This window comes from Halorubrum xinjiangense (assembly GCF_900102375.1).
Classification (GTDB): domain Archaea; phylum Halobacteriota; class Halobacteria; order Halobacteriales; family Haloferacaceae; genus Halorubrum; species Halorubrum xinjiangense.
Map to the genome: position 1 here is coordinate 112,621 of NZ_FNBO01000008.1, position 40,903 is coordinate 153,523.

A 40,903-nucleotide genomic window follows, 5' to 3' on the forward strand; every position below is an offset into this window, starting at 1 on the left:
CGGTTCACGGCGTTCCTGCTGATCTACGGCCTACTGTTCGGCGTCGCGCTCCTCGCGGGACTGCGCGACGCGGACGCCTCCGCGACGTCGACCGCGCTGGCGACGGGCGCGAGCGCGACCGTCGCCTTCCTCGCCGGCTCGGTCGCCGTCCTCTGGTACCTCGGTCCAGACCGCGGGCCGATCGTCGCCGCCGTCTTCGCGCTCGGCGCGAGCCTCGGCGTCGGGGTCCAGTTCGCGGTCGTCGCGTACGCAGGGGTCGCGCTCGGCGAGGCTCGCCGTGAGGGGCCGCGCCGGACCGCCCCCTGACCGCTTACTCGTCTCCTGCGTTGCCGCGGACCGCGCGCTCGACGGCGGCCGCCAGTCGCTCGCGCGTGCGGTGGCTGGCCTCGGCGTCGGTCGCGACCTCGATCAGGTGCGACCCCGGGGCCTCGTGCGCCCGCGAAACGGCCTCGCCGACCTCGTCCGCGACCGCTTCCGCGCGCTCGGCCGGCGTCTCGCCGCGGTCGGCGAGCGCGTCGGGCCGCGCGTCGATCCGCGCGTACTCGAGGCCGTGGAGCTCGGCGAGGGGTTCGAACTCCATCCCGTGCGGCGTCTTGAACGACTCGGAGAACGGCGGCTCGAACGACTCGATCGGAAGCTTGTGGAAGATCCCGCCGCCGTCGTTGTTGATCGCGACGACCGTGACGTCGACGTCGCAGCGCTCGACCGCGAGCAGCCCGTTCGAGTCGTGGTATAAAGCGAGGTCGCCGACGACGAGCGTGAGGTCGTCCGTCGTCCCGGAGCCCGCGCCGAGCGCGCTGGAGACGATCCCGTCGATGCCGGAGACGCCGCGGTTGCCGAGCGCGGTGACGTTCGCCGTCGTCGGCCCGACGAACCGGTCGAGGTCGCGGACGGGCATCGAGTTAGAGACGAAAAGCGTCGCCGGGTCGGGGAGCGCGTCCGCGACCGCGCGGAGGGCGTCGCCCTCGTGGAAGCCGCGTTCGCTCCCCGCTCCGTTCGGGACGTCGTCGCCTTCTCTCGTGTGAACCGCCTCGGCGACCCGGTCCGCCTCCTCCCACTGCGCGCGCCAGTCCGGATCGCCGCTCCCGCCCCGGGCGAGCCGCGAGAGGCGGGCGCAGAGCCGGCTCGGCTCGGCGACGACGAGGTCGGTCGCGGCGAACTCCGCCTCGCGCCAGCCCCCGGCGGGGTCGACCTGATACTGGTCGGCGCCGGTCCCGGCGAGGTACTTCCGGAGCCGCTTCGAGGTCGGCGAGGCGCCGAGCCGGAGGACGAGGTCCGGGTCGGCCCAGCCGTCTGGCCCGTCTGCTTCGCCGGCTTCCGTCCCGCCGCCCGCGAGGTCGGCCGAGAGGTACGCATCGTAGCCCCCGATCACGGGCGCGACGCGCGTGTGTCCGCCGTACCGGAGTCCCGAAAGCGGGTCGGCCAGCACGGGGAACCCGCTTGCGTGCGCGAGCGCCGTGACGGCCTCCGGGTCGATCCCCGGCGGGTCGGCGGGGCCGGCGACGATCAGCCCGCGGTCCGCGTCGCTCAGCTTGTCGGCGAGCGCGCGCAGCTCGTCGTCGCCCGGTTCGGGCGCGCCGCCCGTCACGTCGACGTAGGGACCGTCGCGCCCGCGCTCGGCCGCCTCGGGCAGGTCCTCGGGCACGTCTCCCGGGACCGGCGTCGGCTCCAACGGCTTTTTAAACGGCACGTTGAGGTGGACCGGTCCCTTGTCGGCGCCCTCGGCGGTCGAGACGGCGCGAGCGACGGTGGTCCGCAGCGAGCGCAGCGCCCGATCGTTCGCGGCGGGCTCCGGGAGATCCTTATAAAAGCGCACGGCGTCGCCGTACAGCTTCTCTTGGTCCGTGGTCTGGTTCGCGCCCGAGTCTCGCAGCTCCGGCGGCCGGTCGGCGGTGAGCGCGAGCAGCGGGACGCGGGCCTCGCTCGCCTCCATCACGGCGGGATGGTAGTTGGCGGCGGCGGTGCCGGAGGTGCAGATCAGCGGCGTCACGCGGCCGGTCCGACGGGCCCGGCCGAGCGCGAAGTACGCGGCGGCGCGCTCGTCGAGCTGCGAGAACACGCGGAGCTCCTCGTGGCCCGCGGCGGCGACGGTCAGCGGCGTCGAGCGGCTGCCCGGCGAGGCGACGACGGCGTCGACGCCCGCGGCGACGAGCTCGTCGACGAGCGCGTTCGCCCACAGGACGTTCCGGTTCGGCGCGGTCATTGCCGTCGCTTCGGGCCCCGACGTAAATACTCCGGCGAGTTCGGTCGGCGGGCGGTAGGGTGGCGGGCGGTGGGGTGGCGGGGCGGTGCCCGCCCCCGGGAGGCGTCAAGGTTGGTGTCACTCCGACGCCGACTCCGACTCGCGTCCGGTCACCCTCCGGATACAGGAGGACCCGAACGGGCCGAGTTCCCCGGCGTCCAGCCGGATGAAGTGGCCCGTCGAAATCGACGTGCCGCAGCGCCGGCACTCGAACTCGCCCTCGCGGGCGACGACCTGGCTCTCGTACTCGACGTGGGTCCCGTTGCGGCGGACGCGGAGCCGCGCGCCCTCGCGGTCGATGACCCCGCGCTTCTCGGCGGCGTCGAGGATGTCGCGAGTGAGCGCCGGGCTCGTCGTGATCGTCTCGATCCGGTCGACCGCGGCGGCGAGGTCGAGCTCCTCGCGTTCGAGGTGGGCGAGCAGCTCGACGCCGAGCTCCAGCTTCTCGTCGCGGGTCGACGGCTCCGTCACGGCCGGCGAGACGGCGCGATCCCTCTTAAGTCGGCTGGATGGAGGTCAGGCTCCGGCCGGCCCCGACCGGTAGAGCGCGAATTGGCGCCCCGCGGACCGGCAGATTCACGTCTGTCGGCCGACATCCGATTCTGTGTCTCGAGCCCGCGACCGGTCCCGTCGCCGCCCCGCCTACCGCCGCCGGCCGAACGAGTTCTACTGGCTGTGGATCGCGGCGACGGCGACGTACGGCGTCGGCGACATTGTCTCCACTATCGCCTTCCTCCGGTACGTCCCGACGATCGAGGAGGCGAACCCGGTCGTGCGGTTCGCCCTGGAGTCGTTCGGCCTCTCGGGGCTCGTCGCACTGAAGATCGCCGTCTACCTCGTCATGCTCTGGATCAGCGTCGAGGGCGCGCGCGAGGGCGACGGCCTGCTGTACTACTTCCCGCCGGTGCTGCTTACGGCGACCGGGACGTACCTCACCGCGAGCAACCTGCGGCTGTTGTGGATCGCCTGAAACCCCGCAGACGCGGGCCGGCGATCACCCCCACCGACACCGACTTTCCCGCGCGGCGCCTCTCTGCCCGCATGCTCTCTGCCACTCCCGGCCTCCACCACGTCACGGGGATCGTCGGCGACCCCGCGGCCGGCGCCGAGTTCTACGGCGGGACGCTCGGGCTCCGCCTGCTCCGCCGGACGGTGAAGGACCGCCCACAACTTCGGAGGATGGAATTGATGCGTGGTTCGACAGAAGTTCCCTGACGGATCTCAACCGGGCGGAGAACATTTGCCAGAAAATCACTCCGAGTTCCTACAAGTAGGATGCGAATAGTGTTTGTGTGCCACAGTTGTTAACACGCATTTTCGACCCAAAAGCAGGACATTCGCCACGAGAGAGCAATTCATATTACAGACGAGAAGTATTCTATCTCCGGGACGGGAGTATCGCCGTTCACGGCGAGAAGGAGATTATGTGATGATCTCGACCTTGAATTTGCTCCGCCATCGGTAGCGTCGGCCGCCCCAGACGAACGTGTTCCGCGAGAGTGCGTATATCATCAGCGGCACTTGGAGGATGATAGCGGGATACGATAGTAGAGCGGTCCAGCGGTAAATTCCGAAGTACGCGTACAAACCTGCGGCCAAGAGGGTCACACAGACTCCCGCATAAACCGGAGAAAGGAGACAAAACAGTGCGAGTAGCGACGTGATGAGCCCCATCACGATGGTATCTCGGGGATTGTGTTGGTGGATGATCTGTGTGAATCGGACATGCCGTTCCAACGTCTCACGGATTGTTCCACCGATCTCAACCTGCCGGATCCGCTTGAGTGTCGTTGTGTCCAGATACTCCGAGAGTAATTGGTCGTCACTCACGGTCCGTTGGAGATTCCGGAGAAATGACTCCCAGTCTAGGTCGTCGCGTTCAAACATAACGGCACCACCCCACGGCTTATTATTTGCGTACGTCCCGAGTGTCCCGCCAATGGCGTAAATCGGCTCAAGTAGCGTTGAGAGTACGTCGCTCCCGACGAAAAAGTAGAGTTCTGAGACAGGTCCCTTCTCGTCGTATGCCTCGTGGAATGCTGCCAGCCAGTCAGAGGGATGGTGGAAGTCGTCGTCAGTCCAGACGATGCGGTCGTGGGTTGCTTTGTCCATTCCCGTGGCGAGCGCATTCGCTTTACCTGAACAGCCCGTAGGTTCACCGGCTACGACGACCTGTACATTCTGTACCCCCTCGCCGTAGTCGGCAACTGGATCGGACTCGTCGTCGCAGATAATGAGTAGTTCGTCGGACGGGTCAAGTTGTGTGGCGATCTCCTCGATAACCGGGGAGTGTGTTGTCGTCGGGAGGAGAATGGTTGTTGGTGGGGTCATAGTCGGTTTATTTACTAATTGTGAACCCGAAGTCGCGCTTTGACTGGATGATTCGGGGCTAAGGTCGTTGATACTGCGAAATCCAAGTCTTTAGTGACGGGGTCGAATCGGTACTGCTGTAGCAGTCGTGCGAGTACTAGTCGGGCTTCGAGTAGCGCAAACCGCCGCCCGATACACATCCGAGGACCACCACCGAACGAAAAATACGCGTATTCTGGCGGGTCGATTTCTTTCCAGCGTGTCGGACGATACGCGGTTGGGTCACTAAACAAGTCAGGCCTGCGGTGCGTCGCCCACTGCGAACAGACCACGAGTGCATCTGCAGGGACGTGGTATCCCTCGACGACGTCGTCTTCGGTTGCCTCTCGCATGATCAGGTGAATTGGAGGATACAACCGCATTGCCTCTCGAATAGCGCGATCAGTGCGAGGCAAGGGTTGCCCGATCGTAGGTTTGCCATCCAGCGTAGTAACCTCGTCCACGACAGCCGCTTGTTCCTCTGGATGGGTAGCCAGACAGTACAGTGTGTAGGTGAGTGCGAGTGCCGTCGTCTCGTGACCAGCCAGGAGAAACGTGACGAGGTGGTCACGGATTTCGTCGTCATCCATATCGGCCGAGCGTAACGCCGAGAGCAGATCGCTTTCCTCAGACGGTGCCGATCGACGCTCGGCGAGGAGGTCGTCAACGAACTTATTGAGTCGTTTGACCGCGTGACGGTATTGTATATTTCGTGGGAGCGGGACCCAGTCTGGAACGTGGAAGGGTACCCTACTGTCTGGACTAAAGCGATTTGTCACGGCACGGGCCGCCGCACGGACGGCCGTTGCGTCCTCGAAGTCGGTATCGAAGAGGACCTCACCGAGAATTGAGAGGGTGATTTCGGACGTTACGTTCACGAGATCGATCGTCTCACTGGGCTTCCAATCCGTGATGTAGCTGTCTGTGCGTTCGATCATTGACGCTGTATAGTCGGCAATTTGACTGGGATCGAACGCTGGTTGAATAGCCCTTCGGGCAGACTCCCAGTCAGTACCTTCACTCAGTAGCAACCCATCGCCGAGAAGCCCCTCTAGTTCGCGTCGTTGGAAATTGCCCTTTCGGTAATTCGAAGTATTGTCTGCGAGCACGTGACGTATTGCTGCCGGTTCGGCGAGCAAGACGCCCTCTTGACGCGGAATACGAAAGGACACGATCGGGCCGTACTCGGCGACTGTCTGCTCGACGAACCCGAGTGGGTCTCGGGCGTAGGGTAGTGTGTGGCCGAGAATGGGTGGTGCGGGTGGTTCTGGTGGTCTGGGATTATCGGTGGGTGATAGGCGACCTTGTGAACCGCTCATACCTACAGTAAGAACGTCATCGGCACCGAGATTTTTCCCACGTATAGATGGTTATTTAAATAAAACGAGGCGGAGCTAGGAGTATGAAGCAAGTTCGAGTTCGTGTCGCCCCGCCGAGTGAGATGTTGCTTCCGATTCACCAAGCAATTTGTTCGACACCGGAGTTGGGAGATGCGCTGTTATTATCCGGAGGCCAGAATTCGAATGATCCAACGGAGCTGTTCTCAATTAGAGGCGGGCGGGAGGCCGTCCTCGGAGCTTTGACTGGGCAACCAGGGATACGGTCGGTTGATGTCCTCTCTGCTGGGGAAACAGAGACATACGTGTATGTACGAGAGGTTGATCAAGAGCGGACAATTGCAGATGTGTTCACGGCGAGAACACTCGTTGTGACACTACCGGTTCAGTTTCAAACGGACGGGAGTGTCAAATTCACCGTTCTCGGCTCCAATTCCGATCTCCATTCGGCGTTTAACTCCGCTCGTGAGCTTGCAGATGTGACTGTATTAAAGGTACGAGACGGTTGGTCCGACCAGATGGGCGACTCCCTAACAGAACGCCAGCGAACGTTACTGAAGACCGCCTATGAGGGCGGATACTACGACTATCCAAGGACTACCACCCAAAACGATATAGCAAATTCAGCCGACGTTAATAGCAGTACTGTAGCCGAACATCTCCGCAACGCTGAGGCGGTACTCGTACAACAGGCTCTAAACACAGATCTATAGTGACCGGCCACGCGACGGCCCTCTCGCTCCCGCCGCGCTTCGAGGACGACCGCGAGCTGATCGAGTCGCAGCTGCCGGCGTTCGACGGGCCCGGAGAGACCGGCGGGCCCGACGGTTCGGACCCGGAGCGCCCCCGATGAGCCGCCGGATCCCCGGCGTCGACGGGCCGCACGCCGAAGCGACGCTCGTCACCGGCGGCGCCCCCAGCGCGGTCCGGTCGACGTGATTCCCGGCCCCGCACGAGGCGCCGCTGTCGGCCAACGAGCCCGCGCTGACCTCCGCGGTCGACTGCCGGATCGACCCGGGGGACGGCCACGGCCTCTCGGACGCGACGATGGAGCGGATCGGCGAGCGGATCGAGAGGCTGCTCGGCGACGACTGACGCGCGCCCTCGCCTGTCGGCCCTGCTCGACCCCGCGAGTCCCGAACGTGTTCGCGCCGCTCGCCATGCGGCTGCGGCGTCGAGGGTGACGCGATGTCCGAACTCGACGTCAGAGAGATACCGCCGAACGAGCGACACGACCGCATCCACGACGCGTTCGCCGACCTGGAGCCGGGCGAGTCGCTCACGATTGTCAACGATCACGACCCGAAGCCGCTCTACTACGAGCTCTCGGCCGAAGTCCCAGCCTTCGACGACGAGGCGTACGCGGTCGAGCGCGAGGGGCCGGAGCGCTTCGTCGCCGAGCTGCCGAAGGCGGCGTCGGCGTCCGGGCCGGAGACAGTCCGGCTCGACGACCTCGACGGCGAGCCGCACACCTCGGTGTTCCCGGGAGAGGAGCCGAAGACTGTCCGGCTCTCGTTGGCGGCAGGCGAGGTCGTCGCGGAACACGATCATCCCGACAGAACGGTTGTGTTCCACGCGCTGGAGGGCACGTTCGACGTCGCGCTCGACGGCGAGGGCTACCGCGTCGAGGCCGGCGAACTGCTCCGGTTCGACGGCGAGCGGAGCGTGGCACCGACCGCGCGGGAGGACGCCACCGCGCTGATCGTGTTGGCCCCGCGGGACGAGGCGTAGCTCCCTCGGTCGTCGCGGGCCCGGCAGCGGTTCGCATCGTTCAAGCACGAACATGTTCGACGGGATTCCCGCCCGACTGGGCGACGCACGGACGTTACAACTACCACCCACCAACCACCGACCACATGACCGACGACACCACACTCGATCGGCGGCGGTTCGTACAGGCGACGACTGCTGCGGGCGCGACCCTCCTGCTCGCCGGGTGTTCCGGCGGAGGCGGTGATGGGGGCGACGGGTCCGACGGAAGTGACGGGTCCGACGGAAGCGATGGAAGCGATGGAAGCGACGGAAGCGACGGATCGGACGGCGGCGACACCGAGTACCTCGGCGAGGAGCCGGATTACGGCGGCTGGTTCGACGGCGCGAACAACTACGAGCAGACCGTCGACGCCACCGGCCAGGACGAGGTTACGGTGGAGGTCGGCGCGGGCGACGGCCTCTCGTTCGGTCCGGCGGCCGTCGCGGTGAGCACCGGAACGACCGTCGTCTGGGAGTGGACCGGTAACGGCGGCGGGCACAACGTCTCCGCCGAGTCGGGCGACTTCGAAAGCGAGACTGTCACAGAAGAGGGCCACACCTTCGAGTACACCTTCGAGGAGACGGGGACTCAGGAGTACGTCTGTACGCCCCACGAGGCGGTCGGCATGAAGGGCGCCGTCGTCGTTCAGTGACGGCCCGGCACGACTGAACCGCGCTTCGCACAACAACGCGGCTGAACCGCGCTTCGCACAACAACGCGACGCAACCACTTTTATTCGGTTTATTTTATGCGTACCGAACTCCCGACGCCGAGAGGAGATTCTCACGGATTCGGAACGCGGTCGGCGATCGCCGAACGTGTTCGAGCGCTTCTAACCGCGCAGCAAGCCGCTTGAGGGGCTATATACGGGAGTCCGCAACGTCCGCCTGTCGCGAGGGAATCGCCGCTCGCGGATCCACTATGTCGAACGACACACAGCGGTCGACGGACGCGGAAGAATCGGGCGACAAGACGACCGGCTCGACGGACGGGTTCGACTCGATGCTCCCTGGCGTCCGTCGCCGGGACTTCATGAAGGCCGGCGCCGCGGCCGGCGGACTCAGCGGGCTGGCGGGCTGTACCAGCCTGCTGAGCGAGGACGACGGGGTTCAGGGGACGGCCTCGGCGAGCGGGGCCGACAACTCCGTGCCGCCGGGTGAACACGACGAGTACTACGCGATCCTCTCCGGCGGGCAGGCCGGGGACGTCCGCGTCCACGGGCTCCCGTCGATGCGCGAGCTCATCCGTATCCCGGTGTTCAACCCGGACGCCTCGCGCGGCTACGGCTTCGACGACGAGAGCAAGCAGATGCTCGAAGACGCCGGCGGCTACTCGTGGGGTGACACCCACCACCCGCGGATCAGCCAGACCGACGGCGACTACGACGGGCGGTTCGCGTACGTCAACGACAAGGCGAACGGCCGGATGGCCCGGATCGACCTGACGTACTTCGAGACGGACGCCATCGTCGACATTCCGAACCAGCAGGGGACCCACGGCGCCTGCGCGCAGCTGCCCGACACGGACCTCATCTTCGGCGTCGGCGAGTTCCGGACGCCGATCCCCAACGACGGCACCGGTGAGTTGGAGGACCCGGACTCGTACGGCTCCGTCCTCGCCGCCATCGACCCCGAGTCGATGAACGTCGAGTGGGAGGTCCTCATCGACGGTAACATGGACAACGGTGACGGGAGCAAGGAGGGCCGGTACTTCTTCACGAGCGCCTACAACACCGAGGAGGCGGCGACGGAGTCGGGGATGACCCGCGCCGACCGCGACGACGTGAAGGCGTTCGACATCCCCCGAATCGAAGCGGCCGTCGAGGCCGGGGAGTACGAGACAATAAACGAGGTCCCGGTCGTCGACGGGCGGAAGGACAGCCCGCTCAACCAGGGCGACGAACCCATCGTCACCTACATCCCCACGCCGAAGAGCCCGCACGGGGTCAGCGTCACGCCGGACAACGAGTACGTGATCATCAGCGGGAAGCTCGACCCGACCGCGTCGATCATCGAGATCGACAAGATCGACGAGGTCGACGACCCGACCGATGCCATCGTCGGCCAGCCGAAGCTCGGGCTCGGTCCGCTCCACACGGCCTACGACGGCCGCGGCCACGCGTACACGACGCTGTTCATCGACTCGCAGGTCGTCAAGTGGGACATCGAGGAGGCGGTCAACGCCGAGCCGCGCTCGGAGAGCCCGGTGATCGAGAAGATCGACGTCCACTACAACCCGGGCCACCTCATCGCCGCGGAGTCGTACACCGAGGAGCCCGCGGGCGACTGGCTCATCTCGCTGAACAAGCTCTCGAAGGACCGGTTCCTCCCGGTCGGCCCGCAACACCCCGAGAACGACCAGCTGATCTACATCGGCGACGACGAGAACGGGATGGAGCTGGTGAAAGATTCGCCGGCGCAGGCCGAGCCGCACGACGCCTCGATCTGTCACAAGTCGAAGATCGACCCGAAGGCCACCTACGACCCCGAGGACCTCGAACTCGACTACACCGCCGAGGGCGAGGAGACGATGGAGCGGGTCGGCGACGGCCGCGTCGAGATCGAGATGTACTCGACCCGGAACCACTACGGGTTCCAGGAGATGGTCGTCCAGGAGGGCGACGAGATCGAGATGCAGGTGACGAACATCGAGACCACGAGCGACATGCTCCACTCGGTGGCGATCCCCGACCACGACGTCCACATGCGGCTCGCCCCGCAGGAGACGCGTAAGGCGACGTTCACCGCGGACGAGCCGGGCGTCTACTGGATCTACTGCGCGCACTTCTGTAGCGCGTTGCACCTAGAGATGCGCTCGCGGCTCATCGTCAAACCGGAGGAATAACGCCATGAAATCGTCGCTCGCGCGGCTGACCGAGATCCGGCGCGCGCTCCCGCTGGCAGCGGCGGCGCTGCTCGTCGGCGCGCTGCTCGTCCCGATGTGGAAGATCACGCTCACGGCGCCGCAGTACCCCGGTCAGGAGCTGCTCATCGAGCTGTACGCCTACCCGCGTCTGGGCGGCGACTTCGCCGAGGTACAGGGGCTCAACAAGTACGCGGGGTTCTACTACCCCGACCCGGTGTTCATCGACCCGAACTACCCCGTCAGCGAGGCGGCGATCGACGTCCCCGAGTGGCTGCTCGGGCCGGTCGTGTTCGTCGGGCTCGCGCTGACGGGCGCGTTCGTCGCGTTCGCGCCGACGGTCCGCAAGCTGAAGGCTGGGCTCACCGCCCAGCTCGTCGGGACGATCGCCGTCTTCGTCGGGATGTTCGCGTTTATCCAGTACCGGCTCTACCAGGCCGGCCACTCGCTGGACCCGGACGCGCCGCTCCGCGGCATCGAGGCGTTCACGCCGCCGCTTTTGGGCCCCTACGAGGTGGCCAACATCAGCGGCTTCGCGTGGTTCGGCCCCGGTGGGTACATGACCGTCGTCGCGGTCCTGCTGCTCGCGACGGCCTACCTCGCGCGGGACATCGAGGCGACCGTCGACGAGCTCCCGGCGCTGGCCCGCGGGCTCCCCGGCGCGGTCCGCGAGCGCGTCGCGAGCGATGAGGGCGGCGACCGGGAGCGGGACGTCGGAGGGGGTGACCATGTCCGATGACCGCCTCGAAGCCGGCTTCCTCGCGGCCGCCTGCGTCGTTGCGGTGATCGCGGTCGCGCTCGGCGTCGCGCTGCCGGTGGCCGGCGCGGGCGGCGCGGGCGGCGGCGGTACGGGCGGCGCCGGTGCGGGCGGCGCCGCGGACGCGAGCGGGGCGGTCGCCGGACCGAACGCCTCCGACGCTCCCGGGCTCGACGTCGCGACCGACTTCGCCGCGACCGGCGTGACCGCGCCCGACCGCGAGGGGACCGCCACCGTCGACGGCGAGTCGTTCGCGTCGGCGCAGGCGGCGGTCGACGCGGCCGACCCCGGGGAGACGGTCATCCTCGACGGGCGCTTCGACGAGCGCGTGAACGCGAGCGTCGACGACCTGCGGATCGTCGCGGACGAGGGCGGCGCCGTGATCGACGGCGGCGGCGAGGGGCGCGTGTTCACGGTTTCCGGCGAGAACGTCACCGTCTCCGGCGTCTGGGTCCGCAGCTCCGGCAGCGATCTCGGGGCCGAGGACGCCGGCGTGTTCGTCGCGGGCGACCGCGCCCGGATCGAGTCGGTCCGGATCACCGACACCGCGTACGGGATCTGGATCGACGGCGCCGACGAGGCCGCGATCGAGGACGTGCGGATCGACGGCCGGAAGGACGTCTACCCGATCACCGACCGCGGCAACGGGATCCACCTGTTCGAGACGAGCGGGACTGTCGTCCGCGACACGGAGATCACCGACGTCCGCGACGGGATCTACTTCTCGTGGGCGACGGACGTGCTCGCCGAGAACAACACGATCCGGCACGCGCGCTACGGCGTCCACTACATGTATTCGGACGACAACCGCCTCGTCGACAACGTCGCCGCCGACAACGGCGTCGGCTACGCGCTGATGGTGAGCGAGGGGCTGACCGTCCGGAACAACACCGCCCTGCGCAGCGACGACACCAGCGGGCACGGGATCTTGGCGAAGGACATCGAAGACTCGACGATTGCCGGCAACCACCTCGTCGCGAACCGGAACGGCGTCTACCTCTACAACGCGCAGGGGAACCGCCTCGTCGACAACCTGATCTACCGCAACGAGATCGGGATCCACAGCGCCGCCGAGAGCGGGAGCGAGGTCGTCGCGGGCAACAGCTTCGTCCGCAACGGGCGCGCGGTCCGGACGGCGCGGAACTCGCTCGTCGCGTGGAACGGCACCGACCGCGGCAACTACTGGTCGGGCGCGCAGGTGGCCGACCGCGACGGCGACGGGGTGAGCGAGATCCGCCACCGGCCGATCGGGATCGTCGAGAACCTCGTGGCCGACCACCCGCAGGCCGCGGCGTTCGCGAACAGCCCGGCGTTCGAGGCGGTGCGGCTGGCCGAGAGCTCCTTCCCGGTAATCGAGTCCCCCGGCGTCGTCGACCGGCGACCGCTCGTCGAGCCGAATCACGACTGGCGCGCCTACGAGCCTCGCGACGCGGCGGGCGCCAGCGACGGCGGCGACGGCGGACCAGACCGCGCCGCGAACCGAACCGCGGACACGGAGGACACACCATGAGAATCGACGCGACCGACGTGCGGAAGACGTACGGAGACGTGACCGCCCTCGACGGGCTCTCGCTTACGATCCCGAGCGGCTCGACGTTCGGGGTCATCGGCACCAACGGGGCCGGCAAGTCGACGCTGTTCCGGCTGCTCGTCGGCCACGACCGCCCCGACGCGGGGGCCGTCAGCGTCGGCGGCACCGACGTGACCGACGACGGGCGGCGGATCCGCGAGCGCGTCGGCTACCTCCCCGAGCACGTCGGGTTCCCCGACGGCCTCACCGGCCGGGAGGTCCTCGGCGTCCACCGGGCGATCCGCGGCCTCCCGAAGGACGGTCGGACCGCCGATGCGATCGACCGAGTCGGGCTGACGCCGAACGAGGCCGACCGGCGCGTCTCGGGCTACTCGAACGGCATGCAGCGCCGGCTCGGACTGGCGACGGTGCTGCTCCCGGACCCGGACGTGCTCGTCTTGGACGAGCCGACCGCCGGGCTCGACCCCCGCGGCGTCGACGAGTTCCACGCCATCGTCGAGGAGATAACGGAGGAGACCGACGCGACGGTGGTGTTCTGCTCGCACGTGCTCGGGGAGGTCGAGCGGCTCTGCGACCGCGCGGCCGTCCTCCACGACGGCCGGGTCCGCGCGGCGGGCCCCGTCGACGAACTCGCCGCCGACGCGGAGACGCACGCCGAAGCGGAAACACCCGCCGACCGCGACGGAGGAGCGACGACCCGCTCCGGTCGCGGCCGCGACGGTCTCCGGGCGGCGTTCCGCGAGGCAGTCGGGGACGACGCCGCGCGCACCGGACGGGTCGGCGAGGGCGGGGCCGACGACCCGAACGCCGACCCGGAGGAGGTGGCGCCATGAGCGACCGGACGGACCCGCGAAACGGGGAGGGAACGACGGAGACCCGGTCCGACGGCGGCCATCCGGACGCCGCGGCCGCGGTCGGGGCGCTCGACGGCGACACGGAGGTCGACGCGACCGACGCGCCGGAATCGACGGCAACCGCCGACCCGACCGAGCCTGCGACCGCGGACGGCGTCCGCGGGGCGCTCCGGCACGTCTTCGTCGTCGCCGTCACGGAGTACCGGCTCGCGGTCAGGAGCCGGTGGGCGCTCGCGCTGACCGGGCTGTTCGTCGTGTTCGGCGGGGTGATACTGACGTTCAGTGGGTCCGCCGTCGGTCCGGGGAGCGCCGAGCGCGTCGTCGCGTCGCTGACCAGTCTCGCCGCCTACCTCGTCCCGCTGGCGGCGCTCGCGCTCGGCTACGACGCGATCGTCGGCCGCGAGGACGAGGGGTGGCTCGCGGTCGTGTTCTCGCTGCCGGTCCGCCGGAGCGAGGTCGTCGCCGGGACGTACCTCGGGCGCCTGGCGGTGTTAGCTGGCGCGACCGTGCTCGGCTTCGGTTTCAGCGGCGCCCTGATCGTCCGCGAGTACGGGGTCGGCGAACTGCCTGCGTTCCTCGGGTTCCTCGGCGGCGCCGTCGGTGCCGGAGCCGCCTTCCTCGCGGTCGCGCTGCTGCTGTCGACCGTCGCCCGCGAGAAGACCCACGCGCTCGGCGCGGCGCTGCTCGTGTGGGTGTGGTTCGTGTTAGTCCACGACCTGCTCGCGCTCGGGGTCGTCGCGGCCGTCGAACTGCCGGACGCCGCGCTGTCGGCGATGGTGCTGTCGAACCCGGTGAGCGCGTTTCGCGTGCTCGTGTTGAGCGGGCTCGGAACCACCGCGGGCGGCGGGTTCACCGCCGTCCTCGCGGGGAGCGGACTGTCGACGGTCGCGCTCGCGGCGTCGCTCGTCGCGTGGGCCGTCGTCCCCGTCGCGGCCGCGGGAGTACTCGTCCGTCGCCGACGGCTCTGAGAAGAGTCGACCGCACGCGTTCTCGGCCCAGGTCTTCTTCGGTCGCTACTGAATCCGCTCGACGCCGTCGTCTTCGGGCGACTCGAAGTCGATCGGGCGGCGCGGGAGGTCGTCGACGAACTCCCTGACGATGGTGCGCTCGACGCGCTGGAGCACCTCGCTACAGGTCGATTTGGCGATGCCGACGTGGTCGGCCACCTCGGTGAGCGTGCACTCGCGGGGCACGTCGTAGTAGCCGCGGTCGACCGCCTCGAAGAGGACCTCGCGCTGGCGCTCCGTGAGCGACCCGCCCGGGTTGACGCGCTGTTGGACGTACTCCACCTCGAACTCCGCGCCCACGTCGCGGAGGGCGTCGCCGAACTCCGCGACGCGCCCGTGGTCGCCGGTGACGTCGACGCGGGCGACGCCGTCGCGGATCTCGACCGGCATCTCGATGGGGACGCCCGCCCGCCGTGCGACCATCTGTAACAGCGGGACGAGCGCCTCGACCTGCGCGGTGACCATCCCGTCGTCCTCGGCCATCACCGAGGAGTGGGTGATCGTCTCGTGGTCGTCGATCGCGTCGAGGATCGGGTCCGTGTCGTCCGCGGTGATCCGGACCAGCGCGAAACCGGCCCCGTCGTCCGGCGTCGCAGTCAACACCTGAAACCGCGCGTCCGGGAACTCCCGCGAGACGTCGCCGACCCACGGGCCGTCCGGGATCGTCACGCGGAGGCGTGCCTGTGCCATGCCCGCCGCTTCGACGCCTGCGTGGAAGTACCTTCGGCTCCGCGGCGACTGCCGGAACATGTTCGTCACAAACGACCCGGGAATCGGGCCCTTACGGTCGGACATGCGCTCCGAACCCGGCGATCCCGCGGCGGTCGAACGGGCAGCGATCGAACGAGCGGCGGCCGAGCGGACAGAGGCGCCGACGGACCTGGAGACGGTCCCCCTCGACGTCCGGAACCTCGGGCCGCCGAAGCCCCTGCGCGAGACGCTCGAACGCGTCGAGACGCTCGGCGACGGCGACGTCCTGGTCCAGTACAACGACCGGACGCCGCAGTTCCTCTTCCCGCGGCTGGAGGACCGCGGGTTCGCGTACGCCGCGGTCGAGACCGACGCGACAGACGCGGTCGTCACGGCGATCTGGCCGGCCGACGGCGAGCGCGCCCCCGCGGACGATCGGGGCAGCGAGGGAGATCGGGGCGGCGAGGGAGATCGGGGCGGCGAGAGAGATGGAGGCGCCGAGGGCGATGCGGCCCCGAGCAACGAGACCGCGACCTGACTACGGAGGGTTCGAAGTACAGGTGACTACGCGATCTCCTCGACGTTTCTCTCGGAACTGCGCGAGAACCGGCAGGCCGACGACGCGGTCTCGCTCGGTCAAGATGGTACGAGTAACGAGACCGTCCTACTCGTCGTGGTTGAGCGGTTCGCGGTGGAGTACCTCCCTCTCGTCGAAGACGACGACGGCCATCCCCGGCTCCGCGTCGATCTTGACGCTCGTCTCGTCGCCGGCGGCCACCTCGTCGGCGTCGGAGTCCCAGGGTCGCAACCCGTCGGTCGCGGGTTCCACGACCACGTCGACCCGGTCGGCGTCGAGTGAGTCGCCTTCGACGTGGGTGAACGTCACCACGCCGCCGTCGCCGTCGTCTGACGGTTCATACGCGACCTCGAACGTCGCCTGCGGGGGGATCTCGTGTTCCGTTACGGTTCTGGTCTCGTCGCCGGCCGTCCACTCGACGGCGACCGTCGTGCCGGCGGACAGCGTGCCGAGCGACAGCGTCTCCCCACCGGTCAGCCGGCCCGTCTCGTCGGCGGGCTGATCGGGCGCGGGGTCACCGTCGATCAGCACCTCGAAGACGTCGGCGTCGCGACGGACCTCGTCGACGTAGCGGAGCGTCGTCTCCGCCCCGTCGCTGTCGCCTCCAGTCCCGTCGTCGACGACGAATCCGCGGCGGGGGGCCGCCGAGAAATGGGCGACGGAGCTGGTCGCCGACCCGTTCTCGAACTCGGTGTGGACGCTGACGACCACGGTGTCGTCGAGCCCGACGTCGTCGACCGTGACCGTGTCTCCCTCCGTTAGTTCGTCGTACTCGGCCGCGAACGCTGACTCCTGCTCTCGTTCTCGACCCCGCGGCGCGCCGGTACCGCTCACCGACACGCGCAGCCGCTCGGGGTCGGCGGGCTGTTCGCCGATGTACTCGATCGTCATGGCCTCGGCGTCGGCGTCGTAGGTCGCCGCGACCGCGTCGCGTGCCGTTGTCGTGCCGCCGAGATGGTGGTCGCGGTCGCCGCCGGTCCACACGAGTCGCACCCGCGAGAGCGGCGGCACCGGAGCGCTGAACGAGTCGTCGGGACCGAACTCGTCGAGTTCGTCCGCCGGCTGGACGTCGGTCGGCGTCCGACCGGCCTCGAGCTCAAGCTCCGACGTGGGAAGCGTCCGACCGCCTCGGTGCCGGACCGTGACCTCGCCCGCCTCCGGGTCGTACTCTATCGACGCGCGCGTGTTGGGAACGACCTCGTGTTCGGCGACGACGACCGGTTCGTCCGGCTCCCGCCACTCTACGGCGACCGTACTCCCCAGGGGGAGTTCGCCGAGGACCAACTCCTCGTCGCCCGAGAGCGCGTCGTGCTCGTCAGCGAACTGCGCGTCGGTCGGCTCTCCGTCGAGCAGTGTCACGAACGCGTCAGCAGGACGCGACTCCTCGCCGTCGTACCTGACCGTGGTCCCGTCCTCTGCGTGCGAGTGGATCCAGACGCGCGGTGGGCGGGCCCGGTAGTGGACGAGCGAGCCGCCGCCCGACGGCTGCTCAACGTCGAACGTCAGTTGTACGCTGTCGCCGATCGACACGTCCTCGACAGTGACCGTGTCGTCGGGCTCGAGCGTGCCGTCGGTGAATTCCTCGCCCACCGTTCGGACGGCGCCCTCGCCGCGGTGGACCAGTCGAAGGTCGCTCGCGTCGGCGGAGCGCTCGCCCTCGTAGGTGAGTTCGAGGGTCTCCTCACGCATGTCGTAGTCGACGGCGAACGCCTCGCGGTCGACCCGTTCGCTGGCGTACGTGTCGTAGACGTTCGCGTCCGAGTCGAACCACCGCAGCGCGACGGTCGCGATCAGTCCGGTTTCGAGCGTGATCTCATCGCCGGCCGCGAACTCGTCGGCGTCGAGGACGGCGTCGCTCACCTCCTCGCCGTCGTGCCACACCTCTAGCTCGTCGGCCGGCACCGCCTCGCCGTCGACGTGCTCGAACGTCACGGTTCCGGCGGCGCGGTCGAACTCTGACCGAACGCGGGCGTCCGGCGACGCCTCGTGGTCGAGTTCCGGCGGGGCCTCGACGACGGCGTCGACGAGCACGACGCCGTCGGTACGGGTGATATCCGTCTCGACCGGGTCGGCGGGATCGACGGTCCGCACGAGTCGCCTGACTGCCTCGTCGTCGAGACCGTCGGCGTCACCGTCGGGCCGGATCACGTACGCGTTCTCCGCAGTTCCGTCGAGTTCCCTGAGGCCTTCCGGGTCGGTCTCGAAGCCGGCGGCGAACGCGGCTACCTCGTCGGGGACCGTGAGCGGAAACGGGCCGCCGGCGGCGTCCGGAACCAAGATGACAGTGTCGAACCCGCCGAGCCGAGGGAGGGCGGCCGTGCCCAGCGGCGATTCCGCAAAGCGGTCGGCCTCGTCGGCGGCCGCACGTCCGGCGGCGCGAGCAGCTTCGATCCGCCGCTCGCTCAGGTCTTCTGCCGACGAGTTCGACTGACCGCGAGGACGCGGCGAATGGCTACTGGCGGTCGCGGCTGCTGCGACCCCGTTACCGGTGACGAACGCGGTCTCCCCGTCATCGAAGAGTCGCCAGCCGGCGGGGAGGTCGTCCGTCGTTTCGGCCTCCGCGGGGTCGTCGTCGTTCGACCCGTCGCCTCCCTCGCCGACCGCGATCGTCTCACCGCGGTCGAGCCGGTCGAAGCTTCCGGCCGCCGTCACCAACTGGGTCCCGCGGTCGGCCGGCATGATCCCGACCGTCGCGGCCAACTCGTCGGCATCGATGTCGAGCCGGTCGGTCGCGGAACGGGCGCGGTAGCTCAGGTCGTCTTCGGTGTCGGCGTCGACGCGCTCCGCGATAACCGTCGCATACGTCGTCGAGAGCGCGTCGCCCGCCGGAAGCGGGAGGAACGCGTCGGCGAGCGGCCCCGAGATGTCGATGTCGAGGTCTCTCGGACGGGCGGAACGGTGCGCGTCGGTTTCGGGCGCGAGAACGCCGGTCAGCGCTGCGAGCGTCAGGGCGCTTCCTCCGAGGAAGCGCCGACGGGAGGGCCGTACCATACGCGACGATGTCGACCTCGCGTATAAAAACGGTCGATGGATGAAATCGTCGTTGTAGTCTCCGGGCGTCGGTCGCGCCCGTCGTGCCGTCGGCGGCGACGAGAACGGTCTTACACGTAATCTTCGGGTAGTACGGACAAGAAGGTGGCGTCGACTGGACGCGCCGGTGTGAGATAGCTCGACAACATATACGTCTGGAAGCCCGACTGAGCGTAGATGCCGTCCGATCCACGAACCGCGCTGCGACGGCTCTACAGACGAGTGACACCGATGGATCTCACAGAAACACGAATTCAAGAATACGACCGTCGTGCGGTAGATAGCGACGAAACCGAAACGGCGACGTTCGGGCTCGGCTGCTTCTGGGGCCCAGACGCCCGGTTCGGCGCGATCGACGGCGTGGTCCGCACGCGCGTGGGATACGCCGGTGGCACGACACGCGACCCGACGTACCACTCGTTGGGGAACCACACCGAAGTGTTCCAGATCGAGTTCGATCCGGACACCACCACCTACCGGGACCTGCTGAGCCTGGTCTTCGAATCGCACACCCCAGGCCGTCAGCCCAGCAAAACGCAGTACCAAAACGTCGTCCTCACGGCGACGGATACCCAGCGAGCGACCCTCGAAGCGTTCCTCACGTCCCGGGGGGTTACGGCCGACGCTATCGACACGCGCATCGAGCGGCTCTCCCGATTCTACCCCGCCGAAGACTACCATCAAAAGTACAGGCTCCGGTCCGTCTCCTCGCTCATGGATGCGTTCGATGCCGCGGGATACGACGACGACGCGTTGCGTGAGTCGCCGATCGCCGCCAAGCTGAACGGATACGCTGCCGGACACGATGTGGCCGCGGTCGAATCTCTCACCTCCGAGTAAGCCACTCAGTTATCGGTTCGCGCGGAGCGCGGCCGGTAGCCACGGATGCCACAGCCTTTCCGTGTGGCGCGTCTCGTCTCGGTATGTCGATAGCTACTGGCGACGCCGTGACGATCGAGTACACCGGCCGACTCGACGATGGCACCGTGTTCGACACCTCGCGGGAATCGGTTGCCGAGGAGGCGGGACTCGCCGAGGCCCAGCCCGACCGCGAGTATACGCCGCTGACGGTCGAAGTCGGTGCCGGGCAGGTGATCGATGGGATGGAGGACGGGCTGATCGGACTAGAGGCCGGTGAGACGGAGACGCTGACGATTCCGCCGCAGAAGGCCTACGGGCAACCCAGCGAGGAGAACGTCGAGGAGTTCGAAACCGGAGAGCTCCGGGAGATGCTCGGCGGGCAGCTCCCCGAGGAGGGCGCGTACCTCGAGGCGCAAAACGGCAGCCAAGGCGAGATCATCCACGTCGACGAGGATGTCGTCCGGGCGGACTTCAACCCTCCCCTCGCCGGGGAGACGCTGACGTTCGACGTCGAAGTCATCGAAGTCAACTGAGCTCGAACGGGAGCAGTTGTCGCACAACGAGGTGGCTAGAATTTGATTTGGAACTGTCTTCGACCCCCCCTTATCCAAATTTGTTTATACGCAGTATGATTAAGCCGCGGTAGAGACCGTACTTCACCGCAGACGGATCACTGGCCGGTTCGATGCGAGTCGACAGACTGCTTGTAGACACGCACTATCTTTAAGCAGCGAGAGAATCCCGCCGTTCACGGGGGGCGTGAATCGCGTCACTCCACTATGCAAACCACGAGCGACAGCATCCTGAATACCTCACGCCAACACAAACCTTTATAGTACGAAAAAACGTACGTAAAATCGGATGCGAGTTGACATCGCCATCGATCGTGGGAGCGACCTCCACGAACGAGTGAAAGAATACTCTCGTGAGAACGGCCTGCGAATGGATTTCGCATACGCCGAACTCATCGAAGAAGGCCTTGACTCTGTGGAAGAATGAGTGAAGAGTGCAAGACGCTCGAAGCGTATCTTGCCCCACCCACTCAGCACAAGCAGCGCAAGCTCCACGACGAAGACGAGCGATACGAGGCTCTCCTGCGCGAGAGTTTCAACGACGAGTGCGACACGATGAGTGCCGTCAACGAGGTTGTCAGCGGTGAAGACCTCAACTGGCACTCGAAAAACGCACTCAAACAATACGTGCCGAATCTCCTCGACAAGGACACGTATGATGCAAAACAACTCGCAGACACACATCCAATCCGTTACGCGAACACCGCAGCCGTCTTCGACCACGATGACGACCGCCACCACGAAATCTGCTGGGAAGTCCCACTTCCCGGTCACGGGACGAACTTTTGGATTCCGCTCCAGTTGAATCCTGAGCAAGAAGACTGGTGGCACTCTCTGATTGACGAAGACGACGACAGTGTATGGGCTGGCGAACTCCGCCTGCAACGTGATGGAAGTCGCTGGGTGTTGCATGTCGCCGCGAACTACGAAGTCGAACCAGACCACGCATGTTCGACCACAAGTGATGATGTGACGCCGATTGGGTTCGATGTGGGTGAAGCCAAGCTCTTGGTGGGCTGTGCCCTCCGAGACAACACGCCCGTTGACCCGTTATTCGTAGATGGTAGTCGCGTCCGACACCTCCGACAAAAACAAGCCAGTGCCGAAGACCGCTTGAAACCACGATACGCGTCGAAGCTTCTCGATGACCTCGTGTGGGGGCGGTGGCAAGACGCCATCGAAGACGAAATCGAAAAAGCCTCTACACGAGCCGTTGAATACGCTTCCCAGTTCGAGAATCCTGTTATCGTTCTCGAATTCCTCGAAGGCATTACAGATGAAGATATTGGGAAGTACTGGAATCGTCGCCTCGGAAAGTGGCTGTTCTCCCAGTTGCAGTCACGCATCGAGGATAAGGCAGCAGAGCGCGGAATTCCTGTAGAATACGTGCATCCGCATCACACGTCGAAAACGTGCCACGCCTGTCAGCACATTGGGTACCGGCCGCATCAGGGTACGTTCAAGTGTACGAACGATGAGTGTTGGGTGTCGGAGTATCAGGCGGATTTGAATGCAGCAGCCAAAATCGCACAGCGATTAAATCCGTGGGGAGAGAGCCTGCCTTGGAAATCGGCAGGCAATGACTCGCCACAGAGTGGGGGCCAGTGGCAGGCCCACGAAGACACGTCATCGAGCGAGAGACTCCTGTCCGAAAGGCGGGCTCTCAATGACAAGGTTTTGTCTAGCTCACCAGCGGTGGGAGCGGGGGCGGAGCCGGAGACCGGTGACGCGAACACGTCTTGAAACCTCAATCCAGCACGTTGCTGGTATTCCACCTGCGGTGGAAGCCCCGGCGTTCACGCCGGGCGAGGATGTCACCTGCCGCGCAGCGCCCGCCACTTCGCGGCGACGAACCCCGCCAGGATGAACGCGAACCCGACGACGGTCGCGGGCGTCACCTCCTGGCCGAGCACGAGCCAGCCCGCCAGCGCCGCGAACACGGGGATCACGTACTCGATGAAGCTCATCTCGATGGGCCCGAGGTCGTCTAACAGCGTGAAATACAGCAGGAAGCCGCCGACGCCGGCGACCGCGGAGAGGTACGCGGTGGCGCCGAGCGCGGCCGGGCTCCACGTGGCGGTCGCGAACGACTGCCCGGGGAGCGCGACCACGGCGGCGTGGAGGACCACCGCGCCGACCGCCATCATCCACGCCTGCGTGGAGATAAACGGCATCGACGGCGATCGGCTGTGGGTGACGACCGCGGCGACGGCGAACGCGAGCGCGGAGGCGAGCACGAGCGCGACACCGAGGACGCTGTCGCCGAGGTTCGAAGGGTCGGGGTCGGCGATAATGACGACGCCGACGAACCCGAGCGCGACGCCGAGCGCGGTGGCGGCGGTGAACTCCTCGTCGGTGGAGACGAGCCGGGTGAGCGCGGGCGTCACGACGGGGACGAGTCCCAGCAGAACCGCGGCGACGCCGCCGGTGACGTACCGCTGGCCGGCGAAGAGAAACGCGTGGTGGGCGCCGATGATGAGGGCGCCGCCGACGAGCACGTAGACGTAGTCGTCCCGCGTCCGGGGGCGGACGTCCACGCCGGAGGCGAGGACGGCAGCGAAAAGCAGCGCGGCGGCGACGTCGAAGCGCACGGCCGCGAACGGTACCGCGGGGAGGTCCGCGAGGCCGACGTCCGTCGCCATGAACGCGGTTCCCCAGACCGCACACAGCAACAAGAAGCGGCCGGCCGTCCGGTAGCGACTCATTCACGAGGAACTCGCCGCCGACGGCGAAGTATGCGTCGAACCGCTCCGCCACTCGGCCGGGTCCGTCAACTCGCCGGTGAAGCGACGCCGTTTAAGCAGACCGATCCTCGAGGAACCGATCCGAGGCCACCGAGCGGATGATAGCCGATGGGCGAACGGCGAGGCCGCTGACGAGCAGGAAGCCGACGAAAATCACGCCGAATCCCGCGACCGACAGCACGGAGAGCGTCTCTCCGAGCAGCGCCCATCCACCCACCGTGGAGACGATCGGCACGAAGTAGAACAACAGGTTCGCTCGGGTCGCGTCGGTCTCGTCGATCAACGCGAAGTACGCGAGGTACGCGACGGCGCCCGAAAACACGCCGACGTACAGCAACGCGCCGACCGCGACGGGCGGCACCGAGAGCGGGGCGACGGACTCGCCGGCGCCGAAACTAAGCGCGTGCGAGAGGACGGCGGCCAGCGGAACCCCCCAGACGGTACGGGCGGTACTCGACAACGTCGCATCGGCGCGGCGAATCGCCACCGCGCCGAACGCGCTCGTCACCGCTGCCGCGAAGAGGAGCGGGACGCCCAATCCGCCGCCGAGCAGCGCCGACGGCGACGGGTTCGCCACGAGGAAGACGCCGAGCAGCCCGAGTCCCATCCCGACGACACCGCGGCCGGAGAGCCGACTGTCCGTGAGCAGGAGGCCCGCAAACACCGGCGTCAAGATCGGATTCAGACTGAAGATGACGGCCGCGACGCCGCTCGTCACGTACTGTTGCCCGACGAAAAGCAGCGCGTTCGTCAGTCCGATCACCAGCACGCCGGTCGCGAGGATCCCGGCGACGTCGCCGGCCGTCCGCGGACGGAGTTCCGCACGCGAGAGGCGCATCACCGCGAACGCGACGAGCACGACGGCCCCGATATCGAACCGAACGGCGACGAAGAACAGCGGCGGCAGGTGAGCGAGGCCGGCCTTCGCCGCCACGAACGTCCCGCCGAACAACAGCGCAGAGACGACGAACAACACGGCAGACCGTCGAGTGAACACGTTAGCGTAACACCTCGCTATCGCTGTCACGCGAACCGGCAATTAGAGACCGTATATCAGTCACAGTTCAACGAAGGTTCCCCAGATATTTAACGAAATTCAGAAAATATTCGGCGTTGAGAAACGTTCGCCCATAGTGATAACATTTCATGGCGTGAAACCCGTGCGGGAGCGAAGCCGGTTTATCCGTAAAGGGACTGAAGCTTGTATGGAGGCGCCGCTCGAAGAAATCGAGTTTCTCGCGCGCTCGACGAACCGCGTCGAGGTGCTACGGCTGCTGGCGACCCGGCCCCGCACTCGGGGAGAACTCGCGGCGACGACCGGGGCGTCGCAAGCGACGCTCGGTCGGGTCCTCGAGGACTTCGCCGAGCGGTCGTGGGTCACGCGGGAAGGCGGGAAGTACGTCGCGACCGCTACGGGGGAGCTGGTGGCGGACGGGATCGACGATCTCGTCGCGGTACTGGAAACCGAGGGGAAACTCCGCGACGTGGTCGCGTACCTTCCCACGGCGGAGTTCGGATTCGACCTCCGTCATCTCGCCGACGCGACGGTCACGGTGCCGAGTCGGACCCGACCGAGCGCGCCCCTTCAGCGCGTGCTCGAGGGCATGGAAGGTGCGACGACGCTGCGTGCGGTCTCGCACACCCTGAACGAGCAGAGCCTCGCCACAGCGCACAGCCGCGTCACCGGTGGTCGACAGACGTTCGAGGCCGTGCTCTCGTCGAGCACGCTCGAGGCCCTCGCAGCCGAGGATCAGCTCTGGGCACAGGTGCGAGCGCTCGCCGACCACGACGACGCAGCGATTCGAGTCGCCGACGGGAGCGTACCGCTTTCAGTCACTATCGCCGACGACACGGTGTACCTGCTCGTCCGCGACGAGGGCGGGATCCTCCGCGCGGCGATCCACACCGACGACTCGGCAGTTCGCGATTGGGCCGCGGAGACGTTTTCGGGCTACTGGGAGCACGCGACGCCGTTCGATCCGACGCCCTTCGAGGCGTGATCTGTCGGCGACCGGTCTACCCGTGAAACCGGTACAGCGACGTGACGTACGGAAGCCGGTTGAGCATCCAGATCGCGACCGGCAGCCCCACAACCGTAATCGCGAGGGCCGACGCCACGTTCGCCCACAGCAGGCTCAGCCACCAGCCGACGAGGACGAAGTAGATCCCGCGGACGACGAGCGACCGCTGCCCCCGAGCCGAGTCGGGGTCCGAGAGCGACCGCGGCTCCGCGAGGGTGAGCACCGTCGGCACCAGGTTGATCAGCTTGATACCGATCGGAAGGAAGACGACCGTGACGTTGAGCAACCACGCGGCGTTGACGACGATCGGTGTCGCCCACCAGCCGACGAAAACGAACCAGAGCGCGCGAACGAGGAGGGACCGTTGTGCCATTGCCGGGAGTAGACGCTCAGGAGGGAAACCCGTGTCGTCGCTCGCCGCTGCCGTTCCGTGCCGCGGAACGACGAGACATTGTCGATTACATATCAGTATTTCTTAAACGAGGGTTGCGGAGTCGTTGTCGGATCCACGCCCGTCGTAAACGACGGTGCTCTCGTTGAAGAAAGATAGCCCCACGGGTCGAGCTGACCGACACGATACGACCGGAAGCGCGTTTCCGTCGATCGCCCGCAAGCTCCCGCTATCGTTCACCGCTACCGCCGGGGAACACGTTCGGGAACGACCCCAAACGGGTCCGGATCGTAGTCGGGCGTGAGCGATGTTCGACGACCTCGACACGGACCGGCGGCCGCTGGTACTCGTCTGGGAGGTCACGCAGGCCTGCGGGCTCGCGTGTCGGCACTGCCGGGCCGACGCGCGGCCGCAGCGGCATCCCGACGAGTTGACGACCGCGGAGGGGAAGCGACTGCTGGAGGACGCCGCCGAGTTCGGTGACGGACAGTTGGTCGTCCTCTCCGGGGGCGACCCGCTCGCGCGCGACGACCTCACAGAGCTGGTCGCGCACGGCGACGAGTTGGACCTCCGGATGACGATCACGCCGAGCGGGACGCGGTCGCTCACGCCCGAGCGCGTCCGCGACCTCGGCGACGCGGGGATCGCGCGGATGGCGCTCAGCCTCGACGGACCGACCCGGGAGCGCCACGACGCCTTCCGCGGCGAGGAGAGCTTCGAGGACACTATCGAGGCCGCCCGCGCCGCCCGCGACGCCGGGATCCCGCTTCAGGTCAACACCACCGTCTGCGCCGACACCGTCGAGGACCTCCCCGCGATCCGCGACCGCGTCCGGGACCTCGGCGCCGTCCTCTGGAGCGTCTTCTTCCTCGTCCCGGTGGGTCGCGGCCGCGTCCTCGACCCGATCTCGCCCGAGCGCGCCGAGGACGCGATGGCGTGGCTCCACGAGGCCTCGGAGGAGGAGCGATTCGGCGTCAAGACGACGGAGGCGCCGTTCTACCGCCGGGTGGGCATCCAGCGGGCGGAGGCTGGCGAGACCGACGGATCCGCGCAACGGCGGGGCGGAATCACAGCCGGGCGCGGCTTCGCGTTCGTCAGCCACACCGGCGAGGTGTACCCGTCGGGCTTCCTCCCCGAGTCGGCCGGGAGCGTCCGCGAGCGGTCGGTCGTCGACGTCTACCGGAACGCGGAGCTCTTCGAGTCGCTCCGGGACCCCGACGGCTTCTCGGGGAAGTGCGGCGCCTGCGAGTACCGTCACGTCTGCGGCGGGAGCCGGTCGCGCGCGTACGCCGTCACCGGCGACCCGACCGGCAGCGACCCGCTTTGCCCGTACATTCCGGAGGGGTACGACGGGCCGCTCCCGGAACGGCAGCGAGCGTCTGAGGGCGGCGATCCGCCTGAGCCGGCGGACTGAGACTGACCCCCGCCGCGGCTAGTCCGGCCGCTCGCCGACGAGCAGTTCGAGGTCGGCGACGTCCCCGGCCGGATCGAAGCCGAACGCCGCGCCGTAGAAGGCGAGCTCGGCGGCGTGCGCCCGGGCGACGTTGTCGGCGTCGCGGAACCCGTGTCGCTCCTCCGGGAACTCCACGTACGCGTACGGCGTCTCGTTCGCGACGAGCGCGTCGATCATCGCCTCGGCCTGCGCGGGCGGGACGACCTCGTCTTCCCCGCCCTGGAGCAGCAGCAGCGGCTCGGCTATCCCCTCGGCGTGTGCGACCGGCGACCGCGCCTTGTAGACGTCGGCCGCCTCGGGGAGCGGGCCGACCAGCCCGTCGAGGTAGCGCGACTCGAACTTGTGGGTCTCCTCGGCCAGCGCGCGGAGGTCGGCGACGCCGTAGTAGCTCGCGCCCGCGTCGAACGCGTCGTGAAACGCGAGCGCGGCCAACACCGCGAAGCCGCCGGCGCTGCCGCCCGATATCGCCAGTCGGTCCGGATCGGCGAGTCCTTCTTCGGCGGCGTACCGCGCGGCGTTCACGCAGTCGAGCACGTCGCGGACCCCCCACTGCCCCTTCAGCGCCTCGCGGAACGCGCGCCCGTAGCCGGTCGACCCCCGATAGTTCACCGCGAGCACACCGACGCCGCGGGTCGTCCAGAACTGGACCGTCGACGACAGCGACGCCTCGGACCGGCTCGTCGGGCCGCCGTGAACCCGGACGAGCAGGGGCGGTGTCGCGTCGACCGGCGGCTCGACGTCCGGGTTGTGGGGCGGGTAGTAGTACGCGTACGCCGTCGCGTCCTCGGCGCCCACGGCGTCGCCGGTCGGGAAGGCGAGCGACTCCGGCTCCGAGACGTACGCGGGGTCGAGGGCGTCGTCGGTCGCCTCGCGGAGGCGCGTCGTCCCTGCGCCGTCGCCGTCGGGTCGCCACGAGACGACCGCGCTCGGGGCGTCCGTCCGGTGGCCGGCGAAGACGACGCGCTCGCCGTCGGACCGGACCGAGGCCGGCCGGAAGGAGGTGTACGGGAGCTCCGCGTCCGTCAGGTCGCCCGTCTCCGGGTCGAGCAGCCGCAGGCTCGGTTCGCCCTCGTCGGTGAGCAGCGTCGCTATCCGCCCGTCGTCGAGGAACGCGAACGTCGACGCGCCGAGCGTCCACATCGGCACGCCGAACGCCGCCGCCGTCTCGCGGAGGTTCTCGGCGTCCGCGGCCGTCGGAAGCGCGTCGGCGTCGGCGCTCGCACCCTCGGCGCTGTCGTCACCTCCGGACCCGGCTCGGAAGCGGTAGAGGTTCCACCAACCGGTGCGGTCGGCGGCGGCGTGGAGGACGCCGTCGGGCGACCACTTCGGCGAGACGACCGACTCGTCGGGACCGCCCGCGACGACGCGCTCGTCCCGGAGACCGCCCGCCTCGTCGACCGCCGCGACGACGAGTTCGGTGCCGTCCCACGGCATGTTCGGGTGGTCCCAGCGCAGGTACGCGATCCGGTCGCCGTCGGGCTCCGGCCGCGGTGCGGCGTAGAAGTCGTGACCCTCGGCGACGACGACCGGGTCCGCGACGCCGGCGTCCTCGCCGTCCGCGTCGTCCCCGTTCGGATCGTCTCCGTTCGGATCGTCTCCGTCCGCAACGCCCTCGGACTCCGGACGGAGGGGGAATCGGACCAACTCGTTCCGGGGTTCCTCGTCGGTCCCCGGTCCCGCGTGTCGCTCGCGGACGGCGTACACCGTCTCGCCGTCAGGGGCCGTCCGCATGTCGGCGTAGCGGTCGGCCATCGGTTCGGGCGGCTCCGGGGTGACGGGGACCGGTTCCGCGTCGCCCGCGACCGCGCTTCCGTCCGCGGGGAGGCGGTAGAGCCGCTGGTCGTCCATGTTCGCGACGAGCAGCGTCCCGTCGACGACGAGCAGGTCGCCGCCGCCGTACTGGTGGACCAGCGTCCGGACGTCCAGGTCCGCGGGCGTCACCTCGGTCGGTCCGGCGTCGGGGTCGTCGGTCGGGGCGCGGCAGACGACGCCGCGCTCGCCCTCTGAGGGGCGGCGTTCGAGCCAGTACACGTGGTCGCCGTCGGTCGCGACTGACGCGAACGACCGCACGCCGGCGGCGACGTCGTCGGGCGCCACCGGCGAGGGCCACTCGCCGTAGGGTGTCGGCATGGGTAGTACGGGTGTCGGCACTCAATTAAATCCACGTGGGCGGAGCGGGCGTGACGGCGACCCGCGGCCGGTCAGCGCGCCGCCCGCCCCCGCGACGGGCACCGTCTCGCGCGGGACCGCCGTCTCACGAGTACGCCTCGAACTCCCGTCCGAACGCGAGGAAGTAGCCGGTGCCGGCGACGCCAATGACGGCCGCGACGGTGAATGCGACCTCGGGGCTAACGAAGTCCCACAGGTACCCCCCGACCGCCGCGCTCGGGATCACGATCGTGTTTCGTATCAGGTAGTACGTCCCGGTGACGCGGCCGCCGATCCCCCGCTCCGCCGGCCCGACGATCAGCGCCTTATGCGACGGCAGCCCAGCGAACCGGAGCCCCGAGAACGCGAAGACGGCGACCATCACGGCCCAGAGCGGCAGCGCCGACCCAGCCAGCGCCGGCGCGTAGATCAGCACGACTGGGAAGACGGCGTACACCGCGAAGCCGACCGCGACGACCGGCTTCAGGCCGACCCGCTCGGCGAGCTTCGAGGCGGGGACCATGATCAGCAGCGCGACGAGCATCTCGACGCCGAGGAGGTAGCCGAAGAAGGCCTGCGGGGAGAGGTCGACGTCATAGGCGAACCCGCCGAGCGCGACGGTCGTTTCCAGCCCGACCTCGAAGAACTGGGTGACGACGAGGACGAAGAACACGTACACCATCCCGTTCGCGAACCGCACGAGCGTGTCGCCGACGAGCAGCGGCCGGAGGGGCGCCGGCATCTCCCGGAGGTCCCGCCGGATCTGGTCGAGGCCGGCGAAGGAGCCGCCGAGGGAGTCGTCGCTCGCGTCGTAGAGCACGTGCTGGACGAGCGTGCCGAGGATCCCGAAGCCCACCGCGACCGCGAGGACGAACTGGAAGCTCACCGTGAAATCGGTTCGGAGCCCGATGAGGACGGCGGCCAGCACGGGGCCGACGAGGAACGCCGTCCGCCGGAACGTCTCCGTGCTGGCGAACCCCGCGGCCAGCCGGGAGGGGTCCGTCGCCTGCTTCACCACCGCGAACGTCGCGCCGAGCCCGAATGACTTCCACGCCTGCGCGAGGACGAGACCGACAAAGATCCAGATCCAGGGGTCGACGGTGAACCCGGCGACGGCGAGCGGCCCGACGCTCGGCGCGACCAGCCAGACGAGGAAGCCGAGCGTCGACAGCAGACCGAAGAGCGTCAGCGCGTACCGCGAACCGATCCGGTCCGAGACTGCGCCGCCCGGGTACGGATACAGCGCCGAGATGACGTTCCCGAACGTGCCGAACAGCCCGACGACGAACCCGGACGCGCCGAGCGCGACCATGTACTCCGGGAGGTACCGGTTCGTCATCTGGAAGCCGAGGCTGAACGCGAACATCGCGACCGACAGCACGAGCACGTCCCGCTCTAACGCGAAGAACCGTCGGAACGCGTCCAGCGGTCCGGATCCTTCCCCGTCGCTCGCGCCGCCCGCGTCGTCGTCGCTCACGAGCGCACCTCCGGCGTCGTCGGACGGCTGCGATCGTCGACTCCGAGTCTGGCAGGGGAGCCGAACGCTGGAGCCATACGCGTCGTCCGTCTCGCGTCGTCAAAAAGCCACTCCGTCGGGCGGGACGCCGTCACTCTGTGGCCGACTCGGCCGCCCGAACGAACGCGCGCAGCTCCTCGGTCAAGTGCGGCTCGATCCGCTCGCGGGTCCCGTCGCTCGTGTAGAACAGGCTCGTCTCGACCTGCTTGTCGGCGAACCACTCGTCGAGGACGTGGTAGTAGACGCTGAGCTGCTTTCTGTACTCCGACTCCGCGCGCCGCGTCGCGTCCGTCTTGTAATCGATCACCTCGATCCGGTCGGCCGTCTCGTGGACGAGGTCGGCGATCCCGGAGACGGTAACCCGGCGGCCGTCGACGTCTATCGGGAGCGTCACCGGCTCCTCGACGTGTTTCTCGCCCGACAGCCCGTCGAGCAGTTCGACGATCCGTCGCTCGTGGTCGTTCGACGGCGTCACGTCGTCGCCGAGCGCGTACGCCTCCGCGAAGTCGTGGACCCGCGAGCCGAAGTCCATCCCCCGGGTCTCGGGTTCGGGTTCGGCCTCGGGGCCGGTCTCCGGCCGTTCGCCACTCTGCTCGAACACCGACTCGTCCATCAGCGAGTGCGGCGTGTGGCCGATCGGCCCGTCCGGGGCCGTCACCGCGAACGGCAGCTCCGCGTCGGCGGGCTCGCCGCGGTCGAGGGGCTCGACGTCCGGCTCGATCTCCTCGACGGCGACCGGGAGCTCCTCGAGGAACGTGTTCGGGTCCTCGCCGGCCGCGAACACGACGTGGCTCTCCGCGCGCGTCACCGCGACGTAGAGCAGCCGCCGCTCCTCGTCGTACGCCCGGGGCAGACAGCGCCTGATGACGTCGTGGCGCCAGCTGTCGTACACGTGCGGGTGCTCCGCCTCCTCCGAGTACAGCTTCCGCTGTCGAAGGCCGACCGGGTCGCGATACTGAATTACGCTTGACCTGCCGCTTCGCGCCGGGAAGCGGCCCGCGTTCATGTTCGCCATGACGACGATCGGGTACTCCAGCCCCTTCGCGGTGTGAATCGTCTGAACGGTCACCGCGTCGTCGCCCGCGGTCGCGCGGACGTCGACCGTACTGCCGGTCTCGACGCCGCGCTCGATGTGCCGGATCAATTCGCCCCGGGTCGCCGTCGTCGAGTCGTGGACGGACTGGACCGTGTGGAGGAGCACGTCCGCGACGTCGCCCGTGAACCCGTAGCGGTCGAGGACACGACGCGCCACCGCGCCGACCGACGCCAGCTCGCAGAGCTCGTCGCGGAACGCGGCTGGCTCGGCCGGGTACGACCCCGTCTCGAGGAGGCGGTCGATCTCGTCGAACGCGTACCCGATCCGTTCGAGCACCACCGCCCAGCCGCGGTCGGCGTCCGACTCGAGGATCCGGAGCCACGCGAGCAGCAGCTTCGCCGGATCGGTCCGGAACAGCTCGATCCCGCCGTCGTAGGCCAACGGGAAGTCGTACTCGTCGGCGACGTCGAGGAGCTCCCGGCCGTAGTCTCGCGTCCGCGTGAACACCGCGACGTCGCCGTACTCCGGCGGCCGCGGCTCGCCGTCTTCCCCCTCGACGGCGTAGTCGTTGTCGCCGACGATCTCCTGTACCTTCGAGAGGACGGCCTCGTGTTCGTCCTCGTGGCGCACCCCCTCGACGACGGTGTTGTCGAAGGCGGCGTTCGAGGAGAGCTCGACGACGTCATCGAGGTCGGTGTCGACCGCGTCGCCGCTCGCGGCCGGCGTCACGATCGCCCGCTCCGAGAGGTCGATAACGGACTCGGTCGACCGGTAGTTCTCCCGCAGTTCGATCGTGGTGGGGTCGGGGGAGTCGAACGGAACCCGGTCCGCGTCGTCGTTGAGGTCCGCGGCGAACCGCTCCAGCCGCGCTCCGAACTCCGTGATGTTGCGCACGTCCGCGTACTGGAACGAGTAGATGCTCTGCTTCCAGTCGCCGACGACGCAGAAGTTGTCGCTCCCGGAGAGCAACAGGGCGAGCTTGAACTGGACCTCGCTCGTGTCCTGAAACTCGTCGACCATGACGTACTCGAACGACGCCGCCTCGCGGGCGCGCTCGTCCTCGCAGAGGAGGACGAACGCGAACAGCTGGAGGAAGCTGAACGAGAGGTAGTTGCGGCGCAGCGCGAAGCGGAGGTACTCGACGTAGACGTCGTGGACGAACGCCTTGAGGGCCGACCGGTCCTCGTAGAAGACCTGCCGGGCCACGTCGTCGTCGAGCCGCTTCGTCCCCCGGCCGCCGCGGAGCGTCGACTTCGACGGCGCGTCCGGGCGGTACGCCTTGTCCCGACCGAACCCGCTCAGGTCTCCGCGCAGCTTCGACTGCTTCCGGCCGTCGTTCCGGGGCCGATTCACGTCGTCGAACCGGTCTTCGAACGCCGCGAAGTCGCCGTCGAGGTGCGCTTCGCCGTTCCGGTACCAGCCGTCTGCCGTCGGGAAGATCCCCTTCGACGCGAGCTCTTCGATCAGGTCGAGCAGCTCGCCCGGGGCGGAGAGCGCCCGATAGAAGTCGGCGTGTTCCGGGTGGTCGTCGCGGAACCCGCCGAAGAACTCGCGGAACCGCTCGGCCTCGATCAGCTCGTCTTCGAGGATCCGCGTCGAGCCCGTGATCCGCTCGTCGAGGCCGAGGTGCGTCGGGGCGGCGAACCCGTGCTCTCGGAGGAGCTCGTGGCAGTGCGAGTGGAACGTCCGGATCGGCGCGTCGGCCAGCTCTCGCAGGTCGTACGCGCTGTGGTCGACGATCCGCTCTTTCATCTCCGTCGCGGCGCTCCGCGTGAACGTCGCGAGCAGTACGTCGTCCGGCTCCACGTCCGGCCGGTCGACGATCCGCCCGTAGCGCCGGGTGACGGCGAACGTCTTCCCGGTCCCGGGGCCGGCGTCGACGAGGTACGGCCCCTCGGTGCTCTCGATGAGCTCCCGCTGGGCGTCGTTCGGCGTCGGCTCGCTCATCGGTCGCCCCCCAACAGCAGGTCGCGGTTGTCCACGCGCCGGTAGTTCGGCTCTCCCGCGAGGCCGTCGACCGGGAACCGCTCCTCGCCGGCCCGTCTGGCGTTGAGCTCGTCGAGGCGCTCCTCGACGAACGCCTCGAAGGCGTCCAGGTCCTCCTCGAAGAAGGCCCGTTTCCGAGCGCCGTTGAGCTCGCGGATCGCCTGGTCTACCCCTTTCTCGGCGTCGACGTCGGCGGCGGTCTCCGCGTCGACCGCGGCGGTGAACGCCGCGGCGAACTCCGAGTCGCGCAGCTCACCCCTGTCGGTCGTCTCCGGGAACGTCAGCTGCGCGACGATCCCCTCGTAGGCGGCGTAACCGAGGTCCTCGAACGTCTCTCGGCAGTCGGCGTAGCCGTCGAGCAGCCGGTCGAAGGCCTCCCGGGAAGAGACGTACTCGTCGAACGAGACCGGGTGGTAGGTGACGGTCGTGAGCGCGTCGTCGAGGTCGGCGTCGCCCGCGATGACGTCGGCCATCGGTTCGAGGAAGTGGAAGAACGTGAACTCCAGCCGCTCGTCGGGGCGGACCGTCCGGTAGTAGGTCAGGTACAGCGCCGCCTGGAAGTTCGGGACGTCCGCCGGCGGATCGGTCGCCGCGCCCGTGACGACCTGCGTGAGTCGCTTCTTCCGCCCGCTCTTGTAATCGAGGAGCTGCGTGGGCGACCGCACCAAGTCGATCTTCCCCTTCACGCCGAGCGCGTCGTCCTCGAACCAGCGTTCGGTGAGCGGCGAGTCGACCGGCTCGCCGAAGCGCTCCGCGAAGAAGTTGGTCCCCCACCCCGAGGACGGCGTGAGGAAGTCGTCAGCGTCCGGCCCCGCCCCGTCGAGGTACTCCGTTATCAGCTCCAGGCCGATGCGGTACTTCCGGCGGCGGAGCGTCTCGTCGGCGGCCGAGAAGAACGCCTCGGCCTCCGCGACCATGTCGTCGACGAGGTCGTCGGTGTCGGCCGCCGCGACGACTTCGGGGTGGTTCACGTAGAACTCCGCGAAGTCGTGGAAGAGGTTCCCCTCGACGAACCGCTCCCGGTCGGGGGCGTCGAGGAGCCGCCCGAAGAGGTAGTCCCGCGGGCTGTTGACGTAGCTGTTCAGGGACGACTGGCTGACGGTCTCGACCGACTCGGGGGCAACCCCGGTCGACTCGCGGTCGAAGCCCGCGCCCGTCGGCCGCGGTCGCCGCCGGTGTTCGACCGAGTCGAGGTCGCTGAACCGTTCGAACTCCTCGTCGAGGAGGTCGCCGAGGTATAGACAGGGGGTGATCGGCTCCCCGCCGGCGGCGTCCTGAACGAGGTAGTACCGACGGTCGCCGCTCTGGAGCAGGCGCTGGAAGCTCCCGACGTAGCGCTCGAACTGCGTCTCGGTGTCCACCCACGGCCGCTGAGGCGCCGAGTGTGTCCACTCCTCGCCCATGCCGAGGTGGAAGACGACGGGGCGGTCCACGTAGGCGGAGGACTTCGCGTCGGCGAGGATGACTCCCTCGTTGTCCCTGTCGACCGGGACCTCGTAGGTCTGGAGGTAGTAAGCGAGCCGGCCGACGGCGCCCTCCGTCACGCGGTCGTCGGCGAGACCGAGACTCTCCAGCTCCTCGTCGAGCCGGCTCAGGTCGACGCCGGCCTCGGTCGCGTACGCGTCGAGCGCCGCCGCGAACGTCCGGTCCTCGACGCGGTCGCGGAACGCCCGCAGCCACTCCACGCCCGGTCGGTCGACGGCCTCCAGGCGCCGCTCGCGGTCGGCGATCGGCGCGTCGATCCCCAGCCGCGAGAGGACCGGGGCGGCGTCGCCGACGGTCGTCTCCGAGCCCTGAAAGCAGAGCCGGAGGAGCCGGAGGAACGCTCGGTGGTGCGGGTCGTCGGCGAACCCCGGGCCGCCGTAGAAGGGGATGTCCGCCGCCTCGAACGCGGACTCGACGAGCGAGGAGTACTTCCCGCCGCCGTCGAGGACGACGGCGACGCGGTCGGCGTTGCGCGCCGAGACCGTGTCGAGGAGCGCGGCGACGATATCGGTCGCCGACTCGAAGACGTGGAAGGGCGGGTAATCGAACGCCTCGTCCGTGAACAGGTCGACGCGGTCGAACGCGTCCGGAAGGACGCTGCGCTCTAAGTTGGTCAGCTGATCGTGGCCGACCACGGCGACGGACTGGTCTTCGTCGACCCCTCGATCCCCGTCTATCGCGTACTCGCTGAGCCGCTTCGACGTCGTCCGGAGGGTGCGCATCACCTCGACGACCTCGCGGGTCGCGTCGTCGACGTAGGCGTCGTACGCGAAGATCGCGTCGAGACGCCCCGTGTGTTCCCAACACTGGAGCACGTTCCCGACGGCGTACGCGACCGCCTTCCAGTCGTGGTCCGTCTCGCCGACGAGTTCGAGGAACGCGCGGCGGTCCTCCGCCTGCTCGCGCCGGCCGGCCGCGAGGCGGCGCGGCGTGGTCGCGAACGTCCCGAAGTGTGGGCGGTCGAGGCGGCGGTTGATCGCGCTCGCCAGCGCGGCGTCGGGAGTGACCACGAGGTCGTACTCCGCGAGTTCCGCGTAGAGTGACTCCGCGGGTTTCGCTCTCCGAATAGGCACGACTACCGCGAACCGGACGAGTCACAAAAAGCTAGTGGGGCGCGCGGCGTGCGGGCGGTCTCGGCGCACGCGGCGGGTACCAACCCCGTACTGAACCGACCGGTGCGTTACGAGCCCCCGTCGGTCGCCGCTCGGGACCCCGGAGACGCCTGCGCCGCGGTCGTGGGCTCGGTCTCGAACCCGGCGACCTGCTGGTTCAGGTCGTCGGCCAGCGCGGAGAGGTCCTGAACGGTTTCGGCGGTCTCCGCGAGCGACGACGTCTGCTCTTCGGTCGCCGCCGACACGTTGCTCGACTCCGCGGCTGTCTGTTCGCTCACGCTGGCCACCTCGTCGACCACCGAGACGACCTCCTCCGTCGAGGCGGCCTGATCGTCGGTCGCGTCGCTGATCTCTCGGATGCCGCTCTCGGCCTCCTGTACCGCGTCCGCGATCTCGTCGAACGTTTCGATCGCGTTCTCTATCGTCTCCGACCCGCGCTCGACGCGCTCGCTCATCCGCTCCATCCGCCCGACCGTCTCGGTCGTGCTCGCCTGCGCCGTCTCGATCCGCTCTTCGACGGCGGTCGTCGCCTCCCCGGCCTCCTCCGCAAGCGATTTGACCTCGGAGGCGACCACGCCGAACCCCTCACCGGCCTCGCCGGCGCGCGCCGCCTCGATCGAGGCGTTCAACGCGAGGATGTTCGTTCGCTCGGCGATCCCGGAGATCATCTCGACGATCTCACCGATCTGGTTCATGTCCGCCTCGAGCGCCTCGACCTGCGCGGCCGCCTCGTCCGCCTGCGTCTCGATCGACTCGATCTCCTCGGTCGCCTCCGCGGCGTACTCGCGGCCGGCGTTCCCCCGATCGACCGCGGTCTCCGCGGTCTCGGTCACCTGATCGGCCGACGATGCGATCTCCTCGACTGTCGCCGACATGTCGTTCATCTCGTTGGCGACCTCCTGGAGGTTCTCGCTTTGCGTGTCCGCGCCGTACGAGATCTCCTCGACGGACCCGGCGACCTCCTCGCTGGCGTCTTTCACCTCCTCCGTGTTCTGCGCGACCACGTCGCTCGACGCCGCGACGTTCTGTGCGATCGATTTTACGCTGCCGACGCTGTCGCCGAGCCGGTCGATCCCGCCGTCGAGGGAAGCCAGCACGTCCCCGTACGCCCCGGGGTAGTCGGTGTCGATGTCCTGCGCGAGTCGCCCGCGCTTGAGCCCGGCGCTCGCGGCCGAGATCTGGTCGAAGCTGTTCGATAGCTGGGTGGTCCCCACGTCGAGGTCGTCGAGCACGCTGCCGTACTGTCCGGGGCGGTCCGTGTCGACGTCGCCCGTGAGATCGCCGCGCTGGAGACCGCTGCTGACGCGCTGTATCGCGTCGAAACTCGCGGCGAGCTCGGCGGCGCCCGTCTCGAGGTCGCTCACCGTCTCGCCGTACCGACCGGGATATTCGGCCTCGAACTTCCAGCCGAGGTCCCCGCTCTTCAGCCCGTCGCTCGCCGTCTCGATCTGGGAGAACACGCCTCGGAGATTCTCCCGCATCTCGGCGTACGCGTCGACCATCCGACCGAGTTCGTCGCTCTCGACGTGCGGGTCGACCGGCGTGTCGAGGTCGCCGCTGCTGATCGCGACGAGCCCCTCGGACAGCTGCGTGATCGGCGGCGTGATGCGACCGGCGACGAACAGCCCGATCGCCACCGCCGCGACGAACGCGCCGACAGTCAGTCCGAGCACCTCCGTGCGCGCGTTCTGTGTGGTGGTATCGGCGGCGACGACCGAGGCCTCCTTGTCCTCGATGGCCGCCCGTTCGAGTGCGGTCGCGGAGTCCTTGGTGTCGGCGACGAGCGTGTCCAGCTCGTCGCTCTTCTCCCGTGCCACGTCCGTCTCGCCGGCGTCTAAGGCCGTGAACAGCTCCTGACCGACCGCGGCGTACTCCTCGTGTTGCGTCTGTAGCTCCTCGAGCTCCCCTCGCTCGTCCTCGCTCAGGTCCTGCTGTTGTAGCGCCGCCGAGTACTCGTCGAACCGCTGTCCGGCCGCCTCGAACGCCTCACGTTCGCCCTCCTCCCCCAAGCGGGCAGCGTGGACGGCGACCTGTTGCTCCTCGATGGCGACGAGCATGTTCAGCGAGGCGTCGATCTTGTCGGCGTCCTCGGAGATGATGTGAGCCTCCTCGTCGACGGTGCCGACGGCCTGGTAGCCGACCGCACCGGTGACGCCCACCAAGAGCGCCACCAAGACGAACGCGATGATGAGCTTCGGTCTGAGGTCCAGTTGGTCAATTTTTACGTTGTTTAACATATCTGGGGGTCCCCAGTAGTGTGATAAGTAATTACGTGCCAAACTATTGGTCGTGATAATCAAGTAGGACGGTCCCTCGGCCACGCTGACGGCGGTATGTGACGCACTGAAGAGGACCACTCGGATATTCCATCGCGACCCGTTTGATTAACCACCTACCAGCCTCGATAAGATGTACGCGAACCGTCGGACTGAACCCCGCCTCATTCGGAATCGTTCGACTATCGAACGAAATCGAATTTGGCAGCCAGAGTCGATTTATAAGTGACTTGCCGCAGTCTGTCGGATTTAGATCGTTCGAAAAGCGAATGGGCGCTACAGGATTTGAACCCGTGGCAACTTGGTCCGAAGCCAAGCACTCTGTCCAAACTGAGCTAAGCGCCCGTACCGCGATGTACTTGCGAGAGCATGTTAAGTCCCGCGATTCGAAATCGCCGTCGCGCAGTCCGCCGGTCTGCGGCCGGTACCGCTCGCGATCGATTCGGTCGCGTGACACGTCCCGGCGCCCCGGCACCGGGCGGCCCCGCGTGTGTACCGGGATCTGCCAGCTGATCGGGGCCACGACCGCGCTGAGGCGCACGACCGGCTCGCAAGGGGCGATCAAAAAGAATATTATTCGGAGCGGGCATGTTTCGGTAGTAGATGTGTCCTGGTCGTACGGCCTCGCGGCCGAACGAGAGGCTCGCCCCGACGACGCCGCCTTCGAGGTGCGTCCATGTATGAGCTGACGCCGCATTTCGACGCCGAGGTCGAGCCCGGGACCAACATCCTGTTGACCGGCCCGCCGCTCAGCGGGAAGCGGTCGATCATGATGGACATCCTCGCTGCGGGGACCGACCGCGACGAGGGAAGCATCGTCGTCACCACCAAGGACGGCGCCGACCGGGTGCTCCGCGACTACGAGAAGCGGACGCCCTACGAGGGGAAACCCGTCGCGGTCGTCGACTGCGTCACCCGCCAGCAGGGCGGCGACACCCGCGAGTCCGACCGGATCAAGTACGCCTCCTCGCCGGTGGACATGACGGGGATCGGGATCAAGCTCTCCGAGTTCCTCCAGGCGTTCGGCGACCGCGGCATCGAGCGGAACCGCGTGATGGTCCACTCGCTGTCGACGCTTCTCATGTACTCCGACCTCCAGACGGTGTTCCGGTTCCTCCACGTGTTCACCGGCCGAGTCCAGAGCGTCGACGGACTGGGGCTGTACAGTATCGACTCGACGGCCCACGACGACCAAGCGATGAACACGCTCAAGCAGCTGTTCGACGGGATCGTCACCGTCCCCGAGGACGGCGAGCCGGAGATCCGGCTTCCCTAAGCAGACGGGGGCGGCTCACGCCGGTTTTTACACCGACAGACGGCGCTTCGCGCCAGTTCCCGGACCGCGACGACCGTGGGATCCGCTTAATCGTGTCGCGACCGTACGCGGAGCCATGCCTATCACCGACGACGCGGGGCTCGACCGCCTGCTCGACGCCGAGACGATAGCGGTCGTCGGCTGCTCGACGACGCCCGGGAAGGCCGCCCACGACGTGCCCGCGTACCTCCAGAACGAGGGGTACCGCGTGATCCCGGTGAACCCGTTCGCCGACGAAGTGCTCGGCGAGCCGGCGTACGACGCGGTCGGCGACGTCGAAGAAGCGATCGACCTCGTCGACGTGTTCCGACCGAGCGAGGAGGTGCCGGAGATCGCCGACGCCGTCCGCGAGCGCCACGCCGAGCGGGGCGACGCCGGCGCGCTGTGGCTCCAGCTCGGGATCAGTCACGACGAGGCGGCCGCGGCCGCTGAAGCGGACGGGATCGACGTGGTTCAAGACCGGTGTCTCAAAGTCGAACACGGTCGACTACGGAGTTAGGCGGCGGTTACTCGCTTAAAATCCTCTCTCTCAGACGGTATCCGTCCGAAACAGCCGGCCGCTGAAGCGTGCGTCTCGATCGGTTTCGTCAGTAGATCGTACAGCGGTGAACGCCTCCAAATCTCCAGCCGCTCGGTTATAAACTGATGCTCGCAGATCAGCGGTGAACGCCTCCAAAGACCCGTCGTGTTAACTTAAGCATGATTCCACCAGACGGCGTGGGCTTGCAACCACGTTTCCGCGGTCGGTGGATCGACATGGCTGAAACAGTTTGAAAACGAAGAGGTTCGTCGTTCTACTTCTCTAAAGACACGTTCGACAGAATTTCTGAAGCCGTGTTGTTCGACACGGTAGCTGTAGTTTTCGCGGCGGAGCCCACCGATCAGATCGTCTGCGTCATCGACGAGAAACAGAGCGTCTTCGACATCATGTTTCTCAGCTAGTTCAGTGAGAAATTCTCGTGCGATCGGGATCGTATACGTCGGAAACAGCCGCGAAT

General features: G+C 67.8%; 33 protein-coding genes, 1 tRNA gene and 3 pseudogenes (1 of these 37 cut by a window edge). 21 read left to right on the forward strand and 16 right to left on the reverse strand.

The genetic code is table 11. From position 1 onward, the window contains the following. Positions 1 to 306: the 3' portion of a hypothetical protein gene (locus F3H13_RS10530; protein ID WP_149798992.1), read on the forward strand. It extends 144 nt beyond the left edge of the window; only the last 306 of its 450 coding nucleotides appear in the window; its start codon lies beyond the left edge, outside the window; it ends in the stop codon at positions 304 to 306. A gap of 4 nt (positions 307 to 310) precedes the next feature. Here F3H13_RS10530 and menD read toward each other — a convergent pair whose 3' ends face one another. Then, positions 311 to 2,203 carry a 2-succinyl-5-enolpyruvyl-6-hydroxy-3-cyclohexene-1-carboxylic-acid synthase gene (gene menD, locus F3H13_RS10535; protein WP_149798993.1) on the reverse strand — a complete coding sequence of 631 codons (1,893 nt, stop codon included), beginning with the start codon at positions 2,201 to 2,203 and terminating at the stop codon, positions 311 to 313. Positions 2,204 to 2,320: 117 nt separating this feature from the next. Then, the gene (locus F3H13_RS10540) at positions 2,321 to 2,713 is read right to left on the reverse strand and encodes a DUF5830 family protein (RefSeq protein WP_149798994.1); all 393 of its coding nucleotides are present in this window, start codon (positions 2,711 to 2,713) and stop codon (positions 2,321 to 2,323) included. Between the two features lie 133 nt (positions 2,714 to 2,846). On the opposite strand from F3H13_RS10540, the gene F3H13_RS10545 reads away from it, so the two are divergent. Both F3H13_RS10545 and F3H13_RS10550 read left to right on the forward strand, forming a co-directional pair. Then, positions 2,847 to 3,212: a hypothetical protein gene (locus tag F3H13_RS10545; RefSeq protein WP_149798995.1), complete on the forward strand. Its 366-nt coding sequence runs from the start codon at positions 2,847 to 2,849 to the stop codon at positions 3,210 to 3,212. 71 nt (positions 3,213 to 3,283) lie between these two features. Beyond that, a pseudogene (locus F3H13_RS10550) lies at positions 3,284 to 3,418 on the forward strand (VOC family protein); the annotation flags it as partial. Positions 3,419 to 3,664: 246 nt separating this feature from the next. Here F3H13_RS10550 and F3H13_RS10555 read toward each other — a convergent pair. After that, complete coding sequence (locus F3H13_RS10555; protein WP_149798996.1) at positions 3,665 to 4,573, reverse strand: glycosyltransferase; 909 nt, start codon at positions 4,571 to 4,573, stop codon at positions 3,665 to 3,667. Between the two features lie 14 nt (positions 4,574 to 4,587). Continuing rightward, positions 4,588 to 5,910 (reverse strand): cytochrome P450, encoded by a 1,323-nt coding sequence (locus F3H13_RS10560; RefSeq protein WP_149798997.1) that lies wholly within the window; start codon positions 5,908 to 5,910, stop codon positions 4,588 to 4,590. A gap of 83 nt (positions 5,911 to 5,993) precedes the next feature. On the opposite strand from F3H13_RS10560, the gene F3H13_RS10565 reads away from it, so the two are divergent. From F3H13_RS10565 to F3H13_RS10610, 9 genes and pseudogenes are all read left to right on the forward strand, one after another. After that, positions 5,994 to 6,641 (forward strand): helix-turn-helix domain-containing protein, encoded by a 648-nt coding sequence (locus F3H13_RS10565; RefSeq protein WP_149798998.1) that lies wholly within the window; start codon positions 5,994 to 5,996, stop codon positions 6,639 to 6,641. Positions 6,642 to 6,643: 2 nt separating this feature from the next. Beyond that, positions 6,644 to 6,781, forward strand: a pseudogene (locus F3H13_RS10570) (ring-cleaving dioxygenase); the annotation flags it as partial. Positions 6,782 to 7,116: 335 nt separating this feature from the next. Then, the gene (locus tag F3H13_RS10580; protein WP_149798999.1) at positions 7,117 to 7,659 is read left to right on the forward strand and encodes a DUF2249 domain-containing protein; all 543 of its coding nucleotides are present in this window, start codon (positions 7,117 to 7,119) and stop codon (positions 7,657 to 7,659) included. 125 nt (positions 7,660 to 7,784) lie between these two features. Further along, a complete protein-coding gene (locus F3H13_RS10585) occupies positions 7,785 to 8,333 on the forward strand; it encodes a halocyanin domain-containing protein (protein WP_149799000.1) in 549 nt (182 codons plus the stop codon). 269 nt (positions 8,334 to 8,602) lie between these two features. Then, positions 8,603 to 10,525, forward strand: coding sequence for a TAT-dependent nitrous-oxide reductase (gene nosZ, locus F3H13_RS10590; RefSeq protein WP_149799001.1), 1,923 nt, complete (start codon positions 8,603 to 8,605; stop codon positions 10,523 to 10,525). A 4-nt stretch (positions 10,526 to 10,529) separates the two neighbouring features. Beyond that, positions 10,530 to 11,282 (forward strand): hypothetical protein, encoded by a 753-nt coding sequence (locus tag F3H13_RS10595; RefSeq protein ID WP_149799002.1) that lies wholly within the window; start codon positions 10,530 to 10,532, stop codon positions 11,280 to 11,282. Then, on the forward strand, positions 11,272 to 12,810 hold the full coding sequence (gene nosD / locus F3H13_RS10600; protein ID WP_149799003.1) for a nitrous oxide reductase family maturation protein NosD: 1,539 nt from the start codon (positions 11,272 to 11,274) through the stop codon (positions 12,808 to 12,810). Before F3H13_RS10595 ends, nosD begins: the two co-directional genes overlap by 11 nt. Beyond that, complete coding sequence (locus F3H13_RS10605; protein WP_149799004.1) at positions 12,807 to 13,664, forward strand: ABC transporter ATP-binding protein; 858 nt, start codon at positions 12,807 to 12,809, stop codon at positions 13,662 to 13,664. The genes nosD and F3H13_RS10605 overlap by 4 nt, the downstream gene beginning before the upstream one ends. Continuing rightward, entirely contained in the window at positions 13,661 to 14,653 is a 993-nt protein-coding gene (locus F3H13_RS10610) for an ABC transporter permease (protein WP_149799005.1), read from the forward strand. The genes F3H13_RS10605 and F3H13_RS10610 overlap by 4 nt, the downstream gene beginning before the upstream one ends. 45 nt (positions 14,654 to 14,698) lie before the next feature. Here F3H13_RS10610 and F3H13_RS10615 read toward each other — a convergent pair whose 3' ends face one another. Further along, positions 14,699 to 15,442, reverse strand: coding sequence for a helix-turn-helix domain-containing protein (locus F3H13_RS10615; protein WP_149799023.1), 744 nt, complete (start codon positions 15,440 to 15,442; stop codon positions 14,699 to 14,701). On the opposite strand from F3H13_RS10615, the gene F3H13_RS10620 reads away from it, so the two are divergent. Further along, positions 15,441 to 15,920, forward strand: coding sequence for a DUF2249 domain-containing protein (locus tag F3H13_RS10620; protein ID WP_223174407.1), 480 nt, complete (start codon positions 15,441 to 15,443; stop codon positions 15,918 to 15,920). The genes F3H13_RS10615 and F3H13_RS10620 overlap by 2 nt on opposite strands. 126 nt (positions 15,921 to 16,046) lie before the next feature. Here the strand turns inward: F3H13_RS10620 and F3H13_RS10625 are convergent, their stop codons facing one another. Beyond that, a complete protein-coding gene (locus F3H13_RS10625) occupies positions 16,047 to 18,950 on the reverse strand; it encodes a hypothetical protein (RefSeq protein WP_223174408.1) in 2,904 nt (967 codons plus the stop codon). Between the two features lie 270 nt (positions 18,951 to 19,220). Here F3H13_RS10625 and F3H13_RS10630 point away from each other — a divergent pair, with 270 nt between their 5' ends. From F3H13_RS10630 to F3H13_RS10640, 4 genes are all read left to right on the forward strand, one after another. Then, positions 19,221 to 19,829 (forward strand): peptide-methionine (S)-S-oxide reductase MsrA, encoded by a 609-nt coding sequence (locus tag F3H13_RS10630; RefSeq protein ID WP_149799006.1) that lies wholly within the window; start codon positions 19,221 to 19,223, stop codon positions 19,827 to 19,829. Between the two features lie 83 nt (positions 19,830 to 19,912). After that, complete coding sequence (locus F3H13_RS10635) at positions 19,913 to 20,383, forward strand: FKBP-type peptidyl-prolyl cis-trans isomerase (protein ID WP_149799007.1); 471 nt, start codon at positions 19,913 to 19,915, stop codon at positions 20,381 to 20,383. 328 nt (positions 20,384 to 20,711) lie between these two features. Beyond that, a complete protein-coding gene (locus F3H13_RS16230) occupies positions 20,712 to 20,849 on the forward strand; it encodes a hypothetical protein (RefSeq protein WP_188128050.1) in 138 nt (45 codons plus the stop codon). Then, complete coding sequence (locus F3H13_RS10640) at positions 20,846 to 22,165, forward strand: IS200/IS605 family accessory protein TnpB-related protein (RefSeq protein ID WP_149799008.1); 1,320 nt, start codon at positions 20,846 to 20,848, stop codon at positions 22,163 to 22,165. Before F3H13_RS16230 ends, F3H13_RS10640 begins: the two co-directional genes overlap by 4 nt. 71 nt (positions 22,166 to 22,236) lie before the next feature. On the opposite strand, the gene F3H13_RS10645 is transcribed toward F3H13_RS10640, so the two are convergent. Further along, complete coding sequence (locus tag F3H13_RS10645) at positions 22,237 to 23,127, reverse strand: DMT family transporter (RefSeq protein WP_149799009.1); 891 nt, start codon at positions 23,125 to 23,127, stop codon at positions 22,237 to 22,239. A 91-nt stretch (positions 23,128 to 23,218) separates the two neighbouring features. Beyond that, positions 23,219 to 24,163: a DMT family transporter gene (locus F3H13_RS10650; protein ID WP_149799010.1), complete on the reverse strand. Its 945-nt coding sequence runs from the start codon at positions 24,161 to 24,163 to the stop codon at positions 23,219 to 23,221. Between the two features lie 208 nt (positions 24,164 to 24,371). On the opposite strand from F3H13_RS10650, the gene F3H13_RS10655 reads away from it, so the two are divergent. Continuing rightward, on the forward strand, positions 24,372 to 25,166 hold the full coding sequence (locus tag F3H13_RS10655; RefSeq protein ID WP_149799011.1) for a helix-turn-helix transcriptional regulator: 795 nt from the start codon (positions 24,372 to 24,374) through the stop codon (positions 25,164 to 25,166). 16 nt (positions 25,167 to 25,182) lie between these two features. Here the strand turns inward: F3H13_RS10655 and F3H13_RS10660 are convergent, their stop codons facing one another. Beyond that, positions 25,183 to 25,560 carry a YccF domain-containing protein gene (locus tag F3H13_RS10660; protein WP_149799012.1) on the reverse strand — a complete coding sequence of 126 codons (378 nt, stop codon included), beginning with the start codon at positions 25,558 to 25,560 and terminating at the stop codon, positions 25,183 to 25,185. A gap of 325 nt (positions 25,561 to 25,885) precedes the next feature. On the opposite strand from F3H13_RS10660, the gene F3H13_RS10665 reads away from it, so the two are divergent. Then, positions 25,886 to 26,992, forward strand: coding sequence for a radical SAM protein (locus tag F3H13_RS10665; RefSeq protein ID WP_149799013.1), 1,107 nt, complete (start codon positions 25,886 to 25,888; stop codon positions 26,990 to 26,992). A gap of 18 nt (positions 26,993 to 27,010) precedes the next feature. On the opposite strand, the gene F3H13_RS10670 is transcribed toward F3H13_RS10665, so the two are convergent. The 6 genes from F3H13_RS10670 to F3H13_RS10695 form a co-directional block, all read right to left on the reverse strand. Next, on the reverse strand, positions 27,011 to 29,161 hold the full coding sequence (locus F3H13_RS10670; protein ID WP_149799014.1) for a prolyl oligopeptidase family serine peptidase: 2,151 nt from the start codon (positions 29,159 to 29,161) through the stop codon (positions 27,011 to 27,013). 124 nt (positions 29,162 to 29,285) lie between these two features. Next, positions 29,286 to 30,656 carry an MFS transporter gene (locus F3H13_RS10675; protein WP_149799015.1) on the reverse strand — a complete coding sequence of 457 codons (1,371 nt, stop codon included), beginning with the start codon at positions 30,654 to 30,656 and terminating at the stop codon, positions 29,286 to 29,288. Positions 30,657 to 30,786: 130 nt separating this feature from the next. Continuing rightward, positions 30,787 to 33,678: a UvrD-helicase domain-containing protein gene (locus F3H13_RS10680; RefSeq protein WP_149799016.1), complete on the reverse strand. Its 2,892-nt coding sequence runs from the start codon at positions 33,676 to 33,678 to the stop codon at positions 30,787 to 30,789. Next, the gene (locus F3H13_RS10685; protein WP_149799017.1) at positions 33,675 to 36,275 is read right to left on the reverse strand and encodes a PD-(D/E)XK nuclease family protein; all 2,601 of its coding nucleotides are present in this window, start codon (positions 36,273 to 36,275) and stop codon (positions 33,675 to 33,677) included. Before F3H13_RS10685 ends, F3H13_RS10680 begins: the two co-directional genes overlap by 4 nt. A gap of 107 nt (positions 36,276 to 36,382) precedes the next feature. Beyond that, positions 36,383 to 38,551: a HAMP domain-containing methyl-accepting chemotaxis protein gene (locus F3H13_RS10690; protein WP_149799018.1), complete on the reverse strand. Its 2,169-nt coding sequence runs from the start codon at positions 38,549 to 38,551 to the stop codon at positions 36,383 to 36,385. A gap of 309 nt (positions 38,552 to 38,860) precedes the next feature. Continuing rightward, positions 38,861 to 38,935, reverse strand: a tRNA-Arg gene (locus tag F3H13_RS10695). A 331-nt stretch (positions 38,936 to 39,266) separates the two neighbouring features. Between F3H13_RS10695 and F3H13_RS10700 the strand changes: the two genes are divergently transcribed. Then, positions 39,267 to 39,866 (forward strand): RAD55 family ATPase, encoded by a 600-nt coding sequence (locus F3H13_RS10700; RefSeq protein ID WP_149799019.1) that lies wholly within the window; start codon positions 39,267 to 39,269, stop codon positions 39,864 to 39,866. A 115-nt stretch (positions 39,867 to 39,981) separates the two neighbouring features. Continuing rightward, positions 39,982 to 40,404 carry a CoA-binding protein gene (locus F3H13_RS10705; RefSeq protein ID WP_149799020.1) on the forward strand — a complete coding sequence of 141 codons (423 nt, stop codon included), beginning with the start codon at positions 39,982 to 39,984 and terminating at the stop codon, positions 40,402 to 40,404. Positions 40,405 to 40,598: 194 nt separating this feature from the next. Here F3H13_RS10705 and F3H13_RS16370 read toward each other — a convergent pair. After that, a pseudogene (locus tag F3H13_RS16370) lies at positions 40,599 to 40,903 on the reverse strand (IS6 family transposase); the annotation flags it as partial.

Bases quoted from the DNA above. Each gene is read 5' to 3' on its own strand.
- menD (WP_149798993.1), bottom strand. From the start codon at position 2,203: ATGACCGCGCCGAACCGGAACGTCCTGTGGGCGAACGCGCTCGTCGAC.
- F3H13_RS10555 (WP_149798996.1), bottom strand. From the start codon at position 4,573: ATGACCCCACCAACAACCATTCTCCTCCCGACGACAACACACTCCCCG.
- F3H13_RS10560 (WP_149798997.1), bottom strand. From the start codon at position 5,910: ATGAGCGGTTCACAAGGTCGCCTATCACCCACCGATAATCCCAGACCA.
- F3H13_RS10565 (WP_149798998.1), top strand. From the start codon at position 5,994: ATGAAGCAAGTTCGAGTTCGTGTCGCCCCGCCGAGTGAGATGTTGCTT.
- F3H13_RS10580 (WP_149798999.1), top strand. From the start codon at position 7,117: ATGTCCGAACTCGACGTCAGAGAGATACCGCCGAACGAGCGACACGAC.
- F3H13_RS10585 (WP_149799000.1), top strand. From the start codon at position 7,785: ATGACCGACGACACCACACTCGATCGGCGGCGGTTCGTACAGGCGACG.
- nosZ (WP_149799001.1), top strand. From the start codon at position 8,603: ATGTCGAACGACACACAGCGGTCGACGGACGCGGAAGAATCGGGCGAC.
- F3H13_RS10595 (WP_149799002.1), top strand. From the start codon at position 10,530: ATGAAATCGTCGCTCGCGCGGCTGACCGAGATCCGGCGCGCGCTCCCG.
- nosD (WP_149799003.1), top strand. From the start codon at position 11,272: ATGTCCGATGACCGCCTCGAAGCCGGCTTCCTCGCGGCCGCCTGCGTC.
- F3H13_RS10605 (WP_149799004.1), top strand. From the start codon at position 12,807: ATGAGAATCGACGCGACCGACGTGCGGAAGACGTACGGAGACGTGACC.
- F3H13_RS10610 (WP_149799005.1), top strand. From the start codon at position 13,661: ATGAGCGACCGGACGGACCCGCGAAACGGGGAGGGAACGACGGAGACC.
- F3H13_RS10620 (WP_223174407.1), top strand. From the start codon at position 15,441: ATGTTCGTCACAAACGACCCGGGAATCGGGCCCTTACGGTCGGACATG.
- F3H13_RS10615 (WP_149799023.1), bottom strand. From the start codon at position 15,442: ATGTTCCGGCAGTCGCCGCGGAGCCGAAGGTACTTCCACGCAGGCGTC.
- F3H13_RS10625 (WP_223174408.1), bottom strand. From the start codon at position 18,950: ATGGTACGGCCCTCCCGTCGGCGCTTCCTCGGAGGAAGCGCCCTGACG.
- F3H13_RS10630 (WP_149799006.1), top strand. From the start codon at position 19,221: ATGGATCTCACAGAAACACGAATTCAAGAATACGACCGTCGTGCGGTA.
- F3H13_RS10635 (WP_149799007.1), top strand. From the start codon at position 19,913: ATGTCGATAGCTACTGGCGACGCCGTGACGATCGAGTACACCGGCCGA.
- F3H13_RS16230 (WP_188128050.1), top strand. From the start codon at position 20,712: ATGCGAGTTGACATCGCCATCGATCGTGGGAGCGACCTCCACGAACGA.
- F3H13_RS10640 (WP_149799008.1), top strand. From the start codon at position 20,846: ATGAGTGAAGAGTGCAAGACGCTCGAAGCGTATCTTGCCCCACCCACT.
- F3H13_RS10645 (WP_149799009.1), bottom strand. From the start codon at position 23,127: ATGAGTCGCTACCGGACGGCCGGCCGCTTCTTGTTGCTGTGTGCGGTC.
- F3H13_RS10655 (WP_149799011.1), top strand. From the start codon at position 24,372: ATGGAGGCGCCGCTCGAAGAAATCGAGTTTCTCGCGCGCTCGACGAAC.
- F3H13_RS10660 (WP_149799012.1), bottom strand. From the start codon at position 25,560: ATGGCACAACGGTCCCTCCTCGTTCGCGCGCTCTGGTTCGTTTTCGTC.
- F3H13_RS10665 (WP_149799013.1), top strand. From the start codon at position 25,886: ATGTTCGACGACCTCGACACGGACCGGCGGCCGCTGGTACTCGTCTGG.
- F3H13_RS10670 (WP_149799014.1), bottom strand. From the start codon at position 29,161: ATGCCGACACCCTACGGCGAGTGGCCCTCGCCGGTGGCGCCCGACGAC.
- F3H13_RS10680 (WP_149799016.1), bottom strand. From the start codon at position 33,678: ATGAGCGAGCCGACGCCGAACGACGCCCAGCGGGAGCTCATCGAGAGC.
- F3H13_RS10690 (WP_149799018.1), bottom strand. From the start codon at position 38,551: ATGTTAAACAACGTAAAAATTGACCAACTGGACCTCAGACCGAAGCTC.
- F3H13_RS10700 (WP_149799019.1), top strand. From the start codon at position 39,267: ATGTATGAGCTGACGCCGCATTTCGACGCCGAGGTCGAGCCCGGGACC.
- F3H13_RS10705 (WP_149799020.1), top strand. From the start codon at position 39,982: ATGCCTATCACCGACGACGCGGGGCTCGACCGCCTGCTCGACGCCGAG.